This window comes from Pedobacter sp. UBA5917 (assembly GCF_002432345.1).
Classification (GTDB): Bacteria; Bacteroidota; Bacteroidia; order Sphingobacteriales; family Sphingobacteriaceae; genus Pedobacter.
Map to the genome: position 1 here is coordinate 1 of NZ_DJDT01000056.1, position 49127 is coordinate 49127.

General features: G+C 39.0%; 38 protein-coding genes. 27 read left to right on the top strand and 11 right to left on the bottom strand.

Annotated elements, in window-relative coordinates; all coding sequences use genetic code 11:
* Together B2V92_RS03595 and B2V92_RS03600 are read left to right on the top strand one after the other, a co-directional pair.
* On the top strand, nt 1-196 hold a 196-nt coding region (locus tag B2V92_RS03595), incomplete at its 5' end, for a hypothetical protein (RefSeq protein ID WP_293304873.1).
* Nucleotides 197-199: 3 nt separating this feature from the next.
* The gene (locus tag B2V92_RS03600) at nt 200-640 is read left to right on the top strand and encodes a hypothetical protein (protein WP_293304874.1); all 441 of its coding nucleotides are present in this window, start codon (nt 200-202) and stop codon (nt 638-640) included.
* 106 nt (nt 641-746) lie between these two features.
* Here the strand turns inward: B2V92_RS03600 and B2V92_RS03605 are convergent, their stop codons facing one another.
* From B2V92_RS03605 to B2V92_RS03620, 4 genes are all read right to left on the bottom strand, one after another.
* Nucleotides 747-2987 carry an outer membrane beta-barrel protein gene (locus tag B2V92_RS03605; protein ID WP_293304875.1) on the bottom strand — a complete coding sequence of 747 codons (2241 nt, stop codon included), beginning with the start codon at nt 2985-2987 and terminating at the stop codon, nt 747-749.
* On the bottom strand, nt 2953-3384 hold the full coding sequence (locus B2V92_RS03610; RefSeq protein ID WP_293304876.1) for a MauE/DoxX family redox-associated membrane protein: 432 nt from the start codon (nt 3382-3384) through the stop codon (nt 2953-2955). The genes B2V92_RS03605 and B2V92_RS03610 overlap by 35 nt, the downstream gene beginning before the upstream one ends.
* Nucleotides 3374-4408 carry a hypothetical protein gene (locus B2V92_RS03615; RefSeq protein WP_293304877.1) on the bottom strand — a complete coding sequence of 345 codons (1035 nt, stop codon included), beginning with the start codon at nt 4406-4408 and terminating at the stop codon, nt 3374-3376. The genes B2V92_RS03610 and B2V92_RS03615 overlap by 11 nt, the downstream gene beginning before the upstream one ends.
* A gap of 78 nt (nt 4409-4486) precedes the next feature.
* The gene (locus tag B2V92_RS03620; protein ID WP_293304878.1) at nt 4487-4651 is read right to left on the bottom strand and encodes a hypothetical protein; all 165 of its coding nucleotides are present in this window, start codon (nt 4649-4651) and stop codon (nt 4487-4489) included.
* Nucleotides 4652-4926: 275 nt separating this feature from the next.
* Here B2V92_RS03620 and B2V92_RS03625 point away from each other — a divergent pair, with 275 nt between their 5' ends.
* The 10 genes from B2V92_RS03625 to B2V92_RS03670 all read left to right on the top strand — a co-directional run bounded on the left by B2V92_RS03625 (nt 4927) and on the right by B2V92_RS03670 (nt 20711).
* Nucleotides 4927-5649 (top strand): LytR/AlgR family response regulator transcription factor, encoded by a 723-nt coding sequence (locus tag B2V92_RS03625; protein WP_293304879.1) that lies wholly within the window; start codon nt 4927-4929, stop codon nt 5647-5649.
* Between the two features lie 17 nt (nt 5650-5666).
* On the top strand, nt 5667-6857 hold the full coding sequence (locus B2V92_RS03630) for an aspartate aminotransferase family protein (RefSeq protein WP_293304880.1): 1191 nt from the start codon (nt 5667-5669) through the stop codon (nt 6855-6857).
* A gap of 131 nt (nt 6858-6988) precedes the next feature.
* Complete coding sequence (locus B2V92_RS03635; protein ID WP_293304881.1) at nt 6989-7666, top strand: response regulator transcription factor; 678 nt, start codon at nt 6989-6991, stop codon at nt 7664-7666.
* Nucleotides 7667-8033: 367 nt separating this feature from the next.
* Nucleotides 8034-9338 carry a sensor histidine kinase gene (locus B2V92_RS03640; protein ID WP_293304882.1) on the top strand — a complete coding sequence of 435 codons (1305 nt, stop codon included), beginning with the start codon at nt 8034-8036 and terminating at the stop codon, nt 9336-9338.
* A 63-nt stretch (nt 9339-9401) separates the two neighbouring features.
* Nucleotides 9402-11306, top strand: coding sequence for a 7TM diverse intracellular signaling domain-containing protein (locus B2V92_RS03645; RefSeq protein WP_293304883.1), 1905 nt, complete (start codon nt 9402-9404; stop codon nt 11304-11306).
* Nucleotides 11307-11597: 291 nt separating this feature from the next.
* Nucleotides 11598-14510 carry a SusC/RagA family TonB-linked outer membrane protein gene (locus tag B2V92_RS03650; RefSeq protein WP_293304884.1) on the top strand — a complete coding sequence of 971 codons (2913 nt, stop codon included), beginning with the start codon at nt 11598-11600 and terminating at the stop codon, nt 14508-14510.
* Nucleotides 14511-14521: 11 nt separating this feature from the next.
* Entirely contained in the window at nt 14522-15937 is a 1416-nt protein-coding gene (locus B2V92_RS03655; protein WP_293304885.1) for a RagB/SusD family nutrient uptake outer membrane protein, read from the top strand.
* 56 nt (nt 15938-15993) lie between these two features.
* Nucleotides 15994-18300: a glycoside hydrolase family 3 N-terminal domain-containing protein gene (locus tag B2V92_RS03660; RefSeq protein WP_293304886.1), complete on the top strand. Its 2307-nt coding sequence runs from the start codon at nt 15994-15996 to the stop codon at nt 18298-18300.
* Nucleotides 18301-18422: 122 nt separating this feature from the next.
* Nucleotides 18423-19871 carry a glycoside hydrolase family 30 protein gene (locus B2V92_RS03665; RefSeq protein ID WP_293304887.1) on the top strand — a complete coding sequence of 483 codons (1449 nt, stop codon included), beginning with the start codon at nt 18423-18425 and terminating at the stop codon, nt 19869-19871.
* A 366-nt stretch (nt 19872-20237) separates the two neighbouring features.
* Entirely contained in the window at nt 20238-20711 is a 474-nt protein-coding gene (locus tag B2V92_RS03670) for a hypothetical protein (RefSeq protein ID WP_293304888.1), read from the top strand.
* Between the two features lie 128 nt (nt 20712-20839).
* Here the strand turns inward: B2V92_RS03670 and B2V92_RS03675 are convergent, their stop codons facing one another.
* From B2V92_RS03675 to panB, 3 genes are all read right to left on the bottom strand, one after another.
* Nucleotides 20840-21268, bottom strand: coding sequence for a hypothetical protein (locus tag B2V92_RS03675; RefSeq protein WP_293304889.1), 429 nt, complete (start codon nt 21266-21268; stop codon nt 20840-20842).
* 112 nt (nt 21269-21380) lie between these two features.
* On the bottom strand, nt 21381-22067 hold the full coding sequence (locus tag B2V92_RS03680) for an RluA family pseudouridine synthase (RefSeq protein WP_293304890.1): 687 nt from the start codon (nt 22065-22067) through the stop codon (nt 21381-21383).
* A gap of 116 nt (nt 22068-22183) precedes the next feature.
* Complete coding sequence (gene panB / locus B2V92_RS03685; protein ID WP_293304891.1) at nt 22184-22999, bottom strand: 3-methyl-2-oxobutanoate hydroxymethyltransferase; 816 nt, start codon at nt 22997-22999, stop codon at nt 22184-22186.
* Between the two features lie 356 nt (nt 23000-23355).
* On the opposite strand from panB, the gene carA reads away from it, so the two are divergent.
* The 5 genes from carA (at nt 23356) to B2V92_RS03710 (ending at nt 28640) form a co-directional block, all read left to right on the top strand.
* Nucleotides 23356-24468, top strand: coding sequence for a glutamine-hydrolyzing carbamoyl-phosphate synthase small subunit (carA, locus tag B2V92_RS03690; RefSeq protein WP_293304892.1), 1113 nt, complete (start codon nt 23356-23358; stop codon nt 24466-24468).
* Nucleotides 24469-24790: 322 nt separating this feature from the next.
* Complete coding sequence (locus B2V92_RS03695) at nt 24791-25555, top strand: ABC transporter ATP-binding protein (protein ID WP_293304893.1); 765 nt, start codon at nt 24791-24793, stop codon at nt 25553-25555.
* 193 nt (nt 25556-25748) lie between these two features.
* Nucleotides 25749-26825: an ABC transporter permease gene (locus B2V92_RS03700; RefSeq protein WP_293304894.1), complete on the top strand. Its 1077-nt coding sequence runs from the start codon at nt 25749-25751 to the stop codon at nt 26823-26825.
* Nucleotides 26826-26944: 119 nt separating this feature from the next.
* On the top strand, nt 26945-27901 hold the full coding sequence (locus B2V92_RS03705) for a Fic family protein (protein WP_293304895.1): 957 nt from the start codon (nt 26945-26947) through the stop codon (nt 27899-27901).
* 55 nt (nt 27902-27956) lie between these two features.
* Nucleotides 27957-28640 (top strand): XAC2610-related protein, encoded by a 684-nt coding sequence (locus B2V92_RS03710; protein ID WP_293304896.1) that lies wholly within the window; start codon nt 27957-27959, stop codon nt 28638-28640.
* A gap of 222 nt (nt 28641-28862) precedes the next feature.
* Here the strand turns inward: B2V92_RS03710 and B2V92_RS03715 are convergent, their stop codons facing one another.
* From B2V92_RS03715 to kbl, 4 genes are all read right to left on the bottom strand, one after another.
* Nucleotides 28863-29438, bottom strand: coding sequence for a TetR/AcrR family transcriptional regulator (locus B2V92_RS03715; protein ID WP_113950607.1), 576 nt, complete (start codon nt 29436-29438; stop codon nt 28863-28865).
* A 1-nt stretch (nt 29439) separates the two neighbouring features.
* Nucleotides 29440-29850, bottom strand: a complete 411-nt coding sequence (locus tag B2V92_RS03720; protein ID WP_293304897.1) for a hypothetical protein — start codon at nt 29848-29850, stop codon at nt 29440-29442.
* The gene (gene pheS, locus B2V92_RS03725; RefSeq protein WP_293304898.1) at nt 29850-30890 is read right to left on the bottom strand and encodes a phenylalanine--tRNA ligase subunit alpha; all 1041 of its coding nucleotides are present in this window, start codon (nt 30888-30890) and stop codon (nt 29850-29852) included. Before pheS ends, B2V92_RS03720 begins: the two co-directional genes overlap by 1 nt.
* A 147-nt stretch (nt 30891-31037) precedes the next feature.
* Nucleotides 31038-32225: a glycine C-acetyltransferase gene (gene kbl / locus B2V92_RS03730; protein ID WP_293304899.1), complete on the bottom strand. Its 1188-nt coding sequence runs from the start codon at nt 32223-32225 to the stop codon at nt 31038-31040.
* Nucleotides 32226-32488: 263 nt separating this feature from the next.
* On the opposite strand from kbl, the gene B2V92_RS03735 reads away from it, so the two are divergent.
* The 10 genes from B2V92_RS03735 (at nt 32489) to B2V92_RS03780 (ending at nt 48819) form a co-directional block, all read left to right on the top strand.
* Nucleotides 32489-32848 (top strand): hypothetical protein, encoded by a 360-nt coding sequence (locus B2V92_RS03735; RefSeq protein ID WP_293304900.1) that lies wholly within the window; start codon nt 32489-32491, stop codon nt 32846-32848.
* A 159-nt stretch (nt 32849-33007) separates the two neighbouring features.
* Entirely contained in the window at nt 33008-35455 is a 2448-nt protein-coding gene (locus tag B2V92_RS03740; RefSeq protein WP_293304901.1) for a DUF5686 and carboxypeptidase regulatory-like domain-containing protein, read from the top strand.
* Nucleotides 35456-35653: 198 nt separating this feature from the next.
* Nucleotides 35654-36592 (top strand): rhodanese-related sulfurtransferase, encoded by a 939-nt coding sequence (locus B2V92_RS03745; RefSeq protein ID WP_293304902.1) that lies wholly within the window; start codon nt 35654-35656, stop codon nt 36590-36592.
* A gap of 244 nt (nt 36593-36836) precedes the next feature.
* On the top strand, nt 36837-37157 hold the full coding sequence (locus tag B2V92_RS03750; RefSeq protein WP_293304903.1) for a four helix bundle protein: 321 nt from the start codon (nt 36837-36839) through the stop codon (nt 37155-37157).
* Between the two features lie 213 nt (nt 37158-37370).
* On the top strand, nt 37371-40274 hold the full coding sequence (locus B2V92_RS03755; RefSeq protein WP_293304904.1) for a transcriptional regulator: 2904 nt from the start codon (nt 37371-37373) through the stop codon (nt 40272-40274).
* Between the two features lie 376 nt (nt 40275-40650).
* A complete protein-coding gene (locus B2V92_RS03760) occupies nt 40651-43665 on the top strand; it encodes a SusC/RagA family TonB-linked outer membrane protein (RefSeq protein WP_293304905.1) in 3015 nt (1004 codons plus the stop codon).
* A gap of 11 nt (nt 43666-43676) precedes the next feature.
* Nucleotides 43677-45158 carry a RagB/SusD family nutrient uptake outer membrane protein gene (locus tag B2V92_RS03765; protein WP_293304906.1) on the top strand — a complete coding sequence of 494 codons (1482 nt, stop codon included), beginning with the start codon at nt 43677-43679 and terminating at the stop codon, nt 45156-45158.
* Nucleotides 45159-45220: 62 nt separating this feature from the next.
* Nucleotides 45221-46594: a glucoamylase family protein gene (locus tag B2V92_RS03770; RefSeq protein ID WP_293304907.1), complete on the top strand. Its 1374-nt coding sequence runs from the start codon at nt 45221-45223 to the stop codon at nt 46592-46594.
* Between the two features lie 55 nt (nt 46595-46649).
* Nucleotides 46650-47051, top strand: a complete 402-nt coding sequence (locus B2V92_RS03775) for a hypothetical protein (protein WP_293304908.1) — start codon at nt 46650-46652, stop codon at nt 47049-47051.
* 13 nt (nt 47052-47064) lie between these two features.
* Nucleotides 47065-48819: a discoidin domain-containing protein gene (locus B2V92_RS03780; RefSeq protein WP_293304909.1), complete on the top strand. Its 1755-nt coding sequence runs from the start codon at nt 47065-47067 to the stop codon at nt 48817-48819.
* Nucleotides 48820-49127: the final 308 nt, after the last annotated feature.

The following is a 49127-nucleotide window of genomic DNA, read 5'->3' on the forward strand; positions in this document are numbered from 1 at the left end:
TCAGCAGGTGCAGTCGGCAGAAGCCATGAACGAGCAGATGTTATACGATATCGATGAAAGTACCATTATCGATCATCTGGAAGCTCAAAATACCACACAGAATACAAAAACTACTTCTGCCTCAGATACAGAAATGGAAAACTACATCCTGAGCAATTTCTCTTCCAGCGATTTATCTCAGGAATTAAATAATTAAAAGATGAAGAATTTACTTTTTGTTGCTTTAATGTTCATATTACCTGCTACTGTTCTGGCCCAAAAACCAAGCGGGGAGGAAATAGAATCACTTAAAATAGCATTTTTCACCCAAAAGCTTGATTTATCGCCCGAAGAAGCCAAAGTTTTCTGGCCCATTTATAATGATATGCAGGCCGAACAAGGTGCCCTGCGTAAAGAACGCATGCAAAAAATGATCTCTTTCCGTAAAACAACCGAAATTGATAATTTAACCGATGCACAGGTACAGAGTTTGATTACCAGCGAGTTCGACTTTAAACAAAGAGATCTCAATCTGGATAAAAAATATTACGCCAAGTTTAAATCTGCTTTACCGATTAAAGTGGTTGGCAAATTCTATAGGGCGCAGGAAGGTTTTAAACGCGAACTGCTCAACAGGTTTAAAGGCGGACAAAGACCATAACAAAAAAGACTTACAGCGATGTAGGTCTTTTTTGTTTTAGAATAAAATTTAAATATTTAATTGAAATTGATTTGTTTAAAGTTAATTACAATTAACTTTTATTCTCTTATAGTTTTTTGGTCGATTTAATATCCTCATTGGTAATTTTCCTCGTTTTGTTTGCTACATCTTTTGTACTGCCAAATGAATAGGTATACCCAACTGATATAGCTCTTCCGAAATAATAAGAATTACCATTTGAGAGAAAATATTCAGTAGAATTTGTGTTTTTTTCGACTATCTTATTGATTATTGGATTTGTAAACTGAATTTTAAAGCTAGATTTTTTATGTTTATACCTTGTTACAAAATCCATGAATATCGAATTTCCATATTTGGATTGTAATAAAATAGGATTATCCAGATAGTTACCGAATAGCTCAAAGCTTAATTTTTTTATAGGGTTATATTCAAATCCTAAATTAACGGTTTTAACTAAACCTGAATTTTTAAAACCCATACCAAAAGTGGAATAAAAATTAAAACTCCCAGAAGAAAATAAACTTAATTTATCCGATAAAAACGATGCCCTAAAATTATAACTTAATTTGTTCGCATTGGATTCTGTAAAATTACCAAAGAAGGTTTTTTTAATGGCAAACATATCAGATATCGTCTTACTAGCTATTAGTTCTTTTCCATGCTCGTAATTATATGACAAAGAAATATTAATCTTTTTAAATGTAAGATCGTAGGTTACTTCAAGGGCACTCAAATTTTCATTATCTAGAAAGGGATTTCCTTCACTAACGGCATTTGGTGTTTCTTTGTTTATAAATGAATTAAGTAATAAAAAGCTTGGCCGGTTTAAAGTTTTTCTAAAACTTATACTTATATCATTAGCTTTATTAATATTGTAAACCATTAATATATTAGGCAAAAAATTTAAAAGATTGTTTAGAGTATCGGTATATCTGTTTTGGGTCAATTCTAATCTTGAACCAACCCTGACGTAAATTTTTTTTATATTCCTGGAAAAAGAAAAATAAGTTGCCAAAATATCCTGCTTAAATTTAATTTCTGGTCCAATCACATTATTATATGACGGAAAAAATTCATAATCCCTTAGCAATCCTTTCAATCCTATTTCTGCTTTTATTTTTTTTAAAAAACGAAATTCATAATCTAGTCGAGTCGTAAACTCTGTTTTTTTTGTTTCATTATCTGTATGAAATGGTTGTGTAGAGTTTAAATAATGATCCAAATTATTGCGCACTAACAGATTAGTAAAATAAAACTTATTTGTTTTATTAATGCGTTTCTGATATGCTGCATTTAATCCAAAATTAGCGCCTTTATCAGTTGTTAAATTTTCAATAATTTGAGATTGGCTTGTTGTAGATATTAACGATGTATAATTATTATCAATACCATATTTATTATAGTCTATGTTAGCGCCAAAACTTACACTCTGATCTTTCTTTAAACTAAACTCTGTGCCATAATTTATAGAAAAAGACGAGGTTCTAGTTTTGGTGTATATTTCTTGGGAGAGCAAATATGGCATCGTTTCATAAAAAGTAGTCTCATTTACTGAACCAGATCTTAGTCGATCATATCCACCCGAGATTTCAATGTTACTATTGGCAGAAGAAGAAGTCTTTGTTAGGATTAATCCTCCATTACTATTTCTTGTTCCTAAACTTATATAAGCATCGCCTCCGAAAAAATTATCATTCTTTTTGAATATTATATTAACAATACTCTGATACTCACCATCATATTTTGCAGATGGCGAAGTAATTACTTCAATACTATCAATTCTATTTACGTTTAATGACATTAAGTTTTCGGTAGAAACATTACTTTCTCTTCCATCCTTCAATATCTGATTATTTGTTTTCCCCTTTATCACCAGTTTATTGTTGGCAATAACAACAAAGGGCATTTTTCTTAAGATTTCCGAAATGTTTGCATTTTTATCCTTTTCTGATATTCGATAAATAGTTCTGTCAGGTTTTCTTTCTAAAAAGGCTTTTTTGCCAACGATTTTAATTTCATCTAACAGCTCTTCTCTTGGCTGTAAAATTATCTTGAGCGTAGTATCGTTATTAATTGATATTTTTTTTGAGAATGGCACATACCCCAAATATGAAATTTTAATTAAATCCTTAACTTTTATCGTTTTAAAAGAAACTTCACCAGAAAGATTGGTAAGAGCCCTATTAGATCCAAAACTAACTGTTGCCAGTTCTATTGGTAATTTATAAATTGAATCTACAACCTTAATTTTAAAAACATATTGGCTATATCCCTTTAGAAAGAATAACAGATTAAGTAATATTATTAGCTTTATTTTTCTTTTCATAAAGATAAATCCCGATAGCGGATATTAGTGTAAAAAAAATATTAAATGAAATATGTTGTGGATAAGTCATCATGCTCAAAATCCCACCACAGGCACATGGCGGTTTTTCATAAAGTGTATAAAGCATAATAAGGTATGTACTAAAGAAAATCATTAAGCTTAATGATATCCACAGAATGCAAGAAACATACCTTCTGGAAAACACAAGTAATCCCCCTAAAATAATCTCTAATGCCGGTAGTATTACAGAAATATATGGGATGAAAATAGATGGCAAAAGAGGAGACTGGTACATTTGTGAGGCAAAATTTTTTACATCAAAAAGTTTATACACTCCAGCATAAATAAAAAGGATAGCTAATAAATATTTAATTATGGCTAAGACATTATCCTTCATTTTTAATGATGCTTGATATATCATATAATACTATAGTTTTATTGTATAAAGCATAAAGAATACGCTTTTGAGAGGTAGCAGAGATTGTAAAACTATCAGGTCTTTTGTTAGAAAAATTAGGCAAATAGAAGCTAAATTTATATCTTCCATTATCTAAATTGTAAACATCAATGGTTAAATTTTCATTAAAGTCACGCTTTGTTTGTCGGTCTTCCCTAACAAATGAGGATAAAAACAAATCGTTTCCAGAGGTACAAGTTCCTAATCTCAAAAGGCTTACAGTTGGACTTAAATAATATCTATTATTTTCCTTTATTATTTTTAAATTTTGTTTCTGTCCATCGATGGTTTTAGCTTTGTATATTACATTACCACTATTATCAAAACCAAAAAAATAGTCACTGTAAAAAGGGACAAAATAACTTTTCTTAGAATCATTACTAGAATTCCATGAACCAGAATACCTCATGCCTGACCCATCAGATTTTACAAAAATCTCTGAGTTGATTTTTTCATTACTATTTGCCAAATCTAGAAAATGCAATTGATCACTTCCATTTGTGTTTGACTGTTGAAACATAAATTTACTACCGTCCATTTTAGAAAAATAGGTAATAAAAAAATCGAATTTTACATCTTTTACATATTCCTTTAATTTTAGATTATATACTTTTATTTCCTTTTTACCGGCTTGGTAATAATAAAGGCTATCTCCATAGATGTAAAAATTAATAATTGGTTGTTGGCCATCCGATACTACTGTACAAATCTGTTGATTTCCATCCTTATTAATATTTACTATAGAAAACCGTTTGTTTATCCATAGCGTATTTTCAACAAATTTTATCTCATCAACTTCTTCATTAGGCAAGGAAAATATAGTGTCGATACTTTTTATTTTTGAATCTGATAAAATAAAGCGTTCAAATTTGTTATGCAATCCACTTTTTTTATTTGAAAAGTAAAAAAGCGATAGAAGCAAAAATGGCGTTACAAAAAATATTAATCTATTTTTTTTAATCATAAAACATTCAATTTAAACTTGCTTTATTACAGTTAATGCTATTGCATTAACTGTAATTTTATTAAACTAATGCTTTAACTATTCCGTTTCATCAATAATTCCATGCCCCTTGGCATAATATGTAGATCCACCACTTTTACAACACTGAACAGCGCCACCACCACATTCAGAATAACCACATGCATAGGCAGCGTAAGATCCAAGACAACAAATCGCTACAAAAAGAAATAATTTAATTTTCATTGTTAAGTTTTTTTAATGTAATGCCTACTCTATTTCAGGTTTTCAGCATCCCCTTATGTCGGCCAACACTGAAACGAATTTAGATTGATACATTCCAAAATAAAATTTTCTGCATCAACAACCGCCTAAGCGACATGAACAACCATCGAGGCGACATGAACGACCGTTTTTACGTTTCAAGAATATTTTTCATTTGGAAATCTGTAACATAACTATTACTTTAGGCTTAAATTATCCCGAAATAACATAATGAAACGCTTTAAATATTTAGGGAAATGTATACCTGCCTCGCCATTGATGATGAACTTTCTGCGATAGAAATCATTACCGATTATGTTGCTGCTCAGCCACAATTAAAATTGCTAAAATCATATAGCACTGCTGAAACTGCGCTCAAAGAAATCGAAAATCTTAAAAAACCGGTTGATGTGATCTTTCTGGATATCGAAATGCCAAGCATAAACGGTATTGAACTGGCCAAACTGATTAAACATAAAACCCATAAACTGGTATTTGTAACCGCACATTCGGCATATGCAATTGATTCTTACGAGCTTGAGGCAGATGCTTTTTTATTAAAACCCTTTTCGCAGGGCAAATTCGATCAAACGGTAAAGAAATTATTTTCAACAACTCCATCTACCCAGACCGATAAAGTTGATGATTTTATTCTCTTAAAAAGTATTGAACAGAGGAACAGGTTTATCAAAATTAAACTCGATAAAATTTATGCCGTGGAAGCACAGGAACGTGATATCAAAGTACATTTAGAGCATGAAGTTATTTTCTCCAATTCGAGTTTTGCCGAAGCTTTAGCTTTATTACCTCCTGAAAAAGGTTTTTCGCGGGTACACCGATCATTTATTGTTGCAGAAAACCAGGTTAAAACACTAGAAAGATCTTATATCATATTAAACAATGGTGTTAGAATCTCCATCGGCAGAAAGTATCTCGATTTTTATCATAAGATGTCGAAGAAGAAAGAGAATCTTGCTTAAATCCGTACTTTTGTGCTATGCTTACCCAACGTCAGTTGTTTTTACAACACAATGCACAAACCTCTCCAGAACCGCTTATGCTCGAATTTGTTAGGGCAAAAGGCGTCTATATATACGATGCTAATGATAAAAAACATTTAGATCTTATTGCCGGTATCGGCGTGAGTAATGTGGGCCACTGCCATCCGGCCGTAGTTGAAGCCATTCAAAAACAGGCCGAAACCTACATGCACCTGATGGTTTATGGCGAATATGTGCAAAGCCCGCAGGTAAATTTTGCCAAGGCCCTTGCCGATATTCTGCCCCCAGGCCTAAGCTGTACCTATTTTTTAAATTCGGGAACTGAAGCTGTAGAAGGCGCCATGAAACTTGCTAAACGCTACACTGGCAGAAAAGGATTTATTGCCTGTAAAAATGCCTATCATGGCAGTACACAGGGGGCAGAAAGTTTAATGGAGAGCGACTCCTATTCTTCTGGTTATGGTCCGTTTTTACCACATGTAAGTTTTATTGAGCATAATAATATTGCAGATCTCGAAAAAATCACGGCAGAAATTGCTGCCGTTTTTATAGAACCCATTCAGGGTGAAGCCGGAATCCGTGTAGCCGATTTAAATTACCTACAGGCTTTACGGGCAAAATGCAATGAAACGGGAACTTTATTGATATTCGACGAAATACAATCAGGTTTTGGCCGCAGTGGTAAAATGTTCGCTTTTGAGCATTACCAGGTTGTACCAGATGTTTTGTTGCTGGCCAAAGGAATTGGCGGCGGGATGCCGATCGGCGCTTTTATCAGTTCGCTCGAAATCATGTCGGTTTTATCGCATACACCTATTTTGGGCCACATGACAACCTTTGGCGGTCACCCGGTTTGTTGTGCAGCAGGCTTAGCCACTTTACGAACCCTTGTTGATCATCATATTGTTGAGGCAGTGGAAGAAAAAGGCCAATTGTTTAAGCAGCTTTTACAACACCCTGCCATTAAAGAAATCAGGGGAAAAGGTTTGATGCTGGCTGTTGAATTTGAAAATTTTGAAGTGAACAAAAAAATTATCGATGCCTGTATCCTCGATGGTGTGCTATCCGACTGGTTTTTACACTGCAGCAACTCGATGCGTATTGCACCACCTTTAATTATCACAAACGAAGAAATTGAAGAAGCCTGTGCGATCATATTAAAAAATATTAACTTAGTTGCAGGGTAAAACAAAAGTTGAAAAGAATACCGTTTTTGAGCGGAAAGACCAAAGCTTAAAGACTAAAGACCAAAGCTTAAAGACTAAAGAAAAGATCAACTAGAGATACCAAAAATTGTAAACCGAAAACTGTAAACTGAATGAACGTACTGATTGTTGAAGATGAAAAGAGCCTCGCGCTCGAAATGGATGAATTCTTAAGTAAAGAGGGCTTTATTGTAGAGCATGCATGGAAAAAATCTTCTGCGGAAGAAAAGATATTTGTGAACAGCTACGATTTCATCCTCCTCGATTTGGGCCTACCTGATGGTGATGGTTTCGATATTTTAAAACAGTTAAAAGCCACCAAAGACCGTGATGATGCTGTAATTATTTTAACGGCCCGCAGTGCGGTCGACGATCGGATTAAAGGCCTTGACGAAGGCGCCGATGATTACCTGCCAAAACCATTTTCGTTAAATGAATTATTGGCCCGTATGCACGCCATTACCCGCAGAAAACATAAATTAGAAAAGAATGAAATTAACATTCATGATTTTCTCCTCAATATCCAGAACAGAACGGTTTCTTTTGGTGAAGAAAGATTAAACCTTACCAAAAAAGAATTCGAAATCTTCAACTACCTGGTGCTGAATAAAAACCGTGTGGTATCGCGCATGAGTTTAACCGAACACGTTTGGGGCGATATTTTAGAAGTAAACTCCGATTCGAATTTTGTTGATGTACACGTTAAAAACCTGCGTAAAAAACTGGCCTCAGTTAGCCCTACCGATTGGTTTGAAACAGTAAGGAGTATTGGGTATAGGATTAATTGTTAGTAGTCCGAAAAGTCGGAGGTCCGAGGTCAGAAGCTTAGTGGATGAATAGCTTGGAGTACAGTTAACCAATTTAGACGACTAATCCCAAACAGTTTACAGTGGGCAGTTTGCAGTTAACAATTTAACAATCTTGCAATTAAACAATTATCACCATAACACAATTACCCCCCTGAGCGTAGTCGAAGGGTAAACAGTTAACCAATTAACCCTTAACAGTTTACAGTGGGCAGTTTGCAGTTAACAATTTAACAATGTTGCAATTAAACAATTATCACCATAACACAATTAACCCCCTGAGCGTAGTCGAAGGGTAAACAGTTAACCCAATAAACCATCATCCATCTTACATCAAACATCATCCATCTAAATGAAGTTACAGGTTAAGTTTTCTCTATACAATGCAATCACCAAAATCGCCATCATTCTGGTATTGGGTTCGATCATTTTATTCTCTTTAGACAGACTTGCCTATAACCAACTGGATAACCGTTTAATTAAAAAGAAAAATAAGATTCTCGAACATTTAAGTAATAATGAGATCGACAGTCTGTTAAACAAGGAGCAATCTTTCACCGATTATAATATTTTAAAGGAAGAGTTTATCGTTTTAACCGATATTGCCGATAACCAGTCGGATTCTACCGCAAAGGTTTTTACCGAAAAAAGGGAGATAGAGGGCGATATAGAAGTTTACCGCATACTGAACTATAAATTTTCATACCAAAAGAACTGGTATAATCTGGAGATCGGTGAAACCATGACAGCGCTTCAGTCGATCAAAAATTCGATCCGTTTTTACATGCTCGTTGTGCTGGTTGCCGCCCTACTGATTACTTTGGTTGCAGATTTTACCTTTTCCAATTTCCTGCTCAAGCCGTTTTACCTCATTATCGATAAAAAAATCAATCTTGTTAACGATCCTTCGCATTACGATTATCAGAATATCCCCACGAGTACCAACGATTTTAAAATTCTCGATAACAGCATAAACTCCTTGATGCGTAAAATAAACACGCTTTTTGCATTAGAAAAACAGTTTATCGCCAATGTTTCGCACGAGTTGCTTACGCCCATTTCCATTTTAAGTACGCGTTTCGAAAATATGCTCAATACGCCCGACATCCCCGTAGAGCACGAAAACAAAATTTATGCTTCTCTAAAAACGCTGAACCGTTTAAAACTGATCATCAATAGCTTGTTGCTGATTTCAAAAGTAGAGAATAACCAATATTTAAAAACAGAAGAAATTAGCCTGAAACAGGAAATAACCGACATTTATGAGGACCTGGAAGACCGCATTGCCGATAAAAACATCAGTTACAGGGCAGATCTGGGCAAAGATTTTCACTTTACAGGCAATAAGGCGCTTATCCATACCCTCTTGATCAACATCATCAATAACGCCATTAAATACAATGTTGATGGCGGCTCTATCACCATCAGCGATAAAACTGAGTCCGAAAAATATACACTCATCATCAGCGATACCGGTACGGGCATGAGCACTGAACTGGCAGAGAATGCTTTCGACCGTTTTAAAAGGGGCAACAGCGAAGAAAATGGCTTTGGTTTAGGCCTCGCCATTGTGCATAGTATTGCCAAGTTCCATAAAATCAAAGTCGATATTAAGTCTGAAGAACATAAAGGAACCAGCATTTCGCTGATTTTTTAAAATGAAATACTGCTGATAACCTGATTGATATCAAATCGTTACAAATTTGTACATTTGCAGCCCATGCTGGCACTAACTTATTTAAAGCGTCTAATTTATTGTACTGTTCTGTTTTCATTATTTTCTCCTGCTATTTTAAGGGCGCAGAAAATAGTACAGCTACAGGATTCTGTTCCGCAGCATATTTTTACTTTTAAAGAAATCGAGGTATTGGAAGATGCCGAAAACAAATACACTTTCGACGAAATTAAGAGCCAGGCATTTGATCAAAAGTTTAAAGCCAGTTTAACCAGCACCCCACAAACCAAAGAACTGGATAAAACCTATTGGTTCAGGATCAGGATCCAACAGAACGACCTGGCCGATAAACCTTTCATCCTGGAATTTTTCGACCAAACCATCGATCATATCACCGCTTATATTCCACAGGCCAACCATAAATACACTGTTGAACAATTGGGTGATGCCAATAATTTTAATAAAAGGCTCATCCACCATAAAAACTTCGAAATTCCGCTCCAGAACGAGGGATATGAAACACAGACTTATTATTTCAAGATCAGTTCATCCCAGATTGCCGATGTCATTATCGTATTAAGAACCACCGAATGGTTTATCTCTTATGCTTTAGACGAGTATTTCTATTTCGGTATTTTTTATGGTATGATCCTGGTTTTCAGTTTTTACAACCTCATCATGTTTATTGCCATCAGGCAAAAGCAATACCTTTATTATGTACTTTACAATTTAAGTGTCGGTTTTTTCGAAATGAGTACCGATGGCATTGCCTATCAGTATTTATGGCCTAGCGCGCCTGCATGGAACCAGGTTGCCTATGCTTTTGCGCTCTGTGCCACGAGTATTTTCGCCCTGCTGTTTACGCGCGAACTTTTATATGTTAAAGCCAAAGCACCCAAGCTAAATAGGTTTATCATTGGTATTATTGTTTGCAGGATCGTTTTCTTTGCTTATTGTTATCTTTTCGACCAAACCCTGTTCAGTTATAAATTTATAGAGGCCATTCCTTTATCGGTTGCTTTTTTTACGGGTATCTATATCTACAGAAAAGGTTATCAACCTGCGCGTTTCTTCGTTTTGGGCTATAGTTTTCTTTTTGCAGGCTTCACCCTCAAATTCCTGATTATGTTAGGCATTGCCTGGCTTAATTTTGGCGCAATAAGTTATTATAGCTTAAGTTTCTGCTTCGTACTAGAAATGATCTTTCTATCGTTCGCCATTGGCGATAAAGTGCGTATCCTTAAATTAAAAAAAGATAAAGCGCAGCAGAAGATCATCAGACAGATGGCCGAAAATGCCAAACTGAAAGATACCCTAAACCAGGAGCTGGAAACCAAAGTTGAGGAACGTACCCGGGAGGTTTACCACAAATCGCTGATCATCGAAAGTAAGAACCAGGCGCTCGAAGAAGCCAATGCACTGCTACAACAGCAAGCCGAGGAAATTTCGCGGATGAACGTACTGCTCGAACATGATAATGAAGAACTGCAAACCAGTGTAGAAAAGGTAACCAGAGACAGGGTAATGTCTACAGAGGTGGATTTTGAAGAATTCAGTAAAATTTATCCCGATAAAGAAACCTGCTACGAATTTCTTGCCGAACTAAAATGGAGTAATGGTTACCATTGCCGTAAATGCAGCAACGACCACTATTTTGCCGGGCATATTTTACACAGCCGCCGTTGCAGCAAATGCGGTTACGAAGAATCGGTTACTACCTATACCATTTTCCACAATACCCGCATCCCGATCAATAAAGCTTTTTATATGATTTTCCTGATTTATTCTTCCAAAGGGAAAATCTCTTCGCATAAATTATCAGAACTGCTTTCTATCAGGCAAAGTACCTGCTGGACATTCGGCTCGCGCATTAAAAAAGTAATGGACGACCGGAAGAAAACGCTGAAAAAAACAGCCAAAAATGGCTGGAGCCAGCTCGTAATCGAATAAAAACACCCTCTAATCCGTCATAGTATTGTTTATTTTAGTCCTTTTTCAAAAAAAATCGGAAGGGTGTTTAAGCGTATCAGATTGCAACCGGGGTACTACTTATCCAGGCTACTTAAACGCTGATTATCAGCACTAAAATCGGCTTTTGGCTTGCGGTATTAAAGCGTATCGAAATCAACACAAATCACTAAATATCAATTAGTTACATCAAATTTAACATTCAAAAAACTTGTATTTAACATTAAATGGGTGTTAACTTTACCGCATATAATATTATCAATGAGCAAAATTATGAGAAAAAAGTTTACATTGCTTATGGTATGTATTCTATGCGGTATCTCACTGAGTATGGCACAGAATATTACCGTAAAAGGTTTGGTAAAAGATAAGCAGGGACTACCATTGCCCGGCGTATCAGTAAAGGTGAAAGGAACTAACCAGGGCGCCTCTACGGGAGATAATGGTGGATATACGATCAGCGCTCCCCAAAACTCAACATTAGAATTTACTTTTATTGGTTATAAAACGGTAGAAGAAGCGGTAAGCGGCCGTACAACGGTAAACATAACCCTATCCGACGACAACCAGCAGTTAAACGAGGTGGTAGTAATCGGATATGGTACTACAACCAAAAAAGATTTAACCACGGCTGTAGTATCTTTATCATCAAAAGATATCGAGAACCAACCGGTAACCAACCCCTTGCAGGCCATCCAGGGTAGAGCTGCAGGTGTTCAAATTTCATCACAATCGGGTAAACCGGGTTCGGGTGTATCTATTACCATCCGTGGTAATACTTCAATCAACGCATCTAACAGTCCGCTGTATGTAATTGATGGAGTAACCTCACGCGATGCGAGTTTCTTAAATCCTACCGATATCGAAAGCCTAACCATTTTAAAAGATGCTTCGGCTGCCGCAATTTACGGATCGAGCGGAGCAAATGGTGTAATTTTGATTACCACCAAAAAAGGATCATCGGATAAAGTACGTGCAACATTTAATGCATTTACAGGTTTTTCTAACCTTTGGCAAAAACAGGATGTGCTGAACAGGGATCAATACATTGCCCTGATGAAAGAATTAGGTTACGATACCAACGGTTTGGGCAATCAGAATACAGATTGGCAGGACCTTACTTTTGGCACAGGTACACAGAACAGCTACCAAGCTTCTATTTCTGGAGGTATTAAAGGTGGTCAATACTCCCTATCAACAGGTTACCAACAGGATAAAGGTGTGGTATCTCCGGCAAAACTGGATAAATATACCATCCACTTTAATGGCTCACAGAACATTACCAGCTGGTTAAAATTAACCGGCAATGCAGCTATTACACAAAATAACTCGGTAGATGTAAGCGATAATGCAAACGTTGCAAGAGGTGGTACCATCTTATCGGCACTAACCACTCCTCCTACCATCGGCATTTATGCGCCTAACGGTACTTATGCATTTAACCCTTATAAAGGCGGGTCTGAAAATCCGATTGCTAACGCAAATGCAGCGACAAACAGGAACAGAAATTTCCGTTTCCTGGGTGCCTTTGCAGCTGAAGTTAAATTTACCAAAGATTTCTCTTTCAAATCGAGCATCAGTACAAACAACAACGATAACCGATACATGTATTTCCTTGATCCATATTCAACAGATTATGGCAGAACACAAAAAGGGATTATCAACTCTAATTTCAGTACCGACCATGTTTGGTTAAACGAAAACATTTTAAACTACACCAAAAACTGGGGTAAAAATGCTTTCACCGCTACCGGTGGTATGACCTTGCAAGAGTCTAAATATTACAAGTTAACTTATAACGAACAGAATTTTATCGGTGCAAATGGTCAGCTTTTAGATCATGGCACATCAATTCCGCCACAGTTACCAACAGCATCACAATGGTCTAAACGTTCTTATTTAGCCCGTTTAACTTATGCTTATGATAGCAAATATTTATTCAGCACCAATTTCAGGGCCGATGGTTCATCACGTTTTGGTCCGCAGAATAAATATGGTTATTTCCCGTCGGCATCAGTTGGATGGAGAATCTCTGGCGAGAATTTCTTAAAAGATGTAAAATCGATCAACGATTTAAAGTTAAGGGCCAGCTGGGGTAAAGTAGGTAACGATGAAGGTATCGGAGATTATTCGTACCTCGAGTTGTATACCCCAACCACACAGGGATCTTATGTATTCTCCCAATTGCCAAACCCAGGTTTGAAATGGGAAGAAACCACACAAACCAATATCGGTTTAGATTTATCAATGTTCAACAGCCGCGTGGTTTTCACTGCTGATGCCTATCTGAAAAAAACTAAAGACCTTTTAATTAACCAGCCATTACCAAATTCAATCGGTTTTGGAAGCATCGCTGCCAACGTTGGTGATATGGAAAACAAAGGTTTCGAGTTTGTATTAACAACCAAAAACTTTGTTAAAGATAAATTTACCTGGACAACCGACATCAACTTTACACTTAACCGCAACAAGGTAACCAGTTTGGGAGATAAAGTTGGATCAATCACCTTTGGTGGCATTTACGAACGCGATGCTGCAATCAGAGTGGTTACAGGCCGTCCACTAGGTAGTTTTTATGGCTACGTATCAAACGGTGTAGATCCTCAAACAGGAAATATTGTTTACCAGGATTTAAATGGTGATGGTAAAATTACGGCAGATGACAGAACTTTTATCGGTTCGGCACAACCAAAATTCACCTATGGTGTTAACAATACCTTTACTTATGGCAATTTCGGATTAAACTTCTTATTCCAGGGTGTTCAGGGCAATCAGATGTTTAACGCTTCGAGAATGGAACTTGAAGGCATGAACGATTCGAAAAACCAATCGGCCGTTGTGTTGAACAGATGGACAACGCCAGGACAGATTACCGATATTCCACGTGCAATTAAAGACAATACCAATAATACCCTAACATCAAGCCGTTTTGTTGAAGATGGTTCTTACCTGCGTTTAAAAACCACTACCCTATCATACAACTTCGGTAGTATGGCTTTGGGCAAATTGAAAATGAGCAAATTTATGGTATACGCCAGTGCCTATAACCTGTTAACGTTTACCAAATATTCTGGTTTCGACCCAGAGGTTAACCAGAACACAGCAAATGGTCCTTCAATGGGTATCGATTACGGTACTTATCCACAATCGAGAACTTTCTTATTCGGTGTTAACGTAGGCTTTTAATCCAGACAAAAATGAAACTTAAAATATATTCATTAATCGCAGCAGGCACCATTACTTTGGCATTAAGCAGCTGTAAAAAAGATTTTTTAGATCAAACCCCAATTACACAGGTAGGTCCTGATGTAGCTTTTGCAGATGCAGCAGCAGCAGAGAAATTAATTCAGGGTGCGTACGACGGGATGTACAACGACTTCCATATCTGGGATTATATGACTAATGGTGATGTAAGATCAGACAATGCTTATGCAGGTGGAGATAACCCTGCCAACATCCAGCTGGATTTATTTACCGTAATTTCTACCAACGGTAATGTTGGAAGAGATTGGAATGCTTTGTACAGTGATATTAAAAACTGTAACCTGATTTTAACTAACGTTCCCAACATCAAAGATCCAAAACTTGATGCAGGCGACCGCCGTAAACAGATCCTTGCAGAAGCCAGCATTTTAAGGGCTTACATGTATTTTAACCTAGTAAGAACATGGGGTTCGGTTCCATTGGTAGTTAAAGTACCGACAACCGATGCTGAATTTTATCCGGCAAAAGCCAGTGTTGATGCCATTTATGCGCAGATTATTTCCGATCTGGAATATGGTGCAGCAAATGCACGCGTAGCCGGCGCAACCAAAGGTATTATGACCAAAGGCGTTGCCAATGCATTGTTGGCCAAAGTTTATGCAAGTAAACCTACACCCGACTGGAACAAGGTAAGCACCTATTGCGATGCGGTAATTGGCGGTGGTTATTCACTGGTATCAAACTACGATTTCCTTTGGGATTCTAACCACAAAAATAATTCGGAAGCCATCTGGGAAATGCAATACGATGGTTACGGAGGTTTGCACGGAAACTGGATGCCAAGTGTATTGGTTGGAACGGGATGGAAAAGATTTAACACCCCAACCAACAGTTTGGCCAAAGCATTTGACGATGCTGGTGATGCCATCCGTAAAGCTTCGAGCATTAAGTTTAATAATGTGGTATCAGAAGGTTGGAGCGATTCTTACTGGTCAAAAGCCAACTATCCTTACATCAATAAATACCGTGCAGATGATAAATCTGACAACTATATTTTAAGATTGGCCGATATCATTTTATTAAAAGCAGAAGCTTTGAACGAGTTGAGCGCTTCGGGCTGGTCGGCAGCGGCACCATTGGTAAACCAGATCCGCAACCGCGTTAACTTGGGTATCACTTCCGCAACAGATCAGGCATCTATGCGTTTGGCCATTGAAAACGAACGTCGCCTGGAATTGGCTTTCGAAGGCCACCGTTGGTTTGATTTATTAAGAACCAACAGGGTTATCCCGGTAATGAATGCACAGGTTGATGGTAATGGTGCAAACCTGAACTATAACCTTAACGCTTCAAAATTATATTTCCCTATCCCGCAGGACGAATTGGACAAAAATCCTAACGTACGTTAATTTCTATAAAAAAACAAAGGCGGCTATGGTCGCCTTTGTTTTATATCCCAACCCTTATGATGTTTAGAAAAACTTTGCTCTCACTTTTGGCAGCCGGAAGCTTAATCAGCACCCAGGCCCAGATCAAAAACCCAAACCAGGCTAAAATCGAAGCCCTGTTAAGCAAAATGACCCTTGAAGAAAAAGTAGGTCAAATGGCACAGATTACCCTGGATGTAATCGGAACGGGAAAAAGCCGTTTCGAAAGCGACGAACCTTTTACACTCGATAAAGCGGCAATGGACAAGGCTTTGATCCAATACCATGTTGGTTCGGTGTTAAACACCTCCAACAACAGGGCGCGTACCCCACAGGTTTGGTATAAAATTATCAGCGAAATCCAGGATGTTGCCATTAAAAAAGGTAAAAACAAAATCCCCGTAATTTATGGCGTTGATGAAGTGCATGGTGCAACCTACACCGCTGGAGCTACCATGTTCCCTCAGCAGATCGGTCAGGCGGCAACATTTAACCGCAGTTTGGTTAAAAACGGTGCTTCAATCACTGCTTACGAAACCCGTGCAAGTTCTATTCCCTGGAACTTCGCCCCTATTCTGGATTTAGGTGCCGACCCGCGTTTTCCGCGCCAGTGGGAAAGTTTTGGAGAAGATCCTTACGTGGTTACCGAATTGGGAAAAGCAGCCGTAAAAGGTTACGAAGGCGACGATAACAATGTAGCCAATCCTTATAAGGTTGCCACTTCATTAAAGCATTTTTTAGGTTACCAGACCCCAACCACCGGAAAAGACAGAACACCGTCTTTTATTTCCGATCAGGCTTTAAGAGAATACCATTTGCCGCAGTTTAAAGCGGCTGTTGAGGCGGGCGCACATACCGTAATGATCAACTCTGGTATTATTAATGGTATTCCGGTACACTCCAACTATAACATCGTTACTAAATTATTAAAAGAAGAACTGGGCTTTAAAGGTTTAGTGGTTACCGATTGGGGCGACATCGAAAACCTTTTTAAAAGAGACCACATTGCAAAAGACGATAAAGAAGCAATTATGCTGGCCATCAATGCCGGAATAGATATGAGCATGATTGCTTATAACTATGAGGTATTCTGCGATAACCTGATTGCTTTGGTTAAAGAAGGAAAAGTTAAACAGGAAAGGATAGACGATGCGGTACGCAGGATTTTACTGGTAAAATTTGCAACAGGCTTATTCGAAAAACCAACCACCAACCCTAAAGATTACCCGAAATTTGCGAGTAAAGAGTTTCAGACTGCTGCTTACAATACCGCAGCAGAATCGATCACTTTGTTAAAAAACACAAACAACATCCTTCCCTTAAAAAAAGGAATGAAACTGCTGGTTACCGGACCAAATGCAAACTCAATGCGTACTTTAAACGGTGCTTGGACATATAGCTGGCAGGGTGAAAAAGTAGAAGAGTTTGCGAAAGATTACAACACCATTCTAGAAGCTTTGCAGCATAAAAATGGTGCCGATAACATAAAATACCTACCTGGTGTAAGCTATAAAATGGACGGCAAGTATTTCGAAGATTTTGCCGATAAAATGGATGAAACCGTTGCTGCAGCTAAAGATGTAGATGCCGTAGTATTGTGCCTGGGCGAAAATACCTATACAGAATCTCCGGGTAATTTGAGCGATCTTTACATTTCTGATCTGCAGATCGAACTGGCAAAAAAGATTGCTGCAACCGGAAAACCAGTTATTCTGATATTGAACGAAGGCCGTCCGAGGATTATCAGTAAGTTTGAAAAGAGCATGAATGCCGTGGTTCAAACTTATCTGCCTGGAAATTACGGTGCCGATGCATTGGCGGACATTTTATTCGGTGATGTAAATCCATCAGGTAAACTGCCTTACACCTATCCGCAGTTCCCGAATGCCTTATTCACTTACTATCACAAACCTTCAGAAGCACGCGAAACGGTAGAAGGTGTTTATAATTATGATTCAGACTATAATCCGCAATATGTTTTTGGTCAGGGTTTAAGCTATACCACTTTCAAGTACAGTAACCTTAAACTAAGCAGCAATACTTTAAAAGCTGGCGAAACTTTAACTATTTCAGTTGAAGTAAGCAATACCGGAAATAGGGCCGGAAAGGAAAGTGTATTGCTTTATACTTCCGATCTGGTTGCAAGTGTAATTACACCGGATGTAAAACGCTTAAGGGGTTTTGAAAAAATCGACCTAAAAGCAGGCGAAAGCAAAACCGTAAGCTTCACTTTAACACCTGAAGATATTGCCGTTGTAAATGTAGAAGGCAAAAAAGTAACCGAAGCTGGCGAATTCAAAATCCAGATCGGCGATCAGAAAATAAACTTTAATTACACAAATTAAACCAATCCTGTTTTTTACAGGTGCATTGCTTATACCCAAAAAGTATAGGCAATGCTTTTTAATTATCCCGTCAATTTTATACTATGCGAAATACCCTGAAATCTCTAACCAAAACCATAATTATGAAACCATTTTACAACCTGGGCACTGCGCTGGGCATCCTGATTGTTGCCTGCGCCTGCAGCAAAAGCCCTAAGGCAAGTGGAGGCGATACTTCTCCACCAACATCAGCTGAACCCGTTAAAACCGATGTTGCTTTCTGGTTAACCAAAGGCGATCAGTCGCAGTTGTTAAAAAAGCAGAATGTTGCCTTAAACTTTTCTACCGCAACCAATAACAACCCAACGATTGAGGTTGATCCCGCCACTACTTTTCAAAGCATCGATGGTTTTGGCTATACCTTAACTGGTGGTAGTGCCAGCCTCGTTAATGCCTTACCCGCAGCTGCACAGGATAAACTGTTAAACGAATTATTCGCAGGTACCGATGATGCCATTGCCGTAAGTTATCTTAGAATCAGCATTGGCGGTTCTGATTTAAGTGCTTATCCTTTTACCTATAACGACCTGGCCGATGGTGAAACCGATGATAACTTAGCTAAATTCTCTATCGCTAAAGAACAGACAGATTTAATCCCTGTATTAAAAAAGATTGTTGCCATTAACCCTTCGATTAAAATTTTAGGTTCACCCTGGACCGCCCCTACCTGGATGAAAACCAATAAAAGTTTTATCGGTGGCAGTTTAAAGCCTGAATATTATCAAACTTATGCCAAATACCTGGTTAAATATATCCAGGCAATGAAAGCCGAAGGCATTGTAATCGACGCTATCACACCACAAAATGAGCCCTTACACCCTGGCAATAACCCAAGTATGTATATGACAGCTTTAGATCAGGCTGATTTTATTAAAACTGCTTTGGGACCTATATTTCAGAGCAGTGGTATTAAAACCAAAATTATTGTTTACGATCACAATGCGGATAAACCCGAATACCCGATCACCATTTTAAACGATGCTGATGCCAAAAAATACGTTGATGGCTCTGCATTCCATTTATATGCAGGTCCGATTTCTGCGCTTACACAGGTTCACAATGCCCACCCTGATCGTAATGTGTACTTTACCGAACAATGGGTTGGCGGTCCGGGCAACTTTGCCGAAGATTTAAAATGGCATGTATCAACCCTTATTGTGGGTGCAACACGCAACTGGAGCCGCAATGTTTTAGAATGGAATTTAGCTGCCGACCCAAATTACAACCCACATACCGATAAAGGCGGTTGTACCTCTTGTTTAGGTGCCATCACCATTGCACCTGCGGTAAGCAGAAATGTGGCTTATTATGTAATAGCACATGCTTCTAAATTTGTAAAACCAGGTTCGGTACGCATTGCTTCAAATGTTACAAACAACCTTCAGAATGTGGCTTTTAAAACACCTGATGGCAAGAACGTACTCATTGTTTGCAATAACAACAGTTCGGAAACAGCATTCAATATTAAATACAATGGTAAAACTGTAACCAGCAGTTTAGATAAAGGTGCGGTAGGTACTTACGTTTGGTAAAAATCTTTTTTGTTTAATTGTTTAGTCGGCCCCGCATTGCGGGGCTTTCTAGTTTGTGGGCCAGATTCGGTTAGTATTAGTTCATTTCCTTAATGCGATCGTCACCCTGAATTTATTTCAGGGTCTATCATGCGAAAAAGATGCCCTGGGTTGGTCGGGATTTGCAATCCCGACCTTCGAATTGTGGATTTGTAATCCACATTCTAATTTTGTTAGCTTATCGATAGCACTTTAGTTTTTGCCACGGATTCACGGAAAACACGGAAGAATTTATCGACTCCGCTCGAAATGACGGCATTGTGAACTACAACAAATTCTTTTTGGCAGGCCCTTTGCTTAACAAAAGCAAATCAATCCGATAAAAAAATGAAAAACATCATCCCAGTATTAGGCCTTGCTGCTTTATTTATGGCTGCCTGCCAGGGCGGCACCGCAAAAAAGACACAGGCTAAAATAGATTCTACCATTGTAACCAATGCCGAAACAGCATCAGATGCCATTCAGTGTTACCAATACATTAAAAACCGCGATACTGCTACCCTATCGCTTAAAAGTGGGGATAATAAGGTAACCGGCACATTGGGTTATAATTTATACGAGAAAGATAAAAATGCAGGTACAATTGTCGGTATTGTTAAAGGCGATACCATTATTGCAAATTATACTTTCCAGTCGGAGGGGCAAACATCTGTTAGGGAAGTTGCTTTCTTAAAAAAGGGTGATCAGTTGATCGAAGGTTTCGGCGATGTGCAGGAAGTTAAAGGCGAAACCAAATACAAAGATTTAAGTAAACTGAAGTTTGATGGATCGATGGCTTTTGGTAAAGTTGAGTGTAAATAAAATTTTGTAAAGAAAAAGCCGTCATTGCGAGGAGGAACGACGAAGCAATCTATCATGCATGCCAGTTATACAGGAAAGATTGCTTCGTCGGCTGAAAAAGCCTTCTCGCAATGACGAATTCCTAGTTTCTACTTCCCTACAGTATCCTTAGCTGCAGTAGTCCACTCTTCGGTTAATTTAAGTACATAATCAGAATATTTCTGTATTTCATCAGGTTTTAGCTTAGCGGCCCAACCTGTTGCCTGATTGGCCCAGGCCGTATATTTATCGCTGATGGCTTTAATTTCTGTTGCATTTTTACTTTTTACAGCTGCAACGTATTCATCTTTTAATTTGCTGTACTCTGCCAGGCCTTTATTTACCTCTTCGCTGGAAAAAGTTGGCGCACTGGTTTTAACAGTTTCGGTAGTAGTTGTTGTCACTTTTGTAATAGTGTCGCCTTTTGCAGAAATTTCTGTCGAATCTGTAGTCGTTTCTGTTTTTTTTGTGCTATCGCACGAAACTAAAGAGGTAGTAAGCAGGCCTATCGCTGCAATTGATAAGATGGTGTTTTTCATGATTGATTTGGTTTTAATCCTGAACAGACTAAATATGATGCCAAATCACAAAAAATCCGGTTAAATACTAAAATATTGTAACCGGATATCTCCATTATATTAGTATGTTATACTATAAATCCTCAAATCGTTCCCAAAAACCATCTACCGGCAATTTGGCGAATATATTTACAGGTTCCTTTTTAACAGGATGTATAAACTGTAACCTACGGGCATGCAAACAGATGCTTCCTTTTCTGCTTCCGCGTGGATAACCATATTTATTATCTCCCATAATCGGACAGCCCATTGAGGAAAGCTGAACCCTGATCTGGTGCGAACGGCCTGTTAAAGGATCAACTTCCAAAAGGTAATAATCGCCCACCTTGGCTTTTACTTTATAAGAAAGCTCCGCCCGCTGGCTCCCGGTAACTTCGGTATTGTAATAGGTAACCACGTTTTTCTGCGGGTTTTTAACCAACCAGTGTATCAAAGTAGCCGATTCTTTTTCAGGCTTGTTTTTTACCACCGCCCAATAGGTTTTCTTTACTTCGCGGTTTTTAAAAACAGCATTCATCCTTTCTAAAGCCTTACTGGTTTTAGCAAACAGGATTACACCGCTTACCGGCCTATCCAAACGGTGTACCACACCTAAAAAGGCACCATTCGGTTTATTGTACTTTTTTGCAATATACTTTTTTACCTGCTCATCTAAAGGTTCATCGCCGGTTTCATCAACCTGCACAATATCACCCGCCCTCTTATTAATGGCGATTAAATGATTGTCTTCAAAAAGGATGTCGTTATCGGTAATGGGCATTTTTAGGTTAACTGGTTAATTGTTTAAATTGGTTAACTGTCTCGAGGTGTTCATTGGTCATTAGTCATTTGTTGATTGGTCATTCGACTGAGGACTTTGGACTCAAGACTGCGGACTTAATATTGTTCTTTCTCGTTCGGAAAATCATTTCCCTTTACATCGCGGATGTAAGATTGTGCCGCGCCTAAAATTTCATCGTAAAGGTTTATGTACTGACGTAAAAAACGGGGCTTAAATCCTTTGGTTAGGCCGATCATATCATTTATCACCAAAACCTGTCCATCGCAATATTGCCCTGCACCAATACCAATGGTTGGGATATTCAAACTTTCTGTAGCTTCTTTACCCAAAGCAGCCGGAATTTTCTCCAGTACAATGGCAAAACAACCTGCGGCCTGTAAGGCCAAAACATCGGTTTTTAACTTGTTTGCTTCTTCTTCTTCTTTGGCACGAACAGTATAAGTTCCAAATTTATAGATGGATTGCGGTGTTAGTCCCAAATGCCCCATAACCGGGATACCAGCAGTGATGATGCGCTGGATGGATTCGATAATTTCCTCGCCACCCTCTAACTTAACACCATGGGCACCCGATTCTTTCATGATCCTGATGGCAGAGTTCAAAGCTTCCTTCGAATTTCCCTGGTAAGAACCGAAAGGCAGATCTACTACTACAAAAGCACGTTTAACCGCCCTGATTACCGAAGCAGCATGGTAAATCATCTGATCGAGGGTAATGGGCAAAGTCGTTTCGTGACCAGCCATTACATTCGAAGCAGAATCGCCAACCAATAAAACATCTAAGCCTGCATCATCCAAAATGGTCGCCATCGAATAATCGTAGGCCGTTAGCATCGATATTTTTTCGCCACGCTCCTTCATTTCCTGTAAAGTATGCGTGGTAACACGTTTAATTTCTTTATGTACCGACATGGGATTTGTTTTGTGTTGCCAAAAGTATTGTTTTTTCTTTAATTAAGCCGAAAGACCAAAGGTAAAAGGCTAAAGCAATCTCAGGTTAAAATCATTTTTTATGCAAATCGGGGGTTCACTGCTTTCAGCTTTAGTCTTTCTGCTTTCAGCTTTAGTCTTTCTGCTTTTAGCTTTAGTCTTTCAGCTAAACCTTATTTCATTTTTCTCTTTACATTCCCAATCTAAAAACCTATCTTTGTACCCCGAAATGGAAGGGATATATTCATCTTTTTTTGCACCCTGCAAATACGGCTTTAATGCCGAAAGCCATTCTTTTTTCAAGTCTTTTTTAAATCAAAATCCATATTGTAATTACCATGACTAACTACACCAAGTTACCTGCGATTTTATTACTGGCCGATGGCACAGTTTTTTACGGCAAAGCGGCCGGAAAAATTGGAACAACTACCGGCGAAATTTGTTTTAATACCGGGATGACAGGTTACCAGGAAATTTTTACAGATCCAAGTTATTTTGGACAGATAATGGTTACCACCAATGCACATATTGGTAATTATGGTATCCACAAAGATGAAATCGAATCAGGTTCGATTAAAATCGCTGGTTTAGTCTGCAAAAATTACAACATCGTTTATAGCCGTAAAGAAGCAACAGAATCGATCCAGGATTATTTCCAGAATGATAATTTAGTTGCCATTTCCGATATCGATACCCGCGCATTGGTTCGTCACATCAGGGATAAAGGCGCCATGAACGCCATTATTTCTTCTGAGATTACCGATTTAGAAGAATTAAAGCAAAAATTGGCCGAAGTACCTTCGATGGAAGGATTAGAACTTTCATCAAAAGTAAGCACAACAGAACCTTATTTTTATGGTAATCCGGATGCAAGCTTAAAAGTAGCGGCTTTAGATTTAGGCATCAAGAAAAACATTCTGCGCAATTTTGAAAACCGCGACATTTATGTTCAGGTTTTCCCGGCCAAAACTACTTTTGCCGAAATGGAAAAATTCAGCCCTAACGGTTACTTTATTTCAAACGGCCCCGGCGATCCATCGGTAATGCCTTATGCCGTAGAAACCATTAAAGATATTTTAGCAGAAGATAAACCATTGTTCGGTATCTGTTTAGGTCACCAGTTATTGGCCGAAGCAAACGGTATCGGTACCATGAAAATGTTCAACGGTCACCGCGGATTAAACCACCCGGTTAAAAACATCATCAAAAACCACTGTGAGGTTACTTCACAGAACCATGGTTTTGGTGTAATCCCTGATGAAGTTAGAAACTCTGATAAAGTAGAAATCACGCACGTTAACCTAAACGATAAATCAATCGAAGGTATCCGTGTTAAAGGTAAAAAAGCATTTTCGGTTCAATATCACCCTGAATCTTCACCAGGCCCACACGATTCGCGTTACTTATTCGACGATTTTGTTGAAGTAATGACAGGAAAATTGGCTTGGTAGGCAAAAGGTAAAAGACCAAAGCTTAAAGACCAAAGAAAGGTAGAAGGCTGAAAGGTAAAAGACTAAAGCTTAAAGACTAAAGACCAAAGGTTTGAGGTATAATATCAAAGGGAAAAGGTGAACCACCAGTGACCAATGAACCAATGCCTAATGAACCAATCAACAAAAAAGATCTGCGGATTTGTGGCAAAAACAGGCCAACGATCCGCAGATTTCTTTTTTAATCGATTTTCGCCTGCTCAAAACATCATTTTACCGACATTTTAGACAAACTCGTCCATAATTCATTTTCAATTCATTTAAAGCTCCTTACATTCGCAACATGGAAACAAAAAAAGCCATTATCAGCGTAAATAACCTGGTAAAAAAGTACGATGATTTTGTGGCCGTTCAGGGCCTTAGTTTCGAAGTTTACGAGAACGAGATTTTTGGTCTGCTCGGTCCAAATGGTGCCGGAAAAACCACTACCCTCGAAATTATTGAAACATTAAGGGATAAAACATCTGGCGAAATTATTGTCGACGGCTTTTCGGTTGATAAACAGGCTCAGGACATCAAACAAATTATTGGCGTACAGTTACAGGCCGCAGGATATTATCCGAACCTCAACCTGATTGAACTGATCGAACTTTTTGCAGGTTTATATGGCGCCAACATTAAACCGATGGAAATGCTGGAGAAAGTGAACCTTCAGGATAAGGCCAAAGCAAAATACAAAGCCCTTTCGGGCGGACAAAAACAGCGTTTTTCAATCGCAACCACACTGATCAACCAACCCAAAATTATTTTTCTTGATGAGCCTACAACAGGCTTGGATCCTCAGGCACGCAGAAACCTCTGGGATTTGATTATCGAGATCCGTAATGCAGGCACAACTGTTGTAATTACCACACACTATATGGATGAGGCCGAACAACTCTGCGATCGTGTTGCTTTTGTGGAGCGTGGGCAGATCATTGCGTTAGACACCCCTGATAACCTGATTGATCAATTGGTAAGCAGCGGCTTTGAACGTAAAAAAGAAGTTAAAAAGGCCAACCTGGAAGATGTTTTCATCAACCTAACAGGGCAAGAGTGGAGAGAATAAGCTTTCCGGGGGTATTTGAAAAGCAAAGGCGGTGCTAAAATCAGCGTCAGTCCCGCTTTTCGTTACAATCTTTTTGCAAACACCATGCTTAGCAATTAAACTATATCAAGCAAAAAGGATTTACACTCCATCCGATAGCTATCGGATCGGGTTTAAAAACATAAAATAGTGCAACTATTAATCAAAATAGTAAATGAAAAAATACAATAACATTAAGGCTACCCTGGCCCTTGCAAAAGCGAGTTTCCGGTCGATTATGCGGAGCCCCTCGGCAGTGGTATTTACCCTTGCTTTCCCTCTGATATTTATCCTGGTTTTCGGCTTTTTAGGTGGCGGCGGAACGCATATCGATGTTGGGGTTACACCGGGCTCGGATGTAAACAATCCGGTAATGGGGATGCTCGAAAAAACAGGCATGATCCGTTTGGTTAAAGATAAATCGAAAGCTGATTTCGATAAACTACTCGAAAAAGGCAATGTAGATGCCATGATCGATGTACATAGAAAAGTAAACTCAGCAGCTTATTCTGTCAATGTTGTTTACACATCGGCATCGCGCGATAAAGGCGGCATTTTAAAGTCTGTTTTAAACAACATCTTTTACGATAAAACCTTAAAGCCGACGGTTGCAGAAATAAAAGAAAGCACCATAACCGGCCGTGAATATAAAACCATCGATTTTATTCTTCCCGGACAACTGGGTTTCTCACTTTTAAGCACCGGTGTTTTCGGAACTGCATTTGTGTTTTTAAGCCTGCGCCAAACTTTGGTGATTAAACGCTTTTTCGCTACACCTGTAAGGCGTTCGAGCATTGTAATAGGCGAAGGTATTGCACGTATCGGCTTTGCCTTAATCGGGGCTTTATTTATCATTTTAATCGGCCACTTCTTTTTTGGCTTTACACTTGTACACGGGGCCGCTACCGTCGTCAATATGCTCATACTGGCCACCATGGGCGTAATTGTGTTTATGGGATTTGGCTTTATCATTTCGGGCATTGCCAAAAATGAAAGCATGGTGCCACCCATCTCAAACATTATTACTTTACCACAGTTTTTACTGTCGGGCACATTCTTTTCCATAGAAGCTTTCCCAAGCTGGCTACAGCCCATTAGCAGGGCTTTACCCCTCACCTATTTAAACGATGCCATGCGCAAAGTAGCTTTCGAAGGTGTAGGTTTGTGGGATGTTAAATTTCAGATTATGATCCTTTTACTTTGGGGAATCGGTATTTACGCCGTAGCCGTTAAGGTATTTAAGTGGGAATAAATTATAATTCAACCCTATTTTAAAAAAGATAACTAACTGGTTATCTTTTTTTTTTGTGAAAAATTTTAATATCGGATAATAGTATTTTTAACTTCAACCGATAATTAGTATATTTGTTTGTGTGGGATTTTGATTTAAGCGATTTAGAAGAGCTACAACAACAAATAGGCAGGTTGTACGATAAAAAGGCCAAGTTAGAAAACTCGAGGCCTTTGCCTAGTAGCGCCCTACACCGCATCAAAGAAGACCTTACCCTCGAATGGACTTACAACTCCAATAGCATCGAAGGAAATACCCTAAGCCTAAAAGAAACCCAGATGGTTTTACAGGAAGGCATTACGGTTAAAGGCAAATCGCTAAGGGAACACTTCGAAGCCTTTAACCACGAAAAAGCCATCGATTATCTCTACACCCTAGTAAACAATAAATACATACTAAGGAGCATCGATATTTTATCATTGCATGGTTTGGTGTTGCGGAGTATTGAAGATGATTATGCAGGCCGTTTAAGAAATGGTGGTGTGCGTATTGTTGGCGCAAATTTTACGCCGCCCAATGCCAACAAGGTCTCCGATCTGCTAGATCAATTAATCATATTTATTAATGATAACCCCTTAGGGTTAAATGATATTGTATTATCTACCATTTTCCACCATAAACTGGTTTGGATACATCCTTTTTTTGATGGAAACGGCCGTACGGTGAGGCTTGCAATGAATCTTTTACTGATGCGCAAGGGCTTCCCCCCAGCTATTATCCTCAAAAACGACAGAAAGAAATATTACGAGGCACTTAATCAGGCAAACAAGGGTAAATACCATAAACTTTGCCTGCTTATGTTGCAGGCAGTAGAGCGTTCCTTAAATATCTACCTCAATGCATTACCCAATAGCACTTATGGCGATTACGAACCTATTTCACATATCGTTTCAGAACCTGATGTTCCTTATGGGCAAGAGTATGTAAGTTTATTGGCCAGGCAGGGCAAAATAGACGCCTATAAAGAAGGTCGCGATTGGCTTACCACAAAATCTGCAGTAAAAAGCTATATCCAAACGCGTAAACGTAAACGTTAACCTTTTTTAACTTTTTGCGGTTTGATAATGACGTAATTTTACCAAAAAATATTAAATGAAAAATTTGATCATCTTTTGCTGTATTTTATTGATTACCAATGCCGCAAAAGCACAGTTTAAATTCCTCGCCAACAATAGCTCCGATTTATACAAGGCTAAAATTATTGTCGACAGATGTGAAAGCCGTGCCTGCGACGGAAAAGCAACCATTATCGTTTATAACAAGACTACCGACCGCGAGATTGATACTTTTCACTCTGATGACCTTGAATTTGGTTTAACCGAAACACAGGATGCGAAACTGGGATGGCTTGAACTGGGAAAATACCAAACACCGTTAATTTTCGGCGATTTTAATTTTGACGGGCTTGAAGATATCGCGATAAGAAACGGCAACAAGGGCAGTTATATGAGCCCATCTTATGATGTGTATTTAGCTTCAGCCGACAACAAGTTCTTGTTGAATAGTGAACTGACCAAGCTGGCTAGCACAAACCTTGGTATGTTTGATGTAGATAAAAAAGCAAAACAGTTATCCATACATCAAAAAGACGGATGCTGTTTTGATAAGACGATCAATTATAAATACGGTAATAAAAATGCCTTATACGAAGATTCATCGGTAATTGAAGATTCGAGCATCGCCGATTATGTTACGGTGATTACCCAAAAACTGGTCGATGGCAAAATGAAAAGAACTGTGCAGAAGTTTAAGATGAAGGAGTATTATAATCAGTAAACTGATTACACGCTAACTCCCCGCGATACGTCATTCTCAACTCTTTCTAGTCGTAGCGTCTCGCTACGACATGCTTTTAGGGTCTTAGCGAGACGCTAAGACCAGAGACTCAGCAAAGCTAAATCTATCTCGAGATAGATCTCTCCGCTACGCTATGCTTCGGTCGAGATGACGAAGAACTAAGAAAGACCCTGAAATAAATTCAGGGTGACGATCTATGTGTTAAAGCGCTGCTTTTACCAAAAACGGCAATATCTCCTTTTGGAAGCTTACAAAGTTTTTGCGTACATCCGAATCGCTTACAGAGGTAAAAGCGAAAGAGAATACGATGCTTTTACTTGCTTTTAACAGAAAAGCCAATCCTTCCCTCCGGGCCGGATTATTTTTAAAGTTATCCAGTTGCAGGTAAGCGGCCAATAATAAGGCCTCCAGCTGATCTGATAAATGTTTTAAAAACTCCTGTGAGTTTGCATTTTCGCGTACAAAATCCCAACCGATAAATTCGTTACATGCGGTAAAAGATAAACGGCTGGTTTTCATCACAAGGGCCTTTAAATGCTCTTCTTCTGATGCGTAGCTCACTTTATTATGCAAAATTTCGTGCAGGTTCTGATCAAGGTAATCCATTAGGATACTATCCAATACCTGCTCTTTACTTTCAAAATATTTATAAATCGTTGCTTTGGCAATACGTGCCTTTTTGGCGATCTCGTTTACACTGGTTTTATGATAACCGTATTTTCTAAATAATTCTTTGGCAGCCTTTTTTACTGTTTCTTTTATTTTTTCAGCTTCCATTCTAATTGCTTACGTGTAATAGTGTGTTGCCCTGCAGCGATATGTTGTATGCTCTTAGCATTTTTTCGGCAGGTGCCTTTTGCGGACTTCCATCAAGCAGCGAAAATTTTGCTCCAGAGCAGGGATCTGTTGCGGTTACCCCACTATCATCAGGTGCAACTTTACATATCTTCTCCGGATTTACCGTACTGCAACGATCGAACGCTACATAGGTACCGAGGGGTGTTTTAACGATTAATAATCCACCAACACCAACATTGGGAACTACAAGCACATTATTTACCGCCTTTAGGCTAAATTCGGTTATGGTAACATTATAGTTTACAGGTACATCAGGAATGTAACCATCTTCTTTACCACAACCAACAGTTAATAGCAGAACAAATAATATGCTGTATAGATATTTCATCATTAAATTAAGGCCGATTTAAACTGCTTTAAGAAACGTGCATCATTCTCGGAGAATAAACGCAGGTCTTTAATTACATATTTTAGGTTTGCAATACGCTCAATACCCATTCCAAAAGCGAAACCACTGTATTTTTTCGAATCGATACCACAGTTTTCCAAAACGTTTGGATCAACCATACCACAGCCCAGAATTTCTACCCAACCACTGTATTTACAAAGCTGGCAACCAGATCCTTTACAAATGGTACAAGAAATATCCATTTCTGCAGATGGCTCTGTAAAAGGGAAATATGACGGACGGAAACGCACTTTTGTACCTTCTCCGTACAATTCCTGAACGAAATAGAATAAGGTTTGCTTTAAATCCGCAAATGAAACGTTTTCATCAACATACAAACCTTCTACCTGATGGAAAAAGCAGTGTGCCCTTGCCGAAATGGCTTCGTTACGGTAAACACGGCCCGGCATAATCGCCCTGAACGGCGGTTGCCCCTGCTCCATCATACGCACCTGTACCGATGAAGTATGTGTACGCAAAGCGATATCGCCTTTTTCGCCACCTTTTTTGATGAAGAAAGTATCCTGCATATCTCTTGCCGGGTGTTCTTCAGGGAAGTTCAGCGCCGAGAAGTTATGCCAATCGTCTTCAATTTCAGGACCTTCTGCCACGGTAAAACCCAATTTGGCAAAAATCTCCACAATTTCCCTGCGTACTAAAGCTAAAGGATGGCGCGAACCAATTTCGAAACCTTCGCCCGGCAAAGTTAAATCCTGTTGCGAGTGTTCACTTTTGGCATCAACACTTTCGGTCGATTCTTTTAAAGTCTGGTATTTTGATTCGGCAAGTTGCTTAAACTCATTCAAAACCTTACCCAACGATCTTTTTTCTTCAACAGAAACGGATTTGAACTCGTCGAAAATTTCTTTGATAATGCCCTTACTTCCTAAATATTTAATACGGAACTGCTCTAATTCGTCGGCCTTTTCGGTTACGAAAGCATTAATTTTATCGGTATATTGTGTTATTTTGTCCTGTAACATGGCTTCAAATATACGGCAAATTATCTAATAATTTTAGGCTTAGCGGGTTCAAATAATCTGTTTACAATACCATTATAAAAGAAAATGAACCCATAAACAACAAAAGCCGCTTAAAGCGGCCTTTGTATTATTGTAGATCTTATTATTTTAAATTACACCAAGTTCTTTACCCACTTTGGTAAACGCGGCAATGGCTTTATCTAAATGATGCTGCTCATGTCCGGCCGATAACTGAACTCGGATCCTGGCTTTGCCCTGTGGTACCACCGGATAAAAGAAACCGATTACGTAAATGCCTTCTTCCAACATTTTAGCGGCAAACTGCTGTGCAATTTTGGCATCGTACAACATTACCGGAACGATCGGGTGGAAACCCGGTTTAATATCGAAACCGGCTTCTGTCATTTTCTCACGGAAATATTTAGTATTGCTTTCCAGTTTATCTCTTAACGAGGTAGTTTCGCTCAACATATCCAACACGGCGATTGATGCACCTGCAATTGCCGGAGCAAGGGTATTTGAAAATAAGTATGGGCGTGAACGCTGACGCAACATATCGATAATTTCTTTTTTACCCGAAGTAAAGCCACCTGATGCACCGCCCAAAGCTTTACCCAAAGTGCCGGTGATGATATCGATACGATCCATTACATCAAAATGTTCGTGCGTACCGCGACCGTTTTTACCGATAAAACCGGTACAGTGCGATTCGTCGATCATAATCAACGCTTCATATTTATCGGCCAGATCGGCAATTTTATCCAATGGGGCAACAGAACCATCCATAGAGAAAGCACCATCGGTAACAATAATGCGGTGGCGGCAATCTTTAGCAGCAATCAATTGTTTTTCCAGGTCTTCCATATCGGCATTTTTATAGCGGAAACGTTGTGCTTTACACAACCTCACACCATCGATAATGGAAGCATGGTTTAATTCGTCAGAAATAATAGCATCTTCAGCATTAAACAAAGGCTCAAAAACACCACCGTTTGCATCAAATGCGGCTGCATATAAAATGGTATCCTCAGTACCTAAAAATTTAGAAATTTTTGCCTCCAGTTCTTTATGCACATCCTGTGTTCCACAGATAAAACGCACTGACGACATCCCATAGCCATGATCGTCTATCGCTTTTTTAGCTGCTTCTATCACTTTTGGGTGGGAAGAAAGTCCTAAATAATTATTTGCACAGAAATTGATTACCTCTGCACCGCCGCTTACTTTAATGTCGGCACCCTGGGGCGTAATAATAATCCTTTCGCGTTTAAATAATCCAGCGTTTTCGATTTCTTCAAGTTCTTTTTGAAGAACCGGTTGTAATGTTTTATACATGGCCTTTTAATATGGTTGAATTTACGTCCAAAGTTATAAAAAAAAGTCTTTTCAGACCTAAAAACGCGATTTTCGTTATATATTTTACAGACAAACGTTTGACCGGAAGACCAATAGCCATTAGGCTTTTATTTTGGCCGCGAAATATGGCAACATCACTATTTTTTTTCGATCTTAACAAACTTTAATATAAGGCTACGTGCATAAAGAACATATTTTGACATTTTAAAATGGCCGTGGCGGCAAAAACAGAATAACACAAAATGGAATTTAACGAATTATATTGGCATGATTCAGTAATAAAAAGAATTGAAATAGATAGGTCCAACCCTGGAAAACGCGACACCATTGTTTTTGAAATCAATTGGTACGACATTGGGATAGGAAAACTTTATTTCGAAAACGTTTACTGGATCCGTTTGGATATGAATTTTGGAATAGTAGCTGATGAATGTATAGATGATGCATTTAAAGCTTCTAATGATGATGTTGATTTTGCCAGATTTAAGAGAAAATGGAATGGACTAATTAATGAAAATTTGTCTTGTTACATAATCAAAACAACCTCTACCGGCAGTGAATTTAAAATCATTGCAGGCAATTTTAGAGTTGATAAAACTTAGATGCTGCAGAATCGAATTAGAATCCTCTCCAATGAAACCAACAAAATTACGCTAACATAAAGCGAAGATTCATTTTTTTTCGATCTTAACAAACTTTAACATGCAACTATGTGTATAGTGTTAAAAGATATTCGATATTTAGGGCATACTAATCCAACTATGACAAGAATTTGCGCACTCCTATTTTTTTGCGGCCTCACCAATTTTGTATTTGCCCAGCACTTTACGGTTACCGGGATTGTTAAGGATACCAACGGACAGCCAGTTCCTTTTGCATCGGTGTATTTAAAGAACACCACTACCGGAACTTCTGCCAATGTTGACGGGAAATATTCGGTAAAGCTAAAAAACGGGGAACATACTTTAAGTTTCAGGGCCGTTGGGTACAAACAACAGGAACATATTGTAAATTTAACGGCCGATATTTCGCTCAATGTAACGTTATCATCCGAAAATTATACTTTAGAAGGCGTTAATATCAGGGGCAATGCCGAAGACCCTGCATATGCAATTATCCGTAAGGCCATCAAACAAAGAAAAACGCATTTAAATGAAGTGAAAGCATTTAGCTGTGATGTTTATATTAAAGGTGTGCAACGGTTAAGGGGTGCACCAAAAAAATTCTTCGGACAGGATATACAGAAAGTTTTAGAGCTTGATACCAACCGGAAAGGCATTATTTACCTATCGGAATCGCAGAGCAAATTTAATTTCAGACGGCCAAATGATGTACATGAGGAAATGATCTCATCAAAAGTTGCAGGCCGGAACAATGCTTTCAGTTTTAACAAGGCATCAGACCTGATCATTAACTTTTACGATAACTACCTGCTCGAAAATAAATTAAGTGCCAGGGGATTCATTTCGCCGATTGCAGATAATGCCCTTTTCTATTATAAATATAAATTACTGGGCGAAAGCAAGGAAAATGGTGAAACCATCCATAAAATAGAAGTAATCCCACGCCGTGAAAACGATCCGGTATTCAGGGGGATTATCTATATTATCGATGATAGCTGGAGAATCTACAATACAGATGTGTACCTGACCAAAAATGCGGGCATCAACTTTATCGATACATTAAATATTAGCCAGCAGTTTACCAAGGTTAACGAGGTTTATATGCCCACCTCAATTAATTTCCAATTTGCTGGCAATGTACTGGGATTTAAAATAGCAGGATATTTTGTAGGGATATACAGCAATTATAACCTGGATCCTAAATTCCCAAAAAACTTTTTCAGTGGCGAAATTCTAAAAGTTACCGAAATGGTGAACAAAAAAGACTCTGTTTACTGGAAAAACAACAGGCCTATCCCTTTAACCGAAGATGAAAAAATCAATTATGTTAAAAAGGATAGTGTTGCGAAGTTAAAGGAATCAAAAAAATACCTCGATTCGCTTGAAAAAGACAACAATAAATTCGGAATAGTTAAGCTGCTGCTGCACGGCTATAGCATTAACGACCGTTACGATAAAGAATACTGGTCGTTCGATCCCGTACTTAAATCTATATTTTACAATACGGTTGAGGGATTCGCCATTAAATATGGTGTTACCTACCGAAAAGTGTTCGAGAATAGAAAATCTTACTCCATCCGTCCTGAACTGAGGTACGGTTTTGCCAACCAGAAACTAACAGGAAGCTTAAGTGGAAGTTATTATTACAACCCGCTTAAACGTGCCAGTGTAAGTGCATCATTTGGAAACGGGATATTCGATCTGAACAACCTGGGTTCGATGACACAGCTGGGCAACACCATCAACTCGTTGTTTTATGAGAAAAATTTCGCCAAGTTTTACGAAAAGAGTTTTATAAATATCAATACCACACGCGAGCTGGCATCTGGCCTGCAGGGAAGTGTGGCGGTAGATTATAGCAGGAATAAAACCCTCACCAATAATTCTACATTTAAAATTATTGATGCGAAGGACCGCGAATTTACTTCGAACAATCCTTTTAACCCAACGGAAGAAACACCGCTTTTCCCTACTTATAATTCGTTCAGTGCCACTGCAAGTTTAACCTATACTTTCGGACAGAAGTACATTACCCGTCCGGACGGCAAGTTTTATACCGAATCAAAGTTCCCTAAAATGACCATATTGTATAAAAAAGGATTTAACGGCGTGCTGAACAGTGATGTTGATTACGATTTTGTAAAACTGGAGGTTTCTCAGGACAGGATCGGATTGGGACTATGGGGTTACACTTCATTTTTGGCAGGTGTGGGCAAGTTCCTGAACAATAAGAGCATGTATTATCCAGATTTTAAACACTTCGCAGGTAATATTTCAACCATCTTCCCTCCCAACCTAAGAAAGTTCCAATATCTTGATTTTTACCAGTTCAGCACCAACCAACAATATTTCGAAGCCCATTTAGAGCATAATTTTGCAGGTTTCTTTATGAATAAAATTCCATTGCTACGTAAAGCGAAGCTCGAAGAGTTTATCGGTGGAGGTTATTTATCTTCTCCTGAAAAAAGGAATTACAAGGAGTTTTATTTCGGTATCCAACGCCTGGTATTACGTGCCAGTTATGGTTTTGCCTATGATGGCGGACGTAAGTTAACGCAAGGATTTAGGATATCGTATGGCTTTTAGAATGGAAAATGTTTGATGGAAAATGGGTGATGGAAAGTCTACCTTATCCATTTTCCGTTTTTACATCTTACATTTTAGGATGTTTTATGTAAAATGGATGACGGAAGATACATTATCCATTTTACATTTTTACATCTTACATAATTCCCCTATCTTTGCACCGCTTTAAACGCCGTTTGCAACGGTATCAACAGCGTTATGGAAAAATATCAAACACTACTTTACTATTGCTATAGTTACATAGCAGAGGCAGAGCAATTTGCTGCCGATCACCTTAAATTCTGTAAATCGTTAGGTTTAGTTGGCCGTATTATCGTTGCCGACGAAGGTTTGAATGGTACCGTATCTGGTACTCCCGAAGCCTGCGAAACTTATATGCAGGCAATACACGCCGACGAAAGGTTTGCAAAAACCGAATTTAAAATCGACAATGTTGAAGAACTTTCGTTCTTAAAAATGCACTGCCGTTACAAATCGGAAATTGTGCATTCGGGCTTAAGGGATACTTCAATCATCGATCCTAACAAGCAAACCGGTAAACATTTAGAACCTGTCGATTTCATGAAAATGAAAGATGATGAGGATGTAATTATCCTTGATGTACGTTCTAATTACGAACATAACCTTGGTAAATTCAAAAATGCGTTAACGCTTGACATTGAGAATTTCCGTGATTTCCCTGAACAGATCAATCAGCTTGCCCAGTATAAAGACAAAAAAATATTAACCTATTGCACCGGTGGCATTAAATGCGAAAAAGCATCTGCCCTATTGTTGCACCACGGCTTTAACGATGTATACCAGTTACATGGCGGCATTATCAAATATGGTAAAGAAGCCGGAGGTAAGGATTTTGAGGGTAAATGTTACGTTTTCGACAACCGTATCGCTGTTGACGTGAATGAGGTGAACCCGACCGTTGTTTCTGTTTGTTACAACTGCGGTAAAACCACTCCAAAAATGATCAATTGTGCCAATCCGGAATGCAACGAGCACATTACCCAATGCGATGATTGCGGAAACGAACTTCAGGGCTGTTGCTCAACGGCATGTACTACAAATCCGCGCAAACGCCCTTACGATGGTACAGGGTATTATGTAAAGGTTCCGCAGCCGGTAGTGGTGAAGGTTGTTTAATTGCTTAAAGCCGTCTTATTGGTCCATGGTTGATGGTTTTATGGCTGATAGCTTATTAGCTCATGGTTAATGGTTTTATAGCTTATTGGATCATGGCTAATAGTTGGATAGTTGATAACCTACAATCACAATTAAAATCCTCACTTATTAGAAAATAGGTAATAGAAAGCCATAATATTGGGCGAGATAATTATATTTATTTCAAAATCAACGTTATGGCTTTCAAATTTGAAGAACTAAAAGTTTGGCAGATCTCGTTAATCTTAGTAACGAAATAGATATTATTGCAAAAAACTTTCCACGGATAGAATTATTCAGTCTTTCCAATCAAATAAAAAAAGCCGCAGATTCTGTAAATCTCAACATTGCCGAAGGTTGTATGGGACAATCAAAAGCCGAGTTTAAAAGGTTCCTCACGTATTCAGTACGCTCTGGTCTTGAAGTTGTAAGCTGTCTTTTTATGGCATCATCCAGAAAATACATTACAGAGCTAGAATTTAAAAGGCTATATTCTGAATACGAACAACTTTGTAAAATGATATCTAAATTGAAGTCTTCGCTGTAATGGCTCATGGTATAATAGCAGGCCGAATGAGGTTGATGGTTTATAAGATTAGTCATAAGCCATGAACTTAAATATGAATTGATGCCTAATATCATTTGCGATTCCCCCCTAGCTATCAACCATGATCTATAAAACCATGAACCAAAAAACATCAGCTCTAAACAACAAGCTCACACCTTATTTTAAACAATTTTTCGTTTACTTTGTGTAATAATGGCTTTACCCGCTAACCATTTTATGCTAAACTATTTCCGTTTCCTGTTACTGCTTTCCTGCTTTGCTATAAACACATATGCATCAGATATTAAAAGCATCGGTGTACCTTATATAGAAAATTATCCAAAATCTATTTATTCGGCCGGTAACCAGAACTGGAGTATAGCTAAGGATAAAAACGGCGTAATGTATTTTGGCAATGCCGAAGGACTTTTAACTTTCGATGGCCGTTATTGGCAGAAATACCAGATGCCCAACAGGCAGATTGTAAGGGCTGTGGCCACTGATAAAAACGGTAGGATTTACACAGGTAGCTTTGGCGAATTTGGTTATTGGGCAATAAAAAATAACAAATTAAATTATAACTCCCTTACCAACTTACTTCCAAAAGGAATAAAAATCAACGATGAAGTCTGGAAGATATATGTAGATAAAGACCGCGTGATTTTTCAGTCATTCTCGAAAATCTTTATCTATAAAAATAATAAAATAGAAGTGGTTAAATCGCCATCTTCTTTTTTATTCCTTCATAAAGTAAACAACAGGTACCTGATCGAGGTGCTCGAAAAAGGGCTGTTTGAGTTGTTGGGTAACAAATTGGTCCACATTCCGAACAGTGAGAAAGTTGGTAAAGAAGGTGTCCTTTCTATCCTGCCATACAAAACCACCGGCTTAATTATCGGAACCAGCAAACGTGGATTATTTACTTACGACGGAAAAGATTTTAGTCCCTTAAACACACCTGCCAATGCTTACCTCAAAACCTATCAGCTCAATAACGGAGTAAGCTTATTGGGAAAATACTTTGCTTATGGTACCATCCTTAACGGACTGATTATTATAGATGAAAACGGAAGAGTGGTACAACGTATCAACAAATCGAGCGGTTTACAGAACAACACAGTTTTAAGTTTATATGCGGATAACGAGCAAAATCTTTGGACAGGACTGGATAACGGTATCGACCGGATAGAGCTCAATTCGCCCTTATACTTTTATTTCGATAAAACCGGTCAGTTTGGAACGGTATATTCGAGTATTATTTTCAACAACAAGATATACCTGGGTACCAATCAGGGTTTATTTTATAGCGAATGGTCGCCTGATAAACTTTTGCCTTTTAACTTCAGGTTGATCCCAAATTCGCAGGGACAGGTATGGGAATTGACCATTATCGACAACGAACTCATCTGTGGCCACAATAGCGGTACGTTTAAAGTAAATGGCGACCAGATCCAATGGCTCTCGATGACTTCGGGTGGCTGGACGATAAAAAAACTAAATTCGAACCCCAATTATCTTGTTCAGGGCACTTACACCGGACTTTCGCTCTTTACCGAATCCCCGGCATCGGGTTTAAAGTTTGTAAAGAAAATCTCTGGCTTTGATGCACCATTGAGATATGTAGAGCAGGATAACAAAGGCGATATTTGGGTGGCCCATGCCTATAAAGGATTATATAAATTAAATTTAAGCCCTGATTACACCAGCGTAATCAGCACAAAATATTTCGATGAGAAGAATGGTTTGCCCGGTAATTACAATATCAATATTTTCAATTTAGAGAACAAGATTGTTTTTTCCTCTGATGCAGGGTTTTATACCTATGATGAGTTAAGTGATAAGTTTACCAAATACGAAGCGTTGAACAAAGAGCTTGGTTCTTTCCAATCATCGAATAAAATCATCAATGCAGGCGGCAAAAAATATTGGTTTATCAATCATGGCAAAACGGCCCTGGTTAATTTTAGCGAGCCTGGCAAGGTAGAAATCGATTCGAACCAGTTCAGCATTTTAGATGGCCGCATGGTTCAGTATTATGAAAACATTAGCCGTATCAGCAATTCAATTTACCTGATCAGTGTTGATGATGGTTTTGTAATTTATAACCCCACAGCGCAACTCAATCAGGAAAAGCGGAAATTGCCATCAGTTTTAATCAGGCGCATAGAAGATATTACCGATAAATTTTCACTTATCAGCGAAACCGGAAATGGAGAAGAGGCTACAGAAATCCAGAGCAGCCGCAATAACATCCGCATATCTTATGCACTGCCCTACTACCGCCAGGCAAAGGTTAAGTACCAGATTTATTTAGAGGGTTATTCTAAAACATGGTCTGATTGGAGTTACGCCACACAGAAAGATTTTACCAATTTAAGTGCTGGTAATTATTTTTTTAAGGTGAGGGCCAAAATCGACGACAGTACGGTAAGCGAAGAAACCGTTTATGCGTTTACCATCTTGCGCCCCTGGTACCTCAACAACTGGGCGATACTGTTCTATGCCATCCTATTTGTGGTGGTACTGATCCTGGGTAAGAAAATTTACGAAAGGAAGCTGCAGAGAGACAGTCAGAAAATAAGCGACCGCTTGCAGGCCGAGCAGGAAGAGGTATTAAAGCAGGAAGCCGAAACCAACGAAAAGCAGATCATTAAACTCCAAACGGAGAAACTCCAAGCTGAGCTGGCTTCAAAAAACAGGGAACTGGCCAATTCGGCCATGACACTGGTGTACAAAAACGAGTTGCTTCAGAAACTTAGCGATGAGATTTCGAAACTTAAGGACGAAAACGGTAAAAAGCTTTCAGAAGATCAGACCCGTAAGATCCAAAAAGTAATTAACGATGGTATGAACGATGAGCGCGATTGGCATCTCTTCGAAAACAGCTTTAACGAGGCACACGAAAGCTTCTTTAAAAAATTAAAGGCGCAGCATCCCGATCTTGTTCCCAATGATTTAAAACTCTGTGCTTACCTCAGGATGAACATGAGCAGTAAAGAAATGTCGTCGCTGTTAAACATCACTTTGCGTGGCGTAGAAATCCGGAGATACCGCCTGCGTAAAAAGCTAGAAGTACCACACGATAAAAACCTGACCGAGTTTTTAATGGAGCTTTAACTTTTTCTAAACAGGCTATTAATTGTCTTTTTTACATTTATTAATAGCCTTAAAATTACCTTTTGATTTTTTGCCAAAAGCAATATTTACTGTCAATTTTATGCTGTAGGCTAAAAAAAATACTACATCATTACCTCTCATGGGCCATTTCTTTGCCCCACAAAACACTTAGTGTGTTTTATACACTTTAGTAGATGTTAATATTATGTTAAAATCCTAAAAAAATGCGTTTTTAGGCCAAAATCGCATTTGGTTTATCGCAGGATCAAACATTGGGGTATAGGTTGATGTATTAATGTTGAGGTAAAAACACTTGCACATCAGCAAAAACAACCCCACATTTAACCAACAATTAAACTAAAATTTATAATAAAGCATGAAAAGAATCTTTACAAGAATTTCTGTTCTCGCTGCATTTTGTTTGCTAACAATTAACGTAGCATTAGCGCAAAACATTACCGTAAAAGGTAAGGTAATTGATGGGGGTGACAAAACCCCATTACCTGGCGTATCTATTTTAATTAAGGGCACACAAACTGGCACCCAAACAGATGTAAACGGCGGCTATTCTCTTAGCGTACCGGCAAATGCCACATTAGTCTTCAACTTTGTAGGCTACACAGCACAAGAGCAAGCTGTAAATAACCAAACCACCATCAACGTTTCATTGGCATCTTCAACACAGCAATTAGAGCAGGTTGTGGTTGTGGGTTATGGTACACAGCGGAAAATTGACGTTACAGGTTCTGTAGCATCAGTTAAGGGTGAAGATATTAATAAGCAACCTTCTACCAACCCAATCAGTGCTTTGCAGGGTAAGGTTGCCGGAGTTTCGATCAGTAATAACGCAACCCCTGGTTCGGCACCTCAAATTACCATTCGCGGTACAGGAACGATTTATGGCAACACAGGGCCTTTATACGTTGTTGATGGTGTTTGGTATGATGACATTACATTTTTAAACCCTGCAGACATTGCGAGCATCAACATCCTTAAAGATGCATCAAGCCAATCTATTTATGGTGTTAGGGCTGCAAACGGTGTGGTTTTGGTTACTACCGTAAAAGGCAAAAACGGAAATGCCACTGTAAATTATAATGGAACAGTTGGTATACAGAGTGTAACCAATCAGGTTAAAATGACCAATGCGAGTGAGTATGCAACTGCAGTAAATGAAGCATATGCAATTAACAAGGCAGCTAATCCATTGTTCGCTAATACAAATCTGGGTGAGGGTACCGATTGGTATGATCAGATTTTACGCAATGCCATGATCAACAACCATCAGGTTTCTATCAATGGCGCCAGCGAAAAGTCGAGCTATAATTTTTCACTGGGCTATGTTAACCAGGATGGTATCATCAAAACAAATAATTACAAAAGATATACCGCACGTCTTTCTAACGATTTCCAGGTTTTTAAAAATTTAAAAGTTGGATACAACATCACCGGAAGTTCCAGCACATCGAACAATGCACCAGCATCTATTTACCGTGCACTTTATACGGCTTCTCCTGTTGTACCTGTTTTTAATGCTGATGGCAGTTATGGCGATCCTGCCAGTTTTCAGCTTGGTAACGGAAGCAATGTAAATCCACAGGCTACTATTGATTTCAATAATAGCAGAACAGGAAAATACAGGGTTACCGGAAACGCTTATGCAGAATTAAAATTTGCAAAACATTTCACGTTTAAAACGAGTGCAGGTGGTGATTTCGGACAGGAAGAAAATAGAAATTACACACCAAAATATGCTGCAACAACCGGACAAACGAGCAATATAAGCTCACTCTCAATCAGTAGAATTGAAACAAGGAACTGGATTTTAGAGAATACCTTAACGTATGAGAATAAATGGAACGATCATACTTTAACTGTACTAGCCGGCCAAACGGCACAACGGTATAAATCTTACACAATTACCGGAACAGCGCAAAATGTACCCTATGCTAAAGAAGGTGATCTTTATTTAAGCCTGGGTAACGCAGCAGGTAGAACTATCGAAGATAAGGGTTCGTTAAATACTGCAACTTCATATTTCGGAAGGGTTAACTATAGCTTTAAAAACAAATATTTGTTAAATGCTTCTTTAAGGGGCGATGCTGCATCACAGTTTTTCGGTGGCGGCGATTTATGGGGATATTTCCCTTCAGTTGGTGCTGGCTGGGTAGTAACCAACGAAGATTTCATGAAAGATCAGAAGATCTTCAGTAATTTAAAAGTACGTGGCAGCTGGGGTAAAGTAGGTAATGCAGGTGTTCCGATCAATCCTACAACGCTTACAGTTAATCAAAGCGCAGCCTTAATTGCATTTTATAACGGTATTGCAAATACCGGCGCAAGCATAACTACAATAGTTCCTCCGGCTCTTTTTTGGGAGCGCAGTGCGGGTACTGACATCGGCTTGGAAATGGGCTTTTTTAACAACAAATTATCAGTTGAAGCAGATTACTACAATCGAAAAACCGAACAGGCTATTTTCAATATCCCGATTTTAGGTTCTTTGGGTACATCAGACAGCAAATTATTAGGCAATCAAGCTGATTTTAGAAACCGTGGCTTCGAATTATCCGCAACATGGTCTGATAAAACTGCAGGTGGTTTAACCTATTCAATTAGTGGCAACATTGGCATTAATAACAATAAAGTATTGAATGTAACCACTGGTTCAAACCCGATTGATGCAGGTGGCGACGGCTTAAACAATGCTGTAGTTCCGACAAGAACTGTAGTAGGTATGCCGATCGGCTCTTTCTTCGGCTATCAGGTAGTAGGGATTCTACAAACAGCACAAGAGGCTGCTGCTTCGGGCATGCCTGGCGCCAGAGCGGGCGATTTTAAGTATGCAGATTTAAATGGCGATGGTGTTGTTGACCAAAAAGATAAAACATTTATTGGTAATCCCAATCCAAAATATACTTATGGTATTAATACCAATTTTGCTTATAAAAACTTCGATTTAACACTCGATTTTCAAGGTGTGGCAGATGTTGATGTGTTTAATGCCAATCTGGGTAACAGGTTCGGTAACGAGAACTATACCAAAGATTTTTATGATCACAGATGGACCGGTCCTGGAACCAGCAACACTTATCCATCAGCAAGTTTAGCTGGCGGTAACAATAACCAAACCAACTCATTTTATGTTGAAAGTGGTGCTTATATCAGATTGAGAAACATCCAATTGGGCTATAATCTGCCACAATCGCTGGTATCTAAATGGAAAATGCAGAGATTAAGGGTATTTGCCAATGCCCAGAATGCGGTTAACCTTTTCGGGTATAAAGGCTTTACTCCAGAGGTTGGCGGTGTACCTACAAAAGCAGGTATTGATTTCAATGTATATCCAATGTTTGCCACCTATAACATCGGTGTAAACTTAACCTTTTAATTGATTTGAGCATGAAAACATATATAAATATAAGTTTACAAAAATGGTGCGCAGTTGGTGTATTATCAACTATAATATTCGCATCATCATGTAAAAAAGACTTCCTAAATGTCGACCCACAAGGCCAGCAGGTGGCGCAACAGTTCTGGAAAACACAGGAAGATGCCACCAAAGGTGTAAACGCAATATACGCCAATTTACGTACCTGGGAAAACCTGGCTTTTCCGGCCTTGGCCATCGAAAGCACTGGATCAGACGAAGCAGATAAAGGCAGTACGGTAACGGATGCCCCGTTTTTCAATTTGTACGATACCTTTACTGTAACTTCTACAGAAGGATCATTACAGAGCTTTTGGACAGGCCAGTACAGAAATATAAACCTCTGCAATCAGGTGTTAGATAATATCCCTAATATTTCGATGGATGCCGGTTTAAAAGCCCGTTATTTAGCAGAAGCGAAGTTTGTTAGGGCTTATTCTTATTTCAGGTTGGTAAGAGCTTATGGCGGTGTACCTTTAAGATTAAAAGTACCAGCTGATCCATCGGAATATAACATTCCGAGAGCAGATAAAGCAGCTGTTTATGCTCAAATAGAGAAAGATTTGAATGAAGCTGCCACAGTATTACCAGCATCATACGGTTCGAATGATATAGGAAGAGCAACAAAAGGTGCAGCCATAGGCATGCATGCAAAAGTAGCCATGTACCAACAAAAATGGAATGATGTTTTAACTTTAACCAACCAGGTAATTGGTATGGGTTATGCCCTTTTCCCTGATTTTGAAAAAGGATTCCGCACTCAGAATGAAAATAATGTAGAATCATTATTCGAAGTTCAATGCGAATTCGTTCCCGGAAATAATGATGCCTCTAACTCTCAGTATAGTCAGGTTCAGGGTGTAGCAGGCGAACGCGCTGGCGGTTGGGGCTTTAATACACCATCGGCAGAGCTGATTGCTTCTTTCGAAGCTGGCGATCCTAGAAAAGACGCAACAATCTTATTTCCCGGAGAAACTACCCCTCAGGGCGATTTTATCAAAACAAATATTGTAAACATTGGCTATAACCAAAAATCTTATGTTCCGTTTGGCATGTATGTTTCAGGCAATCAGGGATCTCAGCAAAATTTCAGGGTATTGAGGTTTGCAGATATCTTATTGATCAATGCCGAAGCGGCCAACGAACTTAATAATCCTACACTGGCATTAACATCATTAAATAAAGTACGTGCACGTGCCAGAGGAGGCCTTACAGGCATTCTTCCTGATGTTACCACCACAGATAAAACTGCTTTACGCAACGCTATCTGGAAAGAAAGACAATCGGAGCTGGCATTAGAAAGTGATAGGCTTTTTGATGTGATCCGCCAGGGCAGGGGCGCACAGGTTTTAGGCCCTAAAGGCTGGAAAGCAAATAAAAATGAAGTGTGGCCTATTCCACAAACAGAAATCGATTTAAGCGGCGGTTTGCTTACGCAAAACCCGGGTTACTAAATTATATCATCTGGTTAGAGGTTGCCGGTAATTGCCGGCAGCCTTTCATTTATTCAATCCCTATGCAAAAAATTATCCTCAAAAAAATTACACACCTGCTCATTGTTATCCTGTGTCCCATTTTACTTTTTGCTTCCTGCATAAAAAGTAAAAACGCAAGTTACAACCCTGATTTATCGGTAAAAAAAAACCTTTCCGATATCGAATTATTGGATCTGGTTCAGAAACAGACTTTCCAATATTTTTGGGATGGTGCTGAACCAACTTCCGGTGCAGGAAGAGAGCGTTTCCATGTAGATGATGTATATCCCGAAAATGATAAGAACACAGTAGCTACAGGGGCAACAGGTTTTGGTTTAATGGCCATTTTGAGTGGGATTGATAGAAACTATGTAAGCAAAAAGGAAGGATTGGAGCGGTTGAACAAAATACTGGATTTCCTATCCAGGGCCGATCGTTTTCATGGCGCATGGTCGCACTGGATAAATGGCGAAACAGGAAAAGTACGTCCATTCGGACAAAAAGATAACGGAGGCGATCTGGTAGAAACTTCCTTTGTTGCGCAGGCCCTGGTTTGCATCAACGAATATTATAAAAACGGAACCGAACCTGAAAAAGCACTTGCTAAAAAAGCTGATGAACTTTGGAAGGGTATCGATTTTAACTGGTTCCGTAATGGAAAAAATGTACTGTATTGGCACTGGTCGCCAGAGTACAACTGGGAAATGAACTTCCCGGTAAAAGGTTATAACGAATGTTTAATTATGTACGTTATGGCAGCCTCATCCCCTACCCATAGTATCCCTGCCGAGGTTTATCACGAAGGTTGGGCAAGAGGTGGTGCAATTAAGGCAAATTTCGATCTCTATGGGCATCATATCCCATTGGATTATCAAGGCGCGAAAAATTCTGTGGGTCCGTTATTCTGGGCACATTATTCATATTTAGGTTTAAATCCGAAGGGATTAAAAGACCGTTATGCCGATTACTGGCAAAACAACGTTAACCAAACCCTGGCCATACACGACTATTGCGTGGCCAATCCGAAAAAATTTAAAGGTTATGGCGAAAATAACTGGGGTTTAACAGCCAGTTATTCGGTAAAAGGTTATGCTGCCCATAGCCTGCAGGAAGATTATGGTGTAATTTCCCCTACCGCAGCCATATCATCCATCCCTTATACACCAAAAGAATCAATGAAGGTAATCAGACACCTTTACGAAGATCTTGGTGATAAAGTTTGGGGCAAATACGGTTTTTACGATGCCTTTTCTGAAACTGACAACTGGTACCCTAAAAAATACCTTGGTATTGATCAGGGGCCGATGGTAGTAATGATCGAGAACTACCGTTCAGGTCTGCTCTGGAAATTATTTATGGGAAATAAAGATGTTCAAAATGGCCTGAAGAAACTGGATTTTCAATTCCAGCCATAGTATAGTGTTGTATATAAATGTTTAGCCATATATTTTAAATTAAATCTACAGAACCATGAAAAGAATTATTTTAATATTAACAGCATTGATGGGAAGTGTAATCCTGAACTCGAGTTTTACATCCATACACAAGATTAAACATAAAACCGCAAAAGCAAAATTTGCAACTGTAAATGTAACCGCCACAAACTCTACCAGTGATGGGGTGTATGTGCGGTTGGAAAACAATACCAGTGGTGGTGTTTATGTTTTCTTTATACAGCCCAACTCCCCGAACGGAACAGTTATCGGACAGATACCCGAAAATGGCGACATATATACCGTAAAATTAACTTCAACAGGTGGCGCACATGATATGTGGGTTTACTGGGAACATCAAACACATGTTACCGGACTAAGCGTTAGCGGGATGGCAATAGGCTGTTCGAGCTGTGCCCGGATAAACATTTTCAATTAATAACTTACGGATAATGGCTAAACATTTATTCAAGATATTTTTAATAATACCCCTACTCTGTGGTACGTATACAGCTTATGCACAGCAGAAAACCTATTGCAACCCCATCAATGTCGATTATGGTTATACACCTTTCGAATCTTTTACCGAATGGGGCAAACACCGCGCCACCGCCGATCCGGTTATCGTAAATTATAAAGGCGATTTTTACCTCTTCAGCACCAACCAATGGGGTTACTGGCACAGCGCCGATATGCTGAACTGGAAATTTCACGAAAAGAAATTCCTCCGCCCATGGAACAAAACCAAAGATGAACTCTGTGCACCTGCTGTAGGTATTGTGGGCGATACCATGGTGGTTTTTGGCAGTACCTATACCAAAAACTTCACTCTTTGGGGAAGCACCGATCCTAAAGGCAACAAATGGTTCCCTCTGGTCGATTCTTTAGAAATTGGCGGTTGGGATCCGGCATTTTTTACTGATGATGACGGAAAGTTTTACATGTACAACGGAAGCAGTAACAACTACCCAATGTACGGTGTAGAATTAGACCGCAAAACCTTTAAGCCAATCGGTACCCGCACCCCGATGTACCTGTTGCAGAGCTGGCGTTATGGCTGGCAGCGTTTTGGCGAATATATGGATAATACTTTCCTCGATCCCTTTGCCGAAGGTGCCTGGATGACCAAACACAATGGCAAATATTACTTTCAGTATGGTGCACCCGGAACCGAATTCAGTGGTTATTCAGACGGGGTGGTTGTAGGAAGCAAACCCTTATTTGATGGTACCGAAGCCATACCGCAATCTGATCCACTAAGTTATAAGGGCGGTGGATTTTCGCGTGGCGCTGGTCATGGGGCAACTTTTCAGGATAACAATAAAAATTACTGGCACATTTCTACCAGCATTATCTGCGTAAAAAACACCTGGGAACGCCGGATGGGTATTTGGCCAACCGGTTTTGATAAAGACGACGTAATGTGGACCAATACAGCCTTTGGCGATTATCCACTTTATTTACCTTCCGAAAGAAAAGAAGGTGGACCTGCTGGGCCAGGTTGGATGCTCATTAACTATAAAAAACCGATAACCGTTTCGTCTACTTTGGGGAGCTTTAATGCCAATAACGCCGTTGATGAAAGTATAAAAACCTATTGGAGTGCTAAAACAGCTAATAATGGCGAATGGATCCAAACTGATTTAGGTAGCCTGGCAACGGTTAATGCCATACAGATTAACTATGCCGATCAGGATGCCGAATTTATCGGTAAACAAACCGGGATTTATCACCAGTATAAAATCCTTTCCTCAACAGATGGAAAGAAATGGAAGACTCTTGTTGATAAAAGCCAGAACAAAACGGATGTTCCGCATGATTACATCGAACTCCAAAAACCGGTAAAAACGAGGTTCATCAAAATGGTGAATATCCACATGCCTACCGGAAAATTTGCCATTAGTGGTTTACGCGTTTTCGGAAACGGAAATGGCGATAAACCCACAAAAGTGAATAACCTGATCGTTTTAAGGACAGAGAAGGACAAACGCAGTGCCTACATCAAATGGGAACCCGTAGATAATGCCTTTGCCTATAACCTTTATTATGGTACGGCGCCGGATAAACTTTACAACTGTATCATGATCCACGATTTTAACGAATACTGGTTTAAGGCAATGGACAGTCAGAAGGCATATTATTTTACCATAGAAGCCATAAACGAGAATGGTGTATCGGTAAAAACTGAAGTGAAGAAAGTTGATTAAAAAGGCGCTCACGCTCGTTTCTAATGGGCGTGGGAATAACTGATCGTTTATAACGATCAATATTAAATACGATAGAATCGTAAAGCTATTTAAGCACTCGTTGGAAACGAGCGCAAGCAGATCGTGAAGAAAGTCGATTAAACAGGTGCTCGCCCTCGTTTCTAACGGGCGTGGAAATAACTGATCGTTTATAACGATCAATAAAATACGATAGAATCGTAAAGCTATTTAAGCACTCGTTGGAAACGAGCGCAAGCAGTTCGTTAGAAAAGTAGATTAAACAAGCGCTCACGCTCGTTTCTAACGAG

What these genes read in the sequence shown, in the direction of transcription:
- B2V92_RS03635 (WP_293304881.1), top strand. Translation starts at nt 6,989, where the DNA reads ATGAACGTACTGATTGTTGAAGATGAAAAGAGCCTCGCGCTCGAAATG.
- pheS (WP_293304898.1), bottom strand. Translation starts at nt 30,890, where the DNA reads ATGTTACAGGACAAAATAACACAATATACCGATAAAATTAATGCTTTC.
- B2V92_RS03630 (WP_293304880.1), top strand. Translation starts at nt 5,667, where the DNA reads ATGCTTACCCAACGTCAGTTGTTTTTACAACACAATGCACAAACCTCT.
- B2V92_RS03765 (WP_293304906.1), top strand. Translation starts at nt 43,677, where the DNA reads ATGAAAACATATATAAATATAAGTTTACAAAAATGGTGCGCAGTTGGT.
- B2V92_RS03655 (WP_293304885.1), top strand. Translation starts at nt 14,522, where the DNA reads ATGAAACTTAAAATATATTCATTAATCGCAGCAGGCACCATTACTTTG.
- B2V92_RS03620 (WP_293304878.1), bottom strand. Translation starts at nt 4,651, where the DNA reads ATGAAAATTAAATTATTTCTTTTTGTAGCGATTTGTTGTCTTGGATCT.
- B2V92_RS03675 (WP_293304889.1), bottom strand. Translation starts at nt 21,268, where the DNA reads ATGAAAAACACCATCTTATCAATTGCAGCGATAGGCCTGCTTACTACC.
- B2V92_RS03615 (WP_293304877.1), bottom strand. Translation starts at nt 4,408, where the DNA reads ATGATTAAAAAAAATAGATTAATATTTTTTGTAACGCCATTTTTGCTT.
- B2V92_RS03660 (WP_293304886.1), top strand. Translation starts at nt 15,994, where the DNA reads ATGATGTTTAGAAAAACTTTGCTCTCACTTTTGGCAGCCGGAAGCTTA.
- B2V92_RS03625 (WP_293304879.1), top strand. Translation starts at nt 4,927, where the DNA reads ATGTATACCTGCCTCGCCATTGATGATGAACTTTCTGCGATAGAAATC.
- B2V92_RS03695 (WP_293304893.1), top strand. Translation starts at nt 24,791, where the DNA reads ATGGAAACAAAAAAAGCCATTATCAGCGTAAATAACCTGGTAAAAAAG.
- kbl (WP_293304899.1), bottom strand. Translation starts at nt 32,225, where the DNA reads ATGTATAAAACATTACAACCGGTTCTTCAAAAAGAACTTGAAGAAATC.
- carA (WP_293304892.1), top strand. Translation starts at nt 23,356, where the DNA reads ATGACTAACTACACCAAGTTACCTGCGATTTTATTACTGGCCGATGGC.
- B2V92_RS03650 (WP_293304884.1), top strand. Translation starts at nt 11,598, where the DNA reads ATGAGAAAAAAGTTTACATTGCTTATGGTATGTATTCTATGCGGTATC.
- B2V92_RS03745 (WP_293304902.1), top strand. Translation starts at nt 35,654, where the DNA reads ATGGAAAAATATCAAACACTACTTTACTATTGCTATAGTTACATAGCA.
- B2V92_RS03760 (WP_293304905.1), top strand. Translation starts at nt 40,651, where the DNA reads ATGAAAAGAATCTTTACAAGAATTTCTGTTCTCGCTGCATTTTGTTTG.
- B2V92_RS03610 (WP_293304876.1), bottom strand. Translation starts at nt 3,384, where the DNA reads ATGAAGGATAATGTCTTAGCCATAATTAAATATTTATTAGCTATCCTT.
- B2V92_RS03720 (WP_293304897.1), bottom strand. Translation starts at nt 29,850, where the DNA reads ATGATGAAATATCTATACAGCATATTATTTGTTCTGCTATTAACTGTT.
- B2V92_RS03665 (WP_293304887.1), top strand. Translation starts at nt 18,423, where the DNA reads ATGAAACCATTTTACAACCTGGGCACTGCGCTGGGCATCCTGATTGTT.
- B2V92_RS03600 (WP_293304874.1), top strand. Translation starts at nt 200, where the DNA reads ATGAAGAATTTACTTTTTGTTGCTTTAATGTTCATATTACCTGCTACT.
- B2V92_RS03680 (WP_293304890.1), bottom strand. Translation starts at nt 22,067, where the DNA reads ATGCCCATTACCGATAACGACATCCTTTTTGAAGACAATCATTTAATC.
- B2V92_RS03645 (WP_293304883.1), top strand. Translation starts at nt 9,402, where the DNA reads ATGCTGGCACTAACTTATTTAAAGCGTCTAATTTATTGTACTGTTCTG.
- B2V92_RS03755 (WP_293304904.1), top strand. Translation starts at nt 37,371, where the DNA reads ATGGCTTTACCCGCTAACCATTTTATGCTAAACTATTTCCGTTTCCTG.
- B2V92_RS03640 (WP_293304882.1), top strand. Translation starts at nt 8,034, where the DNA reads ATGAAGTTACAGGTTAAGTTTTCTCTATACAATGCAATCACCAAAATC.
- B2V92_RS03700 (WP_293304894.1), top strand. Translation starts at nt 25,749, where the DNA reads ATGAAAAAATACAATAACATTAAGGCTACCCTGGCCCTTGCAAAAGCG.
- panB (WP_293304891.1), bottom strand. Translation starts at nt 22,999, where the DNA reads ATGTCGGTACATAAAGAAATTAAACGTGTTACCACGCATACTTTACAG.
- B2V92_RS03775 (WP_293304908.1), top strand. Translation starts at nt 46,650, where the DNA reads ATGAAAAGAATTATTTTAATATTAACAGCATTGATGGGAAGTGTAATC.
- B2V92_RS03715 (WP_113950607.1), bottom strand. Translation starts at nt 29,438, where the DNA reads ATGGAAGCTGAAAAAATAAAAGAAACAGTAAAAAAGGCTGCCAAAGAA.
- B2V92_RS03670 (WP_293304888.1), top strand. Translation starts at nt 20,238, where the DNA reads ATGAAAAACATCATCCCAGTATTAGGCCTTGCTGCTTTATTTATGGCT.
- B2V92_RS03780 (WP_293304909.1), top strand. Translation starts at nt 47,065, where the DNA reads ATGGCTAAACATTTATTCAAGATATTTTTAATAATACCCCTACTCTGT.
- B2V92_RS03770 (WP_293304907.1), top strand. Translation starts at nt 45,221, where the DNA reads ATGCAAAAAATTATCCTCAAAAAAATTACACACCTGCTCATTGTTATC.
- B2V92_RS03740 (WP_293304901.1), top strand. Translation starts at nt 33,008, where the DNA reads ATGACAAGAATTTGCGCACTCCTATTTTTTTGCGGCCTCACCAATTTT.
- B2V92_RS03605 (WP_293304875.1), bottom strand. Translation starts at nt 2,987, where the DNA reads ATGAAAAGAAAAATAAAGCTAATAATATTACTTAATCTGTTATTCTTT.
- B2V92_RS03710 (WP_293304896.1), top strand. Translation starts at nt 27,957, where the DNA reads ATGAAAAATTTGATCATCTTTTGCTGTATTTTATTGATTACCAATGCC.
- B2V92_RS03735 (WP_293304900.1), top strand. Translation starts at nt 32,489, where the DNA reads ATGGAATTTAACGAATTATATTGGCATGATTCAGTAATAAAAAGAATT.